Source organism: Neisseria sp. P0017.S009 (assembly GCF_051957375.1).
Taxonomy (GTDB): domain Bacteria; phylum Pseudomonadota; class Gammaproteobacteria; order Burkholderiales; family Neisseriaceae; genus Neisseria; species Neisseria perflava.
Genome location: NZ_JBQCWL010000003.1, coordinates 230,687 through 286,062 on the forward strand (window position 1 = coordinate 230,687; position 55,376 = coordinate 286,062).

Here is a 55,376-nt window from a genome sequence, read left to right on the forward strand (position 1 = left end):
TCAGTATGAAATGAATGATCAATATACTTTTGATTTTACGCTGATACGGCAAGAGCATGCGATTGAATCTATAAACGATTTCAGTAGTATTTTTGTTTCGCCGAAACCGACTGCACCCGTTTCAGACGGCCTTGATTTATGCCGCAACCAAAATGCCCTGTTCCAACCATTCCGTCCATTTTTGCCTTAATGCGTCCTGCCAAGCGTTTTCAGACGGCATGAACTCTGCCAGCATGGTCTGCAGGCCGTTTAGGGAAGTGGGCGTTTCTGCCAGCGTTTCCAGCAATAAGGCATCGAAATCGTCGAGCGTTTGGTACATCACGTCATCTTCCTTATCGCGCCACACCAAAACAGCAGTTTCCGCCTCCTGCAATTCGTCCGTCACGTCATACTGATAACGGCGCACAAAGGCGGCGGGAGAAAGGGTGTAAGCCAAATCGTCTGAATCGGCATGGGTTGTTTGGCTATCGGTCTGAGCGGTTTCGGCGAGCAGCTGGGTGTGTTCAAAGTCCATCAATGCCAAGAGGTCATCTGAAAGCGGCAGGCTTTGGCAATATTGGAGGAACTCGCCGGGGATTTCTTGAAAATAGGGCGTTTGAGCGCGCGCGTTGCGGACGAAACCTTCTTTCAGACGGCCCCATTCTTCGCTGTCAAAGTATTGCAGCGTTTCGGTATAACAGCGGTCGATAAAGCTGTGAATATTGTTGCGTATCAGTCGGATATAGACATTCAACCGCTCTTGCGGCAATCCGTCTGCGGCTTTGCCTTCGCGTATGGCTTGGGCAAAGCGGTGTTGGTATTGGGCGGAGGTTTCAGGCTGCATGACGGTATTCCTTTCTGGCACGCATTTGATAGTCGGCGATTTTAGCGACTTCGGCTTCAAGTTCGGCAAAAGGCGGGAAATTGAAATCGCGTTCCAACAGGGTGGGCGGGATGGTCGGCAGTTTGGCATAGGCGAGTTCGAGTAAATCCCAAACGGTCGGCAAAACCGCCGCGCCATGCGTATCAATCAACAATTCCGGCGTTTCGACGTCATGTCCGGCAATGTGGATATAGCACACGCGCTCTGCGTCCACATTTTCCAAAAAGGCTTCAGGCGACAACAGGCCATGGTTGACGGCGTTGACATAAATATTGTTCACATCCAAATGAATACCGCAGTCGGCTTCACGGGCAACCGCGTTGAGGAACTCGACCTCATTCATCTCGGCAAGCGGAGAATGCAGGTAGTAGGAGGTGTTTTCTACGGCAATGCGGCAGCCCAACCGGTCTTGCACTTCGCGGATACGCCGCGCTGTATGTTGCACCATTTCTTCAGTGAAAGGCAGCGGCAACAAATCGTAAAGATGACCGCCGTCGTGGCAATAGCTCAAATGGTCGGAGAAAAACGTGCAGTCATAACGGAGCATCATTTCTTTGATTCCGTCTATCAAGGCGGTATCCAGCGGGGCTTGTCCGCCCAGCGACATAGATAATCCGTGCAACGCCAGCGGCAGCCGTTCCGCCACGCGGTCAAACTGTTTGCGCGCCCTGCCGCCCATTTTCAGCCAGTTTTCGGGGGCGGCTTCGATAAAGCGTATCGGGCTGTCGTCTGAAAGCGAGAGGAAGTCTTCCGCCAAGTCGCGGCGGTAGCCCAAGCCTGCATGTTGAATCATGGTGATGTCCTGTTATGGTGCCGTATGAACGACAAAGTCGCATTTTCGTTTATAAAATGCGACTTTGTTAAAGGTATATTGCAGGATTATTTAGAACCGCATTTACCTTCGCCGCATTTGCCTTCTACTACTTTGGCAGCTTTGGCTTTAGATGCTTTGCCTTTTTTGGCGTGTGCTTTTTTCATAGCTGCGCCGCAAGAACCTTCACCGGCTTTGGCAGCCGCGCCGCAAGTACCTTCGGCAGCTTTAACAGTTTTCTCAACGGCCACGTCGCTGGCAGCTTTATCAGCGGCAACAACACCGGCAGCCAAAGACAGGGACAGTGCACCGGCCAGAGCAGCAGCTACATTTTTTTTCATTTCAACTTCCTTTTTAAAATATGGGTTTTAAAACAAATCAAGGGATAATATCGGGCATTTAAAGTCGGCCCGCGACCATTAATCCTGAAAGATAATCCTTAAAGAAAATACTTGATGCGGCAACAGCGTTTCTTCAGCAGGGCATCCAAAGACAGACGGCCTGCGCCCTGCAATAGGACAGGAAATAAAACAACCAAATAAATCAGTGCCATTTTATAACCATTGTCGCACACATTGTAACCCAAGCCGGCATGTACCGCAGACCATGCGACAGCCGTTACGACCATCAACCCCAACGCAGACAGCCGCGTTGCCAAGCCGACAATGAGCAGCGCAGGCAAAACCAGTTCCGCCCACATGGCCAAATTCCAGTTGACCGTATCCGACAACAAATTGAACGGAAAGGGAAATTGACTGTTTATTTCTGCAAACCAGTTTTCCCCGTTCCATTTTTCCAAGCCGGATTCAAGAAATTCATACGCGGCAAAAAGCCTGAGTGCCAACAAGCCGAAAGCAGCCTGCCAAGAGGGGTTGGATGAGGTGTTCATTTATTTTCCTACTCGATGTGTGTCGAATGGGATGGGACGAAAAATCAATCGGCACCATCCCATATTTCATGCCTGTTTAGACGCGGCAGCTTTAAAAAACTGACAAAACAAATAAAGTTATTTTCTTATTTATTGTTTTATAAAGATTAAAAATTCAAAAAGGCCGTCTGAAACGCCATGCTTGATTGGGTTTCAGACGGCCTTTGATGATAATCGCGGTCAATTAATCCGCTTGTTTGCACAATTCGACAATTTCCGCACCGTATTTATCAGTTTTCTCCACACTCATGCCGTGGATTTCCGCCAGCTCCGCCAAATCCTGCGGCCGTCGGGCGGCAATCGCGCGCAGTGTGACTTTGCTGCATATCTGATAAGCTTCGAGGCCCTCATGGCGGGCAGTATCGATGTTCCACTGAAGCAAACGGCGCATCAAGCGGCGTTTGCGTTTGTCCTCTTCGCTCAGGCCGTCTGAAAACGGGCGGCAGATGTTTAAAATGCCCTCGCCGTATTGTTCGATACGTTTTTCGCCTAGTTTATACACGCCTAAAAGGTCGATGGGTTCGGCAGGCGTATTAGTCAGCAAATCGTCCATGCTTTCGTTGGAGAATACCGTACCCAGCGTTACTTGGTCGGCACTTGCCTGCTGCTCGCGCCAAGTTTCCAAAGCGTGTTTTAAGGCCTGTTCGCGCTCGCCCAAGCTGTGGATAACTTGTGCGCTGTCTGTGGAAACCGTACCGGCTTCAGTCGTTTCGCAAACGTCGAGTATCTCCAAACCGAATTTATTGATTTTCGCCTCACCCAAGCCGTAGATTTGATGTAAATCTTCCAAACTTCGGGGCATTTTTTCGACAATATCGCGCAGGGTTTTGTCGCCGCAAACCACATAGGCCGGCACTTCCTCTGCCCGGGCACGTTGTTGACGCCATTGGCGCAATGCCTGCCACAAACGCTCTTCGCGCTCGGTGCGCAACCAATCGTCTTTCGGCTTTTGGGTGGCCGTTTTTTCGCGGCGCAGGGGACGCAACATGACTTCGGTTTCGCCCTTGAGGACTTTTTTGGCCGCTTCGGTCAGCTGCAAGGCTTGATGCTGCTCGACGTTGACGGTGAGATAGCCCAAGCTGATGCACTGGCGGATGACACTGCGCCATTCCTTGTCAGTCTGTTCGCTGCCGATGCCGAATGTGGATAACTTGTCATGGCCGTTGCGCAGTATCCAATCGTCGCTTTTACCGCGTAAAAGGTTGGTGATGTAACCGGCGGCAAAGCGTTGTCCGGCGCGGTACACGCAGCTGAGTAATTTTTGCACCAACACCGTGCCGTCAAACCGCACGGGCGGATGCAGGCAGTTGTCGCAATGGCCGCAGGGTTCGGATTCTTCGCCGAAATGTTTGAGCAGCAGTACGCGGCGGCAGGCGGCGGTTTCGCAGACGGAAAGCATGGCATCGAGTTTTTGCATTTCGATTTGCTTTTGCACCTCGTCGCTGTTGCCTTCGGCAATCCGTTCGCGCAGCAACACCCAATCGTTCAAGCCGTAACACAGCCAGCTCACGGCAGGCAGACCGTCCCGGCCGGCGCGCCCCGATTCCTGATAGAAATGTTCGACACTTTGGGGCATATCGAGATGGGCGACAAAGCGCACGTCGGGTTTGTCTATGCCCATGCCGAACGCCACGGTCGCCACCACGATAATATTGTCTTCATGCGTAAAGCGGCGTTGGTTTTCCTCGCGCACGTCCATGCTCAAACCGGCATGATACGGAATCGCCTCCAAGCCATTTTCACACAAAAACTGCGCCACATCCTCGACTTTTTTGCGACTTAAACAATACACAATGCCGCTTTGCCCATGCATCTGCTTGCGGATGAAATCCAGTAATTGTTTTTTACCATTATTTTTTTCGATAACCTGATAATAAATATTCGGGCGGTCAAAGCTGGAAATAAATTCGGGCGCATTGTCCAAGTGTAGATAATGCTTGATGTCGGCGCGCGTGGCCGCATCGGCGGTAGCGGTCAGGGCGATGCGCGGGACGTTCGGATAGCGTTCGGCAAGCATGCCGAGCTGTTGATATTCGGGGCGGAAATCGTGTCCCCATTGGCTGACGCAATGCGCCTCATCAATGGCAAACAGGCTGACGGTTTGTTGGTCGAGAAAACGCAAAAAGCGGTCGGTAACCAAGCGTTCTGGTGCGACATAAAGCAGTTTCAGACGGCCTTGGGCAAGCTTGTCGGCAATCTCGCGCGCCTCATCTGCCGATGTGCTGCTGTTGACTGCCGCCGCTTCAATCCCGGCCACATGCAGGCTGGCTACTTGGTCGTTCATCAGCGCAATCAGCGGCGATACGACAACCGCCACGCCTTCGCGCATCAGCGCCGGAATCTGGTAACACAAAGACTTGCCCCCGCCCGTCGGCATCAGCACCATCAAACTCTCGCCGCCGGCCAAAGCATTGACGATAGCCTCCTGCTTGCCACGAAATTCGGGATAACCGAATACTTCGTGCAAAATCTGTTTGGAGGTCGGCTGAAGCATAATGGTTCCGTAGAATAGGGGAAAGCGTTATTTTAACGGTTTTACACCCGCGTATGTGCGGAACATTTTGCCGCCGCTTTTTCAGACGGCCTGAAATTCAACTCTATTAAAGTTATTTAATTTTAAATAAAGATTTATTTTGTTTTAAATGAAATGCACAAAGGCCGTCTGAATCCTAATCTTCGGATTTCAGACGGCCTTTCAAAAATAAAATCTTTAGGCTTTTTTGACGAACTCAGATTTCAAGTTCATCGCGCTGCCATCGATTTTGCAACCGATATTGTGGTCGCCCTCTTGCAGGCGGATGCCTTTGACTTTGGTGCCTTGCTTGATGACCATAGAGCTGCCTTTGACTTTCAGATCTTTAATCAAGACAACCGTATCACCATCTTGCAATACCGCGCCGTTGGCATCTTTGACTTCCAAGGCATCATCGCTTGCAGCCGCAGCATCGGCCTCGTTCCACTCATGGGCGCACTCAGGGCAAACGTATTGGGCACCGTCTTCGTAAGTGTATTCGGAGTGGCATTTCGGGCAGGAAGGTAGGGACATGAGGTTTCCTTATAAATATGATAAAAGAAGCGTAAAACGCAAATAATACAATGTCTAAATTATTGATTCGCCTTGCTGCCGCCTACGCCGTAAACGGCATTCCAAGCCGCGTCCAACATTTGGCCGGCTTGTTGCAGCTTGGCATTTTGCTGCTCTTTCTGAGCCAAAGCCGTCTGAATTTCGCCTTTCAAACGGTCAATATCGGATTGTGCGGCCTGCAAACGGCGCTGCGCGCTTTCCAAATCACTTTGCAGGGAAATGATTTTGCTGTCGTTGCTGTTTTGCTCATGCAAAGCGGCACGGTAAACCGATTGGACGGACAGCAAACGGTCTTCCGCCTCACCGGCATACGCGGCAGCGGCGGATAACATCATCAGGGCAAGTAAGGTTTTTTTCATGGGTTTTCCTTTAAAGTTGTTTGATTTGTAAAGTAAAGCGCAGAGCCGATTTTTCCGCCGCCAAGTTTACATAATATGCTTGTTGGTCTTTGTTCTTGATGGCTTATTTTATCCAATCCGGACATTCAGGCTGCCGATAAAAGTTAATTCAATCGGCAGTTGTAACAGGCAGGCGGCTATTATTTTCTCATATTCTCCGCCTTATTCCATTATTTTCTGGTTTTATTATAAAAGGCCGTCTGAAAAATTTTCAGACGGCCTTTTTGAGTTTCACAATGATGGCTCTGCCTCTCGTCAAAAAGCTTTCCTGTATTTTTTAAATTACAGTCATATTTAAATATGTAAATATGATTTATTTATTGTAAAATTTACCCTTTAGTCATGCCGGAGCATATGGTGTTGCGGCTGTCTGCATCTTTTTAATTCTTCTTTCATGAGAACCCTATGATGAAAAGCAACCGTCTCGCCTATGCCGTTTTGGCAGCCCTACTATCTATCCAAACCCTACCGGCTTCTGCAGCCAACGCTGATACCGCTTCTGCCGTTGAGGCATCCGGGCAAGAAGCGCAACAAGCCTCAGACTCTATCGCAAACTACGTTGACGACCAGATCGTCCAAGGCCCAGCAACCGTTGATTTGGGCAATCAGGCCAAACTGAAACTGCCTGCAAAAATGGTCTTTGTGAAAAAAAATCGCGCCAATGCCATGATGAGGGAAGCAGGCAACGCCACAGACCCCAACCGCTACGGCCTGATTCTCCCCGAGTCGGAAAACGAGGACGGTGATACTAATTGGATGGTAGACCTAACCTTTACCGATTCCGGCTATATCAAAGACGATGATGCCAAAGAATGGGATGTTGAGGCCATGCTCGAGCAACTGAAAGAAGGCACCGAGGAACAAAATAAAGAGCGTGCCTCCCGCAACCTGCCGGAATTGGAAACACGCGGCTGGGTAGAAAAACCGCAATATGATGCAAAGACCCATCGTCTGATTTGGTCGATTGACGTTCTGAATAAAAACGAACCCGATCCCAATCCTGCCATCAACTACAATACTTTCCAGCTGGGACGCGAAGGCTATATTGAATTGACTATGATCACCGATTTGAAAAGCATAGATCAATACAAACCTATTGTGCAAGAATTGTTGGGTAATATCGAATTCAATGAAGGCAAGCGCTACAGTGATTTCAATGCCGCAACCGACAAAGTGGCTGAATACGGACTGGCTGCCTTGGTTGGCGGTATCGCTGCAAAAAAACTGGGATTATTAGCTTTGGTCGGCGCATTACTGGCTAAATTCGGCAAACTGATTATTTTCGGTGCTGTTGCAGCAGGCGCATTGTTTAAAGGCCTGTGGCGCAAAAAAGATAAAAATAAACTGAACGAAGAAGAATAAATAAATCCTGTTCAAAATAAAAAGGCCGTCTGAAACATTTCAGACGGCCTTTTATCATTCATGCCTTACGAACGGATCCGTTTCAACACTTCTTCTTTGCCGATTAATGCCAATACGGCATCGACGCTTGGGGTTTTTGCCGTACCGCAGACAGCGAGGCGCAGGGGCATACCGAGTTTGCCCATTTTGATGCCTTCTTCGTCGCAGAAAGGTTTGAAGAGATCGTGGATGGCTTCGGCGTTCCAGTCTTCCAGCCCTTCGAGGCGTTCGGCAAAGCGCAGCATACGGGCGGCGGCTTCGTCGTCCCAGTGCTTCTGCACGTCTGCTTCGGCCGGCGTTTGTTTGACGTAGAAGTAGAGGCACTCGTCGGCAAGTGTGTTCAGGTCTTGGGCGCGGTCTTTGACCAATGCCAACACGTCTTCCAAAGCAGGCTTGCTTGTTTCATGGATATCGCGCAGGGCGAGGCGCGGTTTCACCATTTCGGCCAGTTTTTCGTTGGCGGTGATTTTGATGTGTTCGCCGTTAATCCAGTAGAGTTTCTTCAAGTCCATACGGCTTGGGGATGGGGAAACGTCTTTCAAATCAAACCATTCGATGAATTGTTCCATCGTGAAGAATTCATCATCGCCGTGCGCCCAGCCCAAGCGTGCTAGATAGTTGAGCATGGCTTCGGGCAGGATGCCCATTGCGCCGAAATCGGTAATGGCAACGGTATCGCCGCTGCGTTTGGAGATTTTTTTGCCTTGTTCGTTGAGAATCATCGGCAGGTGGCCGTATTCGGGCAGGTTTGCGCCGATGGCTTTTAAGATGTTGATTTGTTTCGGGGTGTTGTTCACATGATCGTCGCCGCGGATAACGTGGGTAATGCCCATGTCGTAGTCGTCCACCACGACGCAGAAGTTGTAGGTCGGTGTGCCGTCGGCGCGGGCGATAATCAGGTCGTCGAGCGCTTCGTTGGGGATGGAGATTTCGCCTTTGACCAAGTCTGTCCATTTGGTCACGCCGTCCAAAGGCGTTTTGAAACGGACAACAGGTTGCACGTCGGCAGGGATTTCGGACAGAGTTTTGCCTTCTTCCGGACGCCAACGGCGATCGTACGTCGCCGTGCCTTCTTTTTCTGCTTTCTCGCGCATGGCTTCCAGCTCTTCTTTGCTGCAATAGCAGTAGTAGGCATGGCCTTTTTCTAAAAGTTCGGCGATGACTTCTTTATAGCGGTCGAAACGGCGGGTTTGGTACACGACGTTGTCGGCGTTGTCGTAGTTCAGGCCGACCCATTTCATGCCGTCGAGGATGATGTTGACGGATTCGGCAGTAGAGCGCGCCAAGTCGGTGTCTTCGATACGCAATAGGAACTCGCCTTTATGATGGCGGGCAAACGCCCATGAGAACAGGGCGGTGCGTACGCCGCCGATGTGCAGGTAGCCGGTTGGGCTGGGGGCGAAACGGGTTTTGACGGTCATGATGGCTCCAAAATCTTTTAAAACAGTTATTTTACTTTTTCGGCGTGGTTTAAACAATGTAAGGCCGTCTGAAAATAATGTCGGCGCAGAAGGACCGTCTGGGAACTTTTCTCCTGAAAACAAGACAAATGATAATTATTTCTTTGAAAGTATCCGCTCATGAACAAACGCGCTTTATTTACCGCCCTCGCCCTCCTGCCCCTTTTTGCCCAAGCTGAAATCAAAACTATCAAAGACGTATTGGGACGCGAAGTCAAAGTCGATGTCCCTGTCAAACGCGCGGTTTTGGCGTTTTACTATCCCGACTATATCGCGGTAACGGGTGCGGACAAATTTAAAAACGTCATCGGCATTTCGCGTGAGTTTTGGGAGAAATTCAATCCCGGCAGCTGGGCGATGTTCAAACAGAAGCTGCCTACGCTGCAAAACATTGCGGACATCGGCAACATCAGCACTGGCACGTTTTCACTGGAGAAAACGCTCGCGCTCAAGCCGGACGTATTGATTCTGGCCGACTGGCAGTATAAGGCCGTCGCCACCCACCTGCCGCGCATTAAAGCGGCAGGCATACCCGTCGTCGTGGTCGATTTCAACGCCGAAACCGTCGCGCGGCACACGCGCAGTGCGGAAATTTTCGGCGAACTCAACGGTACGCAGGCGCGCGCCCAAAAAATTGCCGCCGAATACGCCCGAGGCATTGCCGACATCCAAAAACGCGTCGCGCGCGCCAAGCAGTCCAAACCGAAAATCTATATCGAGTTCGGCGACAAAGGCCCGTCCGAATACAGCTACACCTTCGGCAAAGATATGTGGGGCGCGATTGCCGACACAGCAGGCGGCAACAATATCGCCGCGCCTTACGTTAAAAACTGGGGACCAATAAACCCTGAAAAATTCCTGACGTCCAAACCCGACGTCATCGTCATTTCGGGGACGGAAAACGGCCATAAAGACAAGCCTGGCATTATGGCGATGGGCATAGGCATCAGCCAGGCCGATGCGCAACGCCGCCTGGCCGGATTTGTCAAACGCAAAGGCTGGGCAGACATTCCTGCCGTCAAAAACAAACGCGTTTACGGCATCTACCACACCGCCTCCCGCTCGCTCACCGATTTGGCCAGCGCGCAATTTATCGCCAAAACCCTGTATCCGCAGCAGTTTGCCGACATAGACCCAAACAAGACCTATCTGGACTTCTACCGCAAATACCTGCCCGTCGTGCCGGACGGTACGTTTTACATCCGATTGAAATAGTGGCTGCAAAAATCATAGGCTCAGGCCGCCTGAAGATTCAGACGGCCTGAACATGCTATGCCGATAAAGATTTAATGAGTATAATTACTGTTCTTTCAACAAAATTACTGGGTACGTATGAACGGACAAAACCAAATCGACCAGCCTCAGGCTCCGGTCGTCAGCATCAAAGAATGGTTGCTAACAAACTTGATTTTGATGATTCCGCTAGTCAATATAGTTATGACGCTTGTATGGGCATTCGGCTCAAACACCAATCCGAATAAAGCCAATTATTTCAAGGCTGCCTTGATTCTGTTTGTCATCTATCTGGTACTGGCTGTAGCTGTAGTCATTTTTGGCAGTGCAGCTGCAAATCAATATCAATAAGTAAGCATACATTTAGGCCGTCTGAAACCTAAAAGGATTCAGATGGCCTTTTACATGGATTACCGAAGGCTCAACCACCTATCCAATTCCAAACCGCATCGCTCCATTTGCCGATACGGTAGAGAAACAAAGAATAGCTCTCCTGCATCAGAAACTTGGCTTTCTTGCTGCGCTCGTCAAAGCGCGTGGTCGGTGTGGCAGAGAACTGCGCGTCTGACAAGCCCAAATCGGCGGCCATTTCTTCGGCGCGAGCCAAATGATACGGGTCGCTGACAACGATAATGCTGCCGACTCCGTTGGCGTGCATGATGGGGACGACATTGCGCAGGTTTTCGTAAGTGTTGCGCGACGTGTTTTCAAACAGGATATTGTGCGCCGGTATGCCCTGCTTGAGTGCGTATCGGCGCCCCACTTCGGCTTCGGTCATAAATCCTTTTTTGGGCGTACCGCCGGTGAAAATGATTTTGCCGACCCGATGGCTTTGGTAGAGCGTGATGGCATGGTTGATGCGCTCACGGAATACCGGCGACGGGCGTTTGTCCCACGCCGCCGCACCCAACACCACCGCCGCATCGGCATGAGCGTCCTTCGGCAAGGTTTGCAAACCTGTCCGGTAAATCTGCCATGTGCCACTCAAAAAAATACCGCACACCAACAAAACGCTCAAAGCAAGGCCGCGAAATAGGTAGTATCGCAAGCCATTGCGGCTTTTAAGCAGGGAAATCATCTTCAGACGGCCTTATCCAACCCCGTCAGCCGAGTAGGGCGGCAATGTTTTCCAACGGACGGCCGATGGCTGCGCGCGTAGGCGTTACCAAAACGGGACGCTCGAGCAGGGCAGGGTGTTCGGCGATTGCCTGAAGCAGGGCGGCATTGTCCAAATCGGGATTGTCCAAACCCAATTCTTTGTACAAATCGTCTTTCGTGCGCATCATGCCGCGCACCGACTCGATGCCGAGTTTGGCAAACATATCCTGCAAAGTCGCCAAATCGGGCGCGGTATCCAGATATTTGACTACGTCGGCGGCAACGCCTTTTTCTTCGAGCAAAGCCAGCGCGGCACGCGATTTGCTGCAACGCGGGTTGTGATAAAGTGTGAATTCAGACGGCATGAAAGTCTCCGTATTATTGCAAAATCATTCAATGATGGCGGTTATTATCGTCTGCAACTGATTTTTACTCAAACTTTTTACTTGATATCTTGATACGAATCGGTAGGCATACCCACCAAACCGTTTTACAATAAACACAATTTCGATTGGCAACCTCAAGGATACAACCATGAAAGCCTTAACCGCCCTTCTACTGTCCGCCACCGTTTTTACCGCTGCGCCGGCCTTTGCCGCCGACGAAACGGCAGGTTGGCAGGACAACAAACCGCAAAGCCTGGAATCGCTCAAAGCCCCCGTGCGCGTGGTCAACCTTTGGGCAACCTGGTGCGGCCCCTGCCGTAAAGAAATGCCCGCCATGTCGGCATGGTACAAAGCGCAGAAAAAAGGCAGCGTCGATATGGTCGGCATCGCGCTGGATACCACTGACAACATCGGCAAGTTCCTAAAACAAACGCCGGTCAGCTATCCGATTTGGCGTTACACCGGCGCCAACAGCCGCAACTTCATGAAAGCCCACGGCAACAACGTCGGCGTATTGCCCTTTACAGTCGTTGAAGCGCCGAAATGCGGCTACAAACAAACCATCACCGGCGAAGTCAACGAAAAAAGCCTGACCGCCGCCGTGAATTTGGCCAAAACCAAATGTAAATAAAACAGCGGATAGGGTGCTTAACCTACGCTGATACCGAGGCCGTCTGAAACCCAACCGTTCAGACGGCCTTTTTCAAACCATGTTGTTTTGTGTTGCAAACCGGCAGTGTATCCACAGACAGAACCGGGGTTTCACTATCAAAAAGCAGCCGAAATATTTATAATCTGTGAATAACCCCATTTTTTCAGACGGCATGTTGCCCTATCGATGACGCCGGCCGTCTGAATCCCTATTTTCAGGAAAACCCATGATCCGTTTCGAACAAGTTTCCAAAACCTATCCCGGCGGTTTCGAAGCCCTGAAAAATGTCAGTTTCCAGATTAACAAAGGTGAGATGATTTTTATTGCCGGCCATTCGGGTTCGGGCAAATCCACCATTTTGAAGCTGATTTCAGGCATTACCAAGCCCACCAAAGGCAAGGTTTGGTTCAACAATCAAGACCTCGGCACCTTGAGCGACAATCAGATCGGCTTTATGCGCCAACATATCGGCATTGTCTTCCAAGACCACAAAATCCTCTATGACCGCAATGTCTTGCAAAACGTTATCCTGCCTTTGCGGATTAGCGGCTACCAGCCGCGCAAAGCGGAAGAGCGCGCGCGTATTGCGATTGAGAAAGTCGGCTTGAAAGGCCGTGAAAACGATATGCCCATCACTTTGTCCGGCGGCGAACAACAGCGTTTGTGCATCGCGCGCGCAGTGGTTCACCAACCCAGCCTGCTGATTGCCGACGAGCCGTCCGCCAGCCTCGACCGCGCCTATGCGCTGGATATTATGGAATTGTTTAAAACCTTCCATGAAGCAGGCACGACCGTGATCGTTGCGGCGCACGATGAAACGCTGATGGCGGATTACGGCCACCGCGTCTTGCGCCTGCAGAAAGGACGCCTCGCATGAGTATGATTCATTACATCTCGTTACACGTCGAATCGGCACGCGCCGCACTCAAAGAGCTTCTGCGCCAACCCATCGGCACGCTGCTGACCCTGCTCATGCTTGCCGTTGCCATGACCTTGCCGCTGTTTATGTATTTGGGCATCCAAAGCGGGCAAAGCGTATTGGGCAAACTCAACGAATCGCCGCAGATTACGGTTTATATGGACACCGATGCGGCGAATTCTGATGCCGATACGGTGAAAAACCTGCTCCAACGCGACAGCCGTATCGATAAAGTCCGCTTTATCAGCAAGCAGGAAGGTTTGGAAGAATTGCAGACCAATCTCGACCAAAACCTCGTTTCCATGCTCGATGGCAACCCGTTGCCCGACGTCTTTATCGTTACGCCCGACCCTGCCACTTCTCCAGATCAGATGCAGGCCATCTATAAAGACATTACCAAATTGCCGCGCGTCGAATCTGCAACCATGGATACCGAATGGGTACAGACCCTTTATCGTATCAACGAATTTATCCGCAAGATTTTATGGTTCCTCTCGCTGACTTTGGGCATGGCCTTTGTCTTGGTGGCACACAACACCATCCGCCTGCAAATCCTCAGCCGCAAGGAAGAGTTGGAGATCACCAAGCTGTTGGGTGCGCCCGCTTCCTTCATCCGCCGTCCTTTCCTTTATCAGGCAATGTGGCAGAGTATTTTCTCCGCCGCCGTCAGCCTGGGCTTGTCGGCTTGGCTGCTGGCCGAAGTACGGCCGCTGGTGGACGCGATTTTCAAACCCTACGGCCTGAACATCGGCTGGCGTTTCTTCACATTTAGCGAAGTGTCGCTGGTATTCGGCTTCGTCATCGCGCTGGGCGTATTCGGCGCATGGCTGGCCACCACGCAACACCTCTTAGGCTTTAAAGCCAAAAAATAAGCCTTGGCAAACAGGCCGTCTGAACCATTCAGACGGCCTGAAATCTTATCCTTTCGCAACTTAAACAAACCTTGTGAAAATTTAATACTGCCAAATCTAACAGCAAGGGCATAATCCCTTATAATTGATGATTTATTATCATCTCATTTCATTTGTGCGGCATAACCGTGCAGACAAATAACGAAAGACATCCTGTGGACAAACTCAAAATCTCTGCCAACGGCCCCCTCAACGGCGAAATCATCGTATCCGGCGCGAAAAACGCCGCCCTGCCGCTGATGTGTGCCGGCCTGCTGACTTCCGGCACTTTACGCTTGAAAAACGTACCCATGCTCGCCGACGTCAAAACCACCCAAAAACTGCTGCAAGGCATGGGCGCACGCGTTTTGACCGACAACATCTCCGAATTTGAAATCAACGGCGGCACTGTCAACAACACCTGCGCACCTTACGAGCTGGTAAAAACCATGCGCGCATCCATCTTGGTTTTGGGCCCGACCCTCGCCCGCTTCGGCGAAGCCCAAGTCAGCCTGCCCGGCGGCTGCGCCATCGGTTCGCGCCCCGTTGACCAGCACCTCAAAGGCCTCGAAACCATGGGTGCGGAAATCACCATCGAACACGGTTACGTCAAAGCCAAAGGCCGTCTGAAAGGCACGCGCGTCACCATGGATGTCGTAACCGTAGGCGGTACTGAAAACCTGCTGATGGCGGCCACGCTCGCAGAAGGCACCACCATCCTCGAAAACTGCGCCATCGAGCCCGAAGTCGTCGATTTGGCCGAATGCCTCGTTAAAATGGGCGCGAAAATCAGCGGTATCGGTACAGCAACCATGACCATCGAAGGCGTAAAAGAGCTGCACGGCTGCGAACACAGCGTCGTTCCCGACCGTATCGAAGCCGGTACCTTCCTCTGCGCCGTCGCCATGACCGGCGGCAAAGTTGTCCTGCGCAATGCCGCACCGAAAACCATGGAAGTTGTGTTAAACAAACTGACAGAAGCCGGCGCCATCATCGAAGCAGGCGACAACTGGATTTCCATCGACATGCAACAACGCCCCAAAGCCGTGGACATCCGTACCGTCGTCCACCCAGGCTTCCCAACCGACATGCAGGCGCAGTTTATGGCCATGAACGCCATTGCCGAAGGCAGCAGCCGCGTGGTGGAAACCATTTTTGAAAACCGCTTCATGCACGTTCCTGAACTCAACCGCATGGGCGCAGACATCACCACCGAAGGCAACACCGCCTACATCAAAGGAGTAGAAAAACTCTCCGGCGCCGTCGTGATGGCAACCGACCTGCGCGCCTCTGCCAGCCTCGTCATGGCAGGCTTGGTCGCAGAAGGCGAAACCATCGTCGAACGCATCTACCACCTCGACCGCGGCTATGAATACATCGAGAAAAAACTTGGCGGCGTAGGCGCAAAAATCGAACGCGTACACGGTTGATCCCATACGCAGCCGATAAATAAAAGGCCGTCTGAAACACCGGCAATCGGGTTTCAGACGGCCTTTGCGTATTGTTTTGCGGTATAATTCCCGACATCTTTATCCATTGTTTTTAAAAGCACAAACCATGACACGCAAAATCCTTGTCACTTCCGCGCTGCCGTATGCCAACGGCAGCATCCACCTCGGCCACATGGTCGAACACATCCAAACCGACGTTTGGGTACGTTTCCAAAAACTGCGCGGCCACGAATGCTACTACTGCTGCGCCGACGACACCCACGGCACGCCCGTGATGCTTGCCGCGCAAAAACAAGGCATTGCGCCTGAAGATATGATCGCCAAAGTGCGCGAAGAGCACCTCGCCGACTTTACCGGCTTCAACATCGGCTACGACAATTATTACAGCACCCATTCCCCTGAAAACAAACAGTTTTCCCAAGACATTTACCGCGCGCTGAAAGCCAACGGCAAGATTGAGAGCCGCGTCATCGAGCAGCTTTTCGACCCCGAAAAACAAATGTTCCTGCCCGACCGCTTTGTCAAAGGCGAATGCCCGAAATGCCACGCCCAAGACCAATACGGCGACAACTGCGAAGTCTGCGGCACGACCTATTCCCCGACCGAACTGATCAACCCGTATTCCGCCGTATCCGGTGCCAAACCCGAATTGCGCGAATCCGAACACTTCTTCTTCAAACTGGGCGAATGCGCCGACTTCCTCAAAGCATGGACTTCCGGCAACAACCCGCACGACGGCAAGCCCCATCTGCAAGCCGAAGCCCTCAACAAAATGAAAGAATGGCTGGGCGAAGGCGAAGAAACCACCCTGTCCGACTGGGACATCTCCCGCGACGCGCCGTATTTCGGTTTCGAAATCCCCGACGCGCCGGGCAAATATTTCTACGTCTGGCTGGACGCGCCCGTCGGCTACATGGCGTCGTTTAAAAACCTGTGCGACCGCATCGGCGTCGATTTCGACGAATACTTCAAAGCCGACAGCCAAACCGAGATGTACCACTTCATCGGCAAAGACATCCTCTATTTCCACGCCCTGTTCTGGCCTGCCATGCTGCATTTCTCCGGCCACCGCGCCCCGACCGGAGTGTACGCACACGGCTTTTTGACTGTGGACGGACAAAAAATGTCCAAATCGCGCGGCACCTTCATCACCGCCAAATCCTATTTGGAACAAGGCCTGAACCCCGAGTGGATGCGCTACTACATCGCCGCCAAACTCAACAGTAAAATCGAAGACATCGATTTGAACCTGCAAGACTTTATCAGCCGCGTCAACAGCGACCTCGTCGGCAAATACGTCAACATCGCCGCCCGCGCGTCAGGTTTCATCGCCAAACGCTTTGAAGGCCGTCTGAAAGACGTTGCCGACAGCGCATTGCTGGCAAAATTGACTGCGCAAAGCGAAGCTATTGCCGAATGCTACGAAAGCCGCGAATACGCCAAAGCCCTGCGCGACATCATGGCATTGGCGGACATTGTCAACGAATACGTTGATGCCAACAAACCTTGGGAACTGGCGAAACAAGAAGGCCAAGACGCACGCCTGCACGAAGTATGCAGCGAGCTCATCAACGCCTTTACCATGTTGACCGCCTACCTCGCCCCCGTATTGCCGAAAGTGGCCGAAAATGCCGCCAAATTCCTGAATTTGGAAGCCATCACTTGGGCAAATACCCGCGAAACCTTGGGCGAACACGCCATCAACAAATACGAACACCTCATGCAACGAGTGGAGCAAAAACAAGTGGACGATTTAATCGAAGCCAACAAACAAAGCATCGCCGCCGCAGCCGCGCCTGCCGCCGAAGAGAGCAAATACGAAAAAGTCGCCGAACAGGCCAGCTTCGACGACTTTATGAAAATCGACATGCGCGTCGCCAAAGTATTGAACTGCGAAGCTGTCGAAGGCAGCACCAAACTCCTGAAATTCGACCTCGATTTCGGTTTTGAAAAACGCATCATCTTCTCCGGCATCGCCGCGTCTTACCCAAATCCTGCCGAATTGAACGGCCGCATGGTCATCGCCGTCGCCAACTTCGCCCCGCGCAAAATGGCAAAATTCGGCGTATCCGAAGGCATGATCCTCTCCGCCGCCACGGCAGAGGGCAAACTGAAGCTCCTCGACGTTGACGCAGGCGCACAGCCCGGGGATAAAGTGGGCTAAGGCTTATATCAAATCTTAAGGAGAAACCATGTTAAACCTTTCCGCTCCTGTACTTAAAGAAATCGAATTGCTTAATGATGCAGGTTTATCGGTTGGCGCTATTATTACAGTGTTGCGTCTGAAGTTTCCGGTAGAACTCCATGATCGGGAGGACAAACAAATTGAAGAAGCCGTGCTTCTCATGATCAATCCGCCACGAAAAGCACCTTCTCTTTCCCGCTAAGGTAGCGATACCGATTGAAAGGTAAATTTGGTTATGCTTCAACAAAAGGCCGTCTGAAACTTTCAGACGGCCTTTTTATTTATCCAAACGCTTATTTCCGTTAAAACTTTATTTCAATAATTCATCGGTAACGCGTTGCAGAAATTCGATACGCTCGGGTTTGGCTTTGCCTGATTCGGCAGCGGCTTTGACGGCGCAGCCGGGTTCGGCGCGGTGGGTGCAGTTATGGAAACGGCATTGGCCGATAAGGTGGCGCAGGTCGGGGAAGTATTGCAATAAATCGGCGGCTTGGAGATGGTGCAGGCCGAATTCTTGCAGGCCGGGGGAATCGATGAGTCGGGTTTCTGCGTTTAAATCGTATAGTTGGGCGTGGGTGGTGGTGTGTTTGCCGGAGTCGAGCGCAGTGGAAATGTCGCCGGTTCGGGCGGCTTGGTTGCCGAGTAGGGCGTTGGTCAGGGTGGACTTGCCCATGCCGCTTTGTCCGAGCAGGATGTTGGTTTGCCCTTCTAATATGGGACGCAGGATGTCGGCATTTTCCAATGCGTTGGTTTCGACCACGGAGTAGCCGAGGGTTTCGTAGAATTTGAGTTTCTCGCGCCATTGGGCGGTTTCGGGGAGGTCGGCTTTGTTGAGGACGATAACGGCGTCGATGCCGGCCGCTTCGGCTGCGAGGAGGGCGCGTTGCAACAGGGCTTCGCTGGGTGAGGGGCTGGCGGCGGTTACGATGAGCAGTTGGGTAACGTTGGCGGCAATCAGTTTGGTTTTCCACGCGTCTTGGCGGTAGAGCAGGCTTTCGCGCGGGAGGTAGTCTTCAATCACGACTTGGTCGCCGTTGATGGGGCTGATGCGGACTTGGTCGCCGCAGGCGAAATCGACGCGTTTTTTACGGGTGGTGGCGTCATATGTTTGGCCGTCGGGGGTGCGGACGATATAGCGGCGGCCATAGCTGGTAATGATTTGGGCGGTATCGGTCATGATGGGGTTTATTGTTTGGAATGGTGTGATTGTACCGAAAGTCGGCTATGGCCGTCTGAAAACTTGTTTGCACCTTTTAACTTTCTTTGGCTTGGTTTTTTGGTGTTTCTGCCCTATATTTGCAATGTATTTGTTTTCAGGAGATTTTTTTATGGATTTCAGTCAGTTGCTCAATCAGGTTTTGGGTGCGGCTCAAAAAGGCGGCAAAGCGGTGGCGGACAGCCCGCTCAATTCTTTCGGCGGCGGTGCGCTGACGGGTGCTTTGGCATCGATGCTGTTGAAAAAGAAAAACACGAAGAAGCTGGTAAAGGCCGGCTCGGTCGCTGCTTTGGGTTTTCTGGCTTATAAAGGCTATCAAAACTGGAAACAAAACCGCCAGCAGGACGAATTACCGCAAAGTGCGTTCCAACCTGCCGGTCTGATTGGTGAAAACCACAGCCGTGTGATTTTACAAACAATGATTGCGGCGGCGGCTTCAGACGGCCTGATTGACGATGCGGAACGCGCGGCCATCGAGCGTGAAAGCGGCAGTGATGCGGAAACGGCGGCATGGTTGCAGGCAGAATATGCGCAACCGGCCTCCATCGAGCAAATTGCCGCTTCGGTCGGCAGCGACGAGGCTTTGGCAACCGAAACTTATTTGGCGGCCCGATTGGTCTGCGCGGACTTGTCGCGCAAGGAAATCGTGTTCCTGAGCCGTTTGTCCCAAGCTTTGAATTTGGACGACCAACTGGTCGAAAGTTTGGAAAAACAGCTCGAATTGGCTTAAGCTTGATTTAAAAGGCCGTCTGAAACCTGATTTCAGACGGCCTTTCGACTTAATTTCAGAGTAGAATAACCCTTTCGACATATTAAAGGCTGTCTGAACATGAACAAACTTTTTTCCACATTCAAAACGTTTTTAGCCGCTTCGTCCGTCTTGGTATTGGCTGCCTGTCCGAGCGGCAACGCACCGCAATCCAAACCTTCTACGCAGGGTCAAAATACGGTTTCGCATACTGCACCCAAACCGAAAGCCACGGTTGCGCTGGCTTTGGGCGGCGGCGCGTCCAAAGGCTTTGCCCATATCGGGATTATTAAGGTTTTGAAAGAAAACAATATTCCGGTAAAAATCGTTACCGGTACATCCGCAGGCTCGATTGTCGGCAGTATGTACGCTTCGGGAATGTCGCCCGACCGCCTCGAATTGGAAGCAGAAATTTTGGGTAAAACCGATTTGGTAGATTTGACCTTGTCCACCAGCGGCTTCATCAAAGGCGAAAAACTGCAAAACTACATCAACCGCAAAGTCGGCAACCGTCCGATGCAGCAGTTCCCCATCAAATTTGCCGCCGTCGCGACCGATTTTGAAAGCGGCAAACCGGTGGTATTTAACGTAGGCAATGCCGGACAGGCCGTCCGCGCTTCTGCTTCGATTCCGAACGTGTTCCAGCCTGTCGTCATCGGCAACCGCAAATATGTAGACGGCGGCCTGTCGCAACCCGTACCGGTCAGCGCGGCGAAAAAAATGGGCGCAAACTTCATCATTGCCGTCGATATTTCCGCCCGTCCGGCCAAAAACGTCAGCCAAGGTATGTTCTCCTATCTTGACCAGACCTTCAACGTAATGAGTCAAACTGCGTTGCGCCAAGAATTGGGCCAAGCCAATGTGGTCATCAAACCGCAGGTTTTGGAGCTGGGTTCGGTTGGCGGTTTCGACCAAAAACAACGCGCCATCCAACTGGGCGAACAGGCCGCACGCGCCGCCCTGCCTGAAATCAAACGCAAACTGGCAACATATCAGTATTAAGTATCCGCCATTTGAACAGGCCGTCTGAAAGTATGTTTTTCAGACGGCCTTTCTTGTGCAAATCTGCTAAAATCACGCGTTTCCTACAAATCATAAAATCCTAAAAAAATGAATATCTTTTACGAAGAGTCCGGCCAATTCAAAGTTGCCTCCATCGTCCAAAAAAACGACGCCACCTACCAAGTCGATACCCAACACGGCAAACGCACCAAAGTGAAGGCAAACAATGTCTTTGCTGAGTTTGACGGCGATATGGCGGCATTTTTGGAGAACGCGCAGGCACAGGCGGCGGACATCGACACCGATTTATTGTGGGAAGTATGCGGCGAAGAGGAATTTACCGCCGAAGCCATCGCCGAAGAATATTATGGCCATGCGCCGACCAAAACCGAGCTGGCGGCGACTTTGATTGCACTCTACGCCGCGCCGATGTATTTCTACAAAAAAGCCAAAGGCGTGTTCAAAGCCGCGCCCGAAGAAACCTTAAAACAAGCGCTTGCCGCCATCGAACGCAAAAAACAGCAAGACGCACAAATCGACGCTTGGGCGGAAGCCTTGAAACGCGGCGAGATGCCGTCTGAAATCGCGGCGGATTTGAAAACCATCTTACACGCGCCCGACAAGCAGTCACTGACCTACAAAGCCTTTACCAAAGCCGCCGATGCATTGAAAACCTCGGCCTACGAACTGGCGAAAAAAACGGGCGGTATTACGTCCATTCCCCAATACCTGCAAGACGGGTTTGAAATCAAATATTTCCCAAAAGGAACAGGCTTCCCCGACCTTCCGCTTCCTGAAATGCCTGACTTGCCTAAGGCTGACGTTACCGCCTTTTCCATTGATGACGAATCGACCACCGAAGTCGATGACGCCTTGAGCCTGACCGACTTGGGCAATGGCATGAAACACGTCGGTATCCACATCGCTGCGCCGTCGCTTGCCATTAAACAAGGCGACAAAATGGAAAAAAACATCATGGAACGCTTAAGCACGGTTTATTTCCCCGGCGGCAAAATCACTATGTTGCCCGAAAACTGGATTGCCGCGTTCAGCCTTGATGCAGGCGCATACCGCCCTTCCATCAGCATTTATTTCGATGTAGATAGCGAGTTCAACGTCGGCGAGCCGACCTGCAAAATCGAAGCGGTCAACATCGCCGAAAACCTGCGCATTCAAACCATCGAGCCGCATTTCAACGCCGAAACTGGCTTGGACGAAGCAGGCGAAATGATGTTTGCCCACCATCAAGACCTGATTTGGTTCTATCAATTTGCCATCGCCTTACAAAAAGCGCGCGGCAAATACGAGCCCGACCGTGCGCCGCAATACGATTACAGCATCGAATTGGATGAGGAAGGCAACGTATCCGTTGTCCGCCGCGAACGCGGTTCGCCCATTGATACGCTGGTCAGCGAGATGATGATTCTTGCCAACAGCACTTGGGCACAAATGCTGGATGAAAACGAGCTGCCCGGCCTTTTCCGCGTCCAACCGGCAGGCAAAGTGCGCATGAGCACCAAATCCGAGCCGCACATCGGCATGGGCGTGCAGCATTACGGCTGGTTTACCTCGCCTCTGCGCCGCGCCGCCGACTACATCAACCAAAAGCAGCTGATCAGCCTGATCGACGACTCTGCCGAGCCACTGTATCAAAACAGCGATGCCGAGCTTTTCGCCGCGCTGCGCGACTTTGATGCCGCCTATACAGCCTACGCCGACTTCCAACGCCAAATGGAAGCCTACTGGAGCCTCGTCTATCTGCAGCAGCAAGGCACGAGCGAGCTGACGGCCACCATCCTCAAAGAAGACCTCGTCCGCATTGAAGGCCTGCCGCTGGTAACGCGCGCGACCGGTATTCCGTTTGACGCGCTGCCCAAATCGCAGGCATTGTTCAAAATCACTGAATTGGATGCCGAGAAGCAGTTTATCGCGCTCAACTATCAAAAAGCCGTTTTACCGGGTTGATAACGTTATTTCGTTTGAAAAAAGGCCGTCTGAACAAAGAAACAGAAATCTTTGATTTCGTTTTCATCCCTGTTCAGACGGCCTTCATCATCTAAAAATGCTACAATTCCCCCTTTCTGCCCATCATTTCAAACCATGAAAAAAAACGCCCCCCAATCCTTTGAAGAAGCCTTATCCCGCCTCGAAACCCTGACCCAGGCCATGCAAAGCAGCGAAATGCCGCTGGAAGACGCCCTGGCTGCCTATCAGGAAGGCAACGAATTGGTCAGATACTGCCAAACCAAATTGGCGGAAGTCGAGCAGAAACTGCAAGTCTTGGATGCCGGCGAACTGAAGGAGTTGAACCTTGAACCCGGCGAATGAACTCAAAACATGGCAACAAAAAGCCCAAGCGCAAACCGAATTGCTGCTGGCGCATTTCTTGCCGTCTGAAAGCCAAGTTCCGCACACGCTGCACGAAGCCATGCGTTACGTTACCCTCGGCGGCGGCAAACGGCTGCGTCCACTCTTGGTGCTTGCCGCGTCCGAATTGGGCGAAGCAAACCAAAATGCCGTCGAGCAGGCGATGGCGGCCATCGAAATGGTACACGTCTATTCGTTGGTTCACGACGATATGCCGGCGATGGACAACGACAGTCTGCGCCGCGGCAAACCGACCTGCCATGTGCAATACGATGAAGCAACCGCCCTTTTGGTCGGCGATGCGTTGCAAACCCAAGCCTTTGATGTACTGAGCCGTCCGACAGGCCTGCCTGCCGAACGTCAGCTTGCCATGTTGTCCACGCTGGCCCAGGCATCCGGCAGCCTCGGCATGGCGGGCGGACAAGCTATCGACCTTGCCAATGTCGGCAAAGCCATGAATCAGGCCGAATTGGAACAGATGCACAGCCTCAAAACCGGCGCACTCATCCGCGCGGCCGTGGCCTTAGGCGCACTTTCCTGCCCAGACTTAACACCGGCTCAAATCCAAACCTTAGACCGCTACGCCGCCAAATTAGGTTTGGCTTTCCAAGTGATCGACGATGTATTGGACTGCGAAGCCGATACCGCCACCTTGGGCAAAACCGCCGGCAAAGACTCGGACAACGACAAACCGACCTACGTCAAACTGATGGGCCTGCAGGCCGCGCGCACTTACGCAGAAACGCTGATTGCAGAAGCCGTTGCCCTGATCGAGCCATTCGGCGACAAAGCCCTGCGCCTGCGCCAACTGGCAAAGTTTGTTACCGCACGGAAAAACTAAACCCGTAAATAAATAAAGGCCGTCTGAAACCTGATTTTAGGTTTCAGACGGCCTTTTTAACAGCCTGTTTGGCTTTTGTACCAACCGAATGCGAAGCCTTTCAAAATACGGCTCAGAAATCCCCCGCAAACTGCGTTTACAAACCTCAACCTGTCTGTTTAATCCAATAGGGCATCCACGAACGCTTTGGCATTAAACGGACGCAAATCGTCGATGCCTTCGCCTACGCCGATGTAGCGGACAGGAACAGGGCGGTCGGAGGCAAGGGCGGCAAGGATACCGCCTTTGGCCGTACCGTCTAGCTTGGTGACGATAAGTCCGGTCAGACCCAGCGCTTCGTCGAAGGCTTTCACTTGGTTGACGGCGTTTTGACCGATGTTGGCATCCAAAACAACGATGATTTCATGTGGCGCATCCGGCATGGCTTTTTGCAACACGCGTTTCACTTTTTTGATTTCTTCCATCAAATGAAGCTGCGTAGGCAAACGGCCGGCAGTATCAGCCAGCACGATGTCGATCCCGCGCGCTTTCGCGGCTTGGACGGCATCGAAGCAAACGGCTGCGGAATCGCCTGTGGTTTGCGAAATCACGGTTACATTGTTGCGCTCGCCCCAAGCTTGAAGCTGCTCACGCGCAGCGGCACGGAAAGTATCGCCTGCCGCCAGCAACACAGATTTACCCTGCGCTTGGAAGTATTTGGCGAGTTTGCCGATAGACGTGGTTTTACCCGCGCCGTTGATACCGGCAAGCATAATCACGAAAGGCTCCCTGGTTTCCGGCAAGACCAAAGGTTTCTCCAGAGGCTTAATCAAGTCGTACAGCGCATCTTTCAGCGCACCGCGCAATTCGTTGCCGTCTTTGAGGCCTTTGAGGCTGACACGGTCGCGCACGTCTTTCATCAAGTATTCGGTGGCTTCCATGCCCATATCGCTGGTAATCAGCACGGTTTCCAGCTCTTCGTACAAGTCCTCGTCGATCTGTCCGCCGCCGAACACGCCGGCCAACGATTTTGCCATTTTGTCGCGTGATTTGGTCAAGCCTTGTTTCAAACGCGCAGCCCAACTGAGCTTGTGTTCTTCTGCCGGAGCAGGGGCTTCAACCGGTATTTCCACAACGGCTTCTTGAACTTGCTCGACAGTCTCGCTAACTGCCTCAACAGCTTCTTCTTTGACTGCTTCAGCTTGTTCCGCTACTTCTTCAGCAACCTCGGCCGCTTCAGACGGCATCTCGGCAACGGTTTCCTTTACCTGCTCAACAACCTCGCTGACGGTTTCAACAGCTTCTTCTCTGACTGCCTCAGCCTGTTCTGCCACTTCTTCAGCAGCCTCGACCGCTTCAGACGGCATCTCGGCAACGGTTTCTTTTACCTGTTCAACAGTCTCGCTGGCGGTTTCAACAGCCGCTTCTTTTGCCGCTTCAACGTGTTCTTCTACTTTTTCAACTGTTTCAGACGGCGTTTCGGTCAAAGTTTCCCGAACCTGCTCGACGGTTTCGCTGATAGTTTCAACAGCCGATTCGACAACTGATTCAACATGCCCTTTGACGCTTTCTGCTAAAGATTCGGCATCTTCTTTAATATTTTCAACTACTTGAGCAACTTCAGATTCTATTTTTGCTGCGGTTTCCTGAACTTGAGCCTCCTCGGGAGCCGGAGTTTCCTGTTTTTTCTTGCGACGGAAGAAGCTGAACATTAAATTTTCCTTTTAATTTTAGAAACTTGAAATAGGGAGTATTGTAGCGTATTTTACGTGGCAAGGTCGTCTGAAAATCAAGGTTGTCAGGTTTTGGCATTTCCAACGTCTAATAAGATAAACCATCCATACAGGAAACATAGAGATGAATCCCCGCACATTATTTTCACTTTGCACCAAGTTCGGCTGCCTGCTTGCGCTTGGCGCCTGCTCATCCAAAATGATGGATACCGAAGCCGCAACCGTACCGCAGGCATTGTCCTCATTAAAAACCCCTGACAACCGCCCTGCCAGTGTTTTCCTAAAAAAAGACAAACCCACCCTGATTAAATTTTGGGCAAGTTGGTGTCCTTTGTGTTTGTCCGAATTGGGACAAACCGAAAAATGGGCGCAAGATATAAAATTCGGTTCTGCCAACCTGATTACCGTTGCCTCGCCCGGTTTTCTACACGAGAAAAAAGACGGCGACTTTCAAAAATGGTATTCCGGTTTGAACTATCCTAAGCTGCCCGTCGTTACCGACAACGGCGGCACCATCGCCCAAAGCCTGAATATCAGTGTTTACCCTTCTTGGGCATTAATCGGCAAAGACGGCGACGTGCAGCGCATCGTCAAAGGCAGCATCAACGAAGCGCAGGCATTGGCTTTAATCCGCGACCCGAATGCCGATATAGGCCGTCTGAAAAACACATTTTACAAACCCGACACACAGAAAAAGGATTCAGCAATCATGAATACGCGCACCATCTACCTCGCCGGCGGCTGCTTCTGGGGCTTGGAAGCCTATTTCCAACGCATAGACGGCGTGGTTGACGCAGTATCCGGCTACGCTAACGGCAAAACGGAAAACCCAAGCTACGAAGACGTGTCCTACCGCGATACAGGCCATGCCGAAACCGTTAAAGTCACCTATGATGCCGACAAACTCAGCCTAGACGATATCCTGCAATATTTCTTCCGCGTCGTTGATCCAACCAGCCTCAACAAACAAGGCAACGACACCGGCACGCAATACCGCAGCGGCGTGTACTACACCGACCCCGCCGAAAAAGCCGTCATCGCCGCCGCACTCAAACGCGAGCAGCAAAAATACAAACTTCCCCTCGTCGTCGAAAACGAGCCGCTAAAAAACTTCTACGACGCCGAGGAATACCATCAGGACTACCTGATTAAAAACCCCAACGGCTACTGCCACATCGACATCCGCAAAGCCGACGAACCGCTGCCGAGCAAAACCAAAGCCGTCCCTCAAGGCAAAGGCTTTGACGCGGCAACGTATAAAAAACCCAGCGCTGCTGAACTCAAACGCATTCTGACCGAAGAGCAATACCAGGTTACCCAAAACAGCGAGACCGAATACGCCTTCAGCCACGAATACGACCACTTGTTCAAACCCGGCATTTATGTGGACATCGTCAGCGGCGAACCCCTGTTCAGCTCTGCCGACAAATTTGATTCCGGCTGCGGCTGGCCGAGTTTTACCCATCCAATTAATGCCTCCGCCGTTACCGAACACGACGATTTCAGCTATAACATGCGCCGCACCGAAGTGCGCAGCCACGCCGCCGACTCACACTTGGGACACGTCTTCCCCGACGGCCCGAAAGACAAAGGCGGCCTGCGCTATTGCATCAACGGCGCAAGTTTGAAATTCATTCCTTTGGAAGAAATGGACGCAGCCGGCTACGGTGCATTGAAAGACAAAGTGAAATAACGGATTGAATCGAAAAAGGCCGTCTGAAAAAGATTTCAGACGGCCTTAAATTTATAATTTATTTGGTCATGTCATAAAATGATGCAACAGAAAGTATTAAATACATTACTGATATCAAAATATATTTAATTTTTTTATCTCTAATTTCTTTCCATAAATGCAAGCATATAGGAAGCATCGTAAACACTAGAACCGCAATATTAAAACATAAAAGAAAGAGATATCCTTTAGAACTTTCTTTCCAAAAGGGTATAAAAAAACTTGTACATATCGAAAATCCAATTAGAAAAGAGACAATACTATTTAAAACATCAATAATTCTTGCCTCTATTTGAATAGAAACAAGATACGGAAAATTACATAATTGTAGAAACCTAAGAAAATGAAGATATGCCAATAATACATATATTGGAGTCAAACCCATAAAAGTATCAAATATATTTTTAAAAGGAATTTTTCCATGAAAATGTAATATACTGACTAACAAGCCGATTGGTAACCATATAATCAAATTTTCCTTACTTGGAAAATATTTAAACATCTAAAACTTTCTTCATTATTTTCATACTATATATTTAATTCAAAAAAAGCCATTTGAAGATTCAAATGGCTTTTTTATAAATCAAATTCGTTTTGCCAACTCTTCGGCCTTACCCACATACAACGCAGGGGTCAGCTCAAGCAATTTGGCTTTGGCTTCTGCCGGAATTTCCAACGATTCGATAAAGAGTTTCAACACTTCAGGCGTAATGCCGTCTTTACCGCGTGTCAGGTCTTTCAGCTTCTCGTAAGGATTGGCTACGCCGTAACGACGCATTACGGTTTGAATCGGCTCGGCCAGCAGCTCCCAAGTAGCGTCCAAATCGGCAGCAAGGGCGGCAGGATTCGGCTCAAGCTTGTTCAGACCGCGCAGATGGGCGGCAAAGCCCAATATGGTATAGCCCACGCCTACGCCCATATTGCGCAATACGGTGCTGTCGGTCAGGTCGCGCTGCCAACGGGAAATCGGCAGTTTTTCAGACAAAAAGCCCAATACGGCATTGGCCATACCGAGGTTGCCTTCGGAGTTTTCAAAGTCAATCGGATTGACTTTGTGCGGCATGGTGGAAGAACCGACTTCGCCTGCTTTAACTTTTTGTTTGAAGTAACCCAAAGAAATATAGCCCCAAACATCGCGGTTGAAGTCGATCAGAATCGTGTTGACACGGCTGATGGCTTGGAAGAATTCCGCCATATAGTCATGCGGCTCGATTTGAATGGTGTAGGGGTTGAAGGTCAGGCCGAGGCTGATTTCAACGAAGTTGCGGCAATGGGTTTCCCAATCCACATCGGGATAAGCGACCATATGGGCATTGTAGTTGCCGACTGCGCCGTTGATTTTGCCGAGGAACTCTTGCGCTTGCAGGTTTTTGAACTGGCGTTGCAGGCGGTACACGACATTGGCGATTTCTTTACCCAATGTGCTTGGTGTCGCAGGCTGGCCATGCGTGCGGCTCATCATAGGGACGGCAGCCAACTCATGCGCCATGCCGGTCAGTTTTTTGATGATTTCGGCCAGTTTCGGCAGCAAAACAGTCTCACGCGCTTCTTGCAGCATTAAAGCGTGGGACAGGTTATTGATGTCTTCGCTGGTGCAGGCAAAGTGGATGAACTCGCTGGCAGCAGCCACTTCAGGCACGCCGGAGAAGCGTTCTTTAAGCCAATATTCGATGGCTTTGACATCATGATTGGTGGTCGCCTCAATAGCTTTGACGGCGGCAGCATCTTCAAGCGAGAAGTTTTCGATCACTTTGTCGATTTCGGCAAGCGTAAAATCGCTGAAAGCAGGAACTTCTACAATCTTAGGTTCGGCGGCAAGGACTTTGAGCCAGTTTAATTCAACTTTGACACGCGCACGCATCAGGCCGTATTCGGAGAAAATCGGACGCAATGCTTCAACGGATTTGGCGTAGCGGCCATCTAATGGGGAAAGTGCAGCGATAGGGTTAATCATGTCGGATCTTCCTATGGGATGAAAACCAAATTGTTTGCAATTATACATGATTTTACACTCCAAGGCCGTCTGAAAGACAGGTTTCAGACGGCCTTTTCAGCGTATTTTTCATAAAATTCTTTTCAGAGGTTCAACTTTGCAAAATCGATTTACGATATATGCCATCTTCACGGATAATATCGGCTGACTTTCTGTAAATAATGAGGTTTTATGAATATCAAACGTTTTTCCCTAGCTGCAACCGTATTTGCGGCTTTGATGTTGAGTGCCTGTGAAACAACCACCACATCGAGCGGCGGCGGCAGCTGGACCAACATCGGCACCATCTCTGAAGGCAATATCAAAGTGGCTATTGATAGAAGCAGCATTAAAAGAAATGGCGCACTGGTTACTTTCCGCGATAAAAAAACCGTTTCCAAACTGAAAGAGGAACGTTTCGTCAACACGCCGGCCTATAAAACAGCCATCGGCAGCTGGGAAATTCATTGCTCAAACAAAACCTATCGCCTGGCAGCGCTGCAACTGATGGACGAACACGGCCGGGTAATTTCCAACCAAAGCTATACTCCGACCAGCATCCGCCCAATGAGCGTCATGAGCGGTACGATTACTGAAAAACAATACGAAACTGTGTGCGGACATAAGCTTTAATCCACACTTATTCACAAAGTTATCCACAGTTTAAATATTTAAAAGGCCGTCTGAATGCTTTGAATATCAAGTTTCAGACGGCATTTTTATGTTTTTATGGAAATTTATCTTCAAATTTATCCACAAAATTTGTTTATTCAAAAATAATTTATTAAAGCGATTCATTTACGCTCAAAATTTGCTTCATTCTTTCACAAAATACTGCTTTATCCTCTAGACTGCTATGCATCAAACTGGATCTGCGCTAAATGCTTTTCACACAGGTATTCCAATCTTTTGGAAAAAATTTGCTTCTCCAAATAAATACCTTTCCTTTGAAAATACAATTCTTCTTTAACGCAGCCTTGCCCCTGTTTCTCCGTCAATAATCTGGCTGGGCGTTTTCTGCTTACCTATCAATCCGCCTACAACCCAGACTTTCCTGCCAAACTGTCTTCTGACTTCCCTTTCCGTTTTGCACGCTCGTTTGCCTGCACGATTGCATGAAGTAGAGACTAAAGGCATTTCCAAAACCTGACACAAACGTCTTGCACCTGCGTGCGCAGGAACTCTGACAGCCAATTTACTACGTCTTTTTCCCCGCAATGAGGGCAATACTTTTTTGCCGGCCGGCAATAAAAAAGTTTTCGGAGCAGGCCATGCTTCATGCAGCATGGTTTGGATATTTTCAGACGGCCTTTGCAGCAAAGGTTGCAACTGTTCCAAGCTATGCCCAATGACAATCATGCCTTTGTGTTGCGGTCGTTTTTTCAGATGGATCAGTTGATTGAGTGCTTTAGGCAAAGTAGGGACACAGCCCAAGCCATAGCAAGACTCGGTGGGATAGGCGACCAAACCACCTTTTTTAAGATGCGCCTGCAGCCTGCGTTGGGCTGCAGCCGATAAAATTCTGGGAAACATCATCATCATACCAAGGCCGTCTGAAACTGAGATTGTCGGACAATCTGTGTTCAGACGGCCTATTTCTATTCATTATTAACGGTTGATGGCTTTATCGGCAATGTCTTTACGGTATTGCATACCGTCAAAACGGATTGTTTCCAATGCCTCATAAGCCTTACTCTTAGCTTGTGCAACATCATCGCCCAAACCGACTACACACAACACACGGCCGCCGTTGGTTACAACTTCGCCTTTTTCATTCGTTGCAGTACCGGCATGGAAAACTTTACCGATTTGATTAGCCTGATCCAAGCCGAAGATCACATCGCCTTTTTTCGGAGAGTCAGGATAATTTTGTGCGGCTAACACTACACCTACCGCAGGCTGCGGATTCCATTCGGCGGTAACACTATCCAGTTTGCCGTCGATTGCCGCTTCAACCAAGTCCACTAAATCGCTATCCAAACGGCTCATAATCGGCTGGGTTTCAGGGTCGCCGAAACGGCAGTTGAATTCGATGGTATAAGGCGCACCTGTTTTATCAATCATCAAGCCCGCGTATAAAAAGCCGGTAAATTCATGACCTTCTGCTTTCATACCGGCCACAGTCGGCAAAATAATTTCATTCATCGCGCGCTCGTAAACATCAGGCGTTACCGCCGGAGCAGGGCTATATGCGCCCATACCGCCGGTATTAGGGCCTTTGTCGTCATCCAGCAGGCGTTTATGGTCTTGACTGGTTGCCATCGGCAAAACATGATTGCCGTCCACCATAACGATAAAGCTCGCTTCCTCGCCTTGCAGGAAATCTTCAATCACAACACGCGCGCCTGCATTGCCCATTTTGTTGCCCAACAACATATCGTCAATAGCGGCATGGGCTTCATCCAAAGTCATGGCGACAATCACGCCTTTACCGGCAGCCAAACCATCCGCCTTAATAACAATCGGCGCACCTTTTCGGTTGACGTAATCATGTGCCGCATCGGCATTTTCAAAGGTTTGGTATTGCGCGGTTGGAATGTTATATTTTGCCATAAACGCTTTAGCAAAATCCTTTGAGCTCTCCAACTGGGCCGCGTATTGAGTCGGGCCAAAAATCTTCAATCCGGCAGCACGGAAGTCATTGACCACACCTGCAGCCAAAGGCGCTTCAGGGCCGACTACAGTAAAGGCAATATTTTCATTACGGCAAAAATCAATCAAATCTTGATGCGCCGTTAATGCGATATTCCGAAGTTTAGGTTCAATTGCCGTTCCGGCATTACCAGGTGCAACAAAGACAGTTTCTACTTTAGACGACTGCGCCAATTTCCAAGCCAGTGCGTGTTCACGTCCACCATTACCAATAACGAGCAATTTCATACCGTCTCCTTGAAGAATAGATGTTGTCAATTAAATTCAATCGATGGAATTATTGCTCCATCTTGTATAGCTGTTTCAAATTAAGAATAATATTGCACCAAGACAACCATACTCTAATTTCAAACAACGAAAGGAAAATCATGCAAAAACGTATTGACGAAATTCAAAGCAAATACCGCGAATGGTGCGAATTACTGCCGCAACTAGAGGCAGATATCGCCCGCTGGAAACATGCTGTAAGCCTCATGCAGGACATGGATGAATTCTATACCAACGAATACCAAGCGTGTTATCAAGCCATTGAAGAAGGTGCAGATGTTGATTTGCGTACACAGGGCGAATACAGCATTATGAGCGAAGATGCCCTATGGAACGCATTGGGGGAATTTCATCAACTGGCTTGGGAACATTTGCGCTCAAGCGTAAATGCTTTAGACAGATACCAAGGCTAAAACATCAAAGGCCGTCTGAAACTTTTGATTAATCAAATATGTTCAGACGACCTTTTATTCAAACGGCTTCTCAGTATTTACTTCAATTTGGCGTGTATTTTTCCAAGCAGCAATACAAGCTTCATAATCGGCCAACGCTATTTTCACTGTCAACTTACAATCCAGCTGCAAATCCTGTTCCACAATATCGGCCTGATATTGTTTGGCAATCCGTATCGCCTCATTCAAAACAGGATATTCACATTTCAACCAAACTGTCTTTTCGACATTCTTTTCAACAACTTCTGCTATTGCCAGTGCCTGAGCCGTTGATTCCTTATAGGCATGAATCAAACCGGGAACACCCAATAGCGTACCGCCAAAATAGCGCACAACCACAATCAACACATCCGTCACACCGACAGAATCAATCTGCCCCAGAATAGGGCGGCCTGCGCTTCCGGACGGTTCTCCATCATCGTTTGCGCGAAACTGCATTCCATCCACACCCAATCGGTAGGCGTAACACCAATGTCGTGCTTTGTGGTGCTCTTCCTTTAATGGGTCGAGATATTTCTTCACATCGGCCAACGTGCGGATCGGATAGGCGTATGCGATGAAGCGGCTGCCTTTATCTTTAAATTCAGCCTGTGTCGGAGTGGTAATGGTTTTATAGGTTGTAATCATGCCAAAATATTTTCAGACGGCCTTATATAACAAAGGCCGTCTGAACGTTTCACGTGAAACATTAGTTTTTCAGTGCTTCTGTCAGTTGAGGCACAACTTCAAACAAATCACCAACTAAGCCGTAGTCTGCCACATTGAAAATCGGAGCGTCAGCATCTTTGTTGATGGCAACAATTACTTTACTGTCTTGCATACCGGCAACGTGTTGGATAGCACCGGAAATACCGATAGCAAAGTACAGTTGCGGCGCAACCACTTTACCGGTTTGTCCGACTTGGGCATCGTTTGGCGCATACTCGGCATCCACTGCCGCACGGGATGCACCAATCGCCGCACCCAAAACATCTGCCAAAGGAGTCAACACTTCATTAAATTTTTCAGCACTGCCCAATGCACGGCCACCGGAAACAATCACTTTTGCCTGAGTCAATTCAGGGCGGTCAGACTGAGAAAGTTGACGGTTTACGAAACGGCTCAGGTTTTGAGCAGGCGTTGCCTCAACATTGACCACTTCTGCATTACCGCCTTGTCCGGCAGCATCAAATGCTGTCGCACGGAAAGTCAACACCAGTTTTTCAGAATTGGATTGAACAGTTTCAAACGCATTACCGGCATAAATCGGACGGACAAATGTCGAGTTATCCACAACTTCGGTTAAATCGGAAACTTGTGGCACATCCAATAGGGCTGCTACTCGGGGCAATAGATTTTTACCAAACGCAGTTGCAGTCGCAGCCACATAGCGGTAATCCGCAGCCAGTTTAACAACCAAAGGCGCCAATTCTTCTGCCAAACCTTCAACGTAATAGGGCGCATCGGCTACCAAAACTTTCACTACGCCTGCAACCTGTTTCGCCTCTTCAACCACCGCAGCAGCATTGCTGCCGGCGACCAATAAATCTACATTACCTAATTTGGCGGCAGCCGTTACCGCATGCAAAGTGGCAGGATTCAAATGTTGGTTATTATGTTCCGCAATAATCAATACGCTCATTTCATACTCCTTAGATCACTTTGGCTTCGTTTTTCAGCTTTTCAACCAACTCGGCAACATCAGCCACTTTCACACCGGCTTGACGTGCTTTAGGTTCGGCAAATTTCACGGTATTCAAACGCGGAGAAATATCCACAGCCAAATCGGCAGGACTTAATTTTTCCAAAGGTTTTTTCTTTGCCGCCATGATATTAGGAAGTTTGACAAAGCGTGGTTCGTTCAAACGCAAATCCGCACTGATCACCGCAGGCAGCTTCAATGCAACAGTCTCTTCGCCGCCGTCAATTTCGCGGGTTACCAATGCTTCTTCGCCTTCAATTTGCACTTTTGATGCAAAAGTACCTTGAGCCGCATTCAACAACGCAGCCAGCATTTGGGCAACTTGGTTGGCGTCATCGTCAATTGCCTGTTTGCCCAGCAATAAAATTTGCGGATTTTCTTTATCCGCAACAGCTTTCAGCAATTTCGCAACGGTCAAAGGCTTCAACTTCGCATCAGTCTCAACATGAACCGCACGGTCGGCACCCATCGCCAAAGCAGTACGCAACGTCTCTTCGCATTTTTTCTCGCCAAGAGAGACGGCAACAATCTCGCTTACTTTTCCGGCTTCTTTCAAACGGACAGCTTCTTCTACCGCGATTTCATCAAACGGATTCATCGACATTTTGACATTACCGATATCCACATCGGAACCATCGGCTTTCACACGAACTTTGACGTTGTAGTCCACTACGCGCTTTACTGCGACCAGTGCTTTCATTCAATTCTCCTAAAAAGAATGTCCATCAAATCAAGCATACTGCTTTTGATACATTCTTTATATAAAATCCAATTCAGTTTTCACCAATATGACAAAACCAAATTTGTATAAATCTTGGCAAATAGAGCGGAATTATATCATTTCTAAAGCATTTACTCAGAAATAAATCCAACTCCCCAGCAATTATTTACCGTATGCTGCAACACAATCCATCAAGGTTTGATAAACCTCGTCAACATTGGGAATTTGAGCAATACCGCCTAAATTTTTTGCATAAGCCGAAACTTGAACGCCGGTCTTGGCCGGATCTGTATCTGTATAAATTCCAACGACAGGCTTTTCCAATGCATTGGCAAGATGCAGTAGTCCGGTATCTACGCCAATAATACCCTCTGCGTTTTTCAATAAAAATGCAGCCTGTAATAAATTTATTTTATCGCAAACGAAAACAAACGGTAAATCGCTTGCAATCTGTTCGGCTCGCATTTTTTCGGTTTTATTTCCCCACGGCAGATATACATTGCATTGTTGCTCTTCATTCAACTTTTTCAATAATGCACGCCAGTGTTCTACCAGCCATAATTTACTGTCGCGACTGGTTGCATGCAAAGCAACATAATAAGGGGATTGCACATTTTTCAGACGGCCTGATTCAGGAACCGATAAACCAAATACCTGCGTTTCAGGCATTGTATAACCAAATACTTGGGCGAATAATTCACGGTTTCGCCAAACCGCATTTTTACCTTTCGGCACGGCAAACGTTTTACTGTACGCAAGGGCCGCCAAACTTTCACGCGCGCTGCGCTTATCCAAACCGTAAATAGGGGATTTCGCCATTTTGGCAAAGCATGCGCTTTTAATCAGTCCTTGGCTATCTAAAACAAAATCAAAAGATTCAGCCTGTAAATCTGTTTTCAGACGGCCTATTTCACGCCACGTTTCAGCCTGAAAAAGGTGCTTGCGCCATTGCCGCCATTTCATTACATGAACTTTTTTGACAAAAGGATGCAAGCGCGCAATATCTGCAAATCCGGCCTCACACAACCAATGCAGTTCTACCTCAGGACATTGTCGCGCCAAATCTTCAACTGCAGGCAACGTATGAATTAAATCGCCCATACTGGACAAGCGGACAAGTAAAATCTTCATATTTTGAAAGATGTTTCACGTGAAACAATAGGATTTAAATATATTTTATTGATTATTAATGTATTTTTTTATTTCTTCGGCGTTTTCTAAAATAATAGCTCCGGCAGAACGCATTTCCCGCCATGCAGATTCAACCGTTTCCGGAGCAATGCCACGGCAAGCCGCCTGATTGACGATGACTTTCCAAGCCCCGCCTTTAAGCAACTGTAAAACTGTCGTTTTCACACAATAATCCGTTGCCAAACCGCCGACAATGACTGTATCTGCATTTTGACAGCGCAACCATTCGATCAAACCTGTACTGAGCTTTTCTTCAATATCGTGAAAACATGCGCCGTAAGGATGTAACTCAGGATCGACGCCTTTCCAAACGCAATAATTGTATTCTTTGGCTGAAGGCAGGCCATCCAACAAATCATAGCCATATGTTCCAACCATCGCATGCGATACCCAAGTCAAATCCGCATCGGGTAAACCCGTCGGTTTCAACATATCAACAGGATTATCCACAAGCCATTTTGCCGCGGCATGATGCGCATCTTTCGTCATTACGCGTAAATCCGCCAATGCAGCTTGAGCATTGAGTTCATCCGCAATCAGATGACCTTCGGCAACGGGCAATTCTTTCGGGCACAAAGGCGTAAACGTTTTTTGTGCATCTACATCGATGGAAACAATCATGGATTAATATAACCTATTGATTTTATTTATATAATTTGAATTGAACATTTATTACCAATGTACGGACATTTGGAATAAATGCTTTGTATTATAACAAATTACTACCGCAAAATGTGGGAAAACATCTGTGATATGATGACAGTTTGCACAGAATTTTTATCCATAAATTATGTCCTATTCGATTACGCCTATTGCAACCGTTCATTCCCCCTACAAACAAAAATTCGGCATTGCCCGCCAACCCGGTTTGGTTCCTGCGGCAGAAATTTGCATTGAATTCAATCCTGAATTTACCACAGACAGCGTTCGGGGCTTGGAAGATTTCGACTACGTGTGGATAAGTTTTATTTTCCACGGCGTATTGGATGAAGGTTGGGCGCAAATGGTGCGTCCGCCACGGCTTGGAGGCAAACAAAAAATGGGCGTATTTGCCACGCGCAGCCCGCACCGCCCCAATCATCTCGGTTTATCCCTGCTGAAACTCGAACGCATCGAAACAGGCAAACCTGTCCGCATCTATTGCAGCGGCGCAGACCTATTAGACGGTACTCCGGTAGTGGATATCAAACCCTACATCCCGTTTGTCGAATCCAAACCTGACGCATCATCAGGCTTTGTCAGCGGCAAACCTGAAGAATTGAACGTTGTCTGGGCAGAAAGTACGCTTGCAGAACATTTATCCACAGAAGAAAAACATCTCATTGAGCAAAGCATCGCCCAAGATCCTCGCCCTGCCTATCAAGATATTCCCGAACGGGTTTATGTAATGAATATTGCGGATTATGAAGTGCAGTTTAGGATAGAAAACAAATGTGCCACAGTGATTAAACTATCCACAATCTGATTGCAAATTGAATCTATCTACACACAAAAGGCCGTCTGAAATGTTCAGACGGCCTTTTAATTATCCACAGACTGATTGATTCAGCCCGTTATTTTTTAGATTTTGCTGGCAAAAAATTCCAAGGTACGAACCAATTGGCAAGTGTAAGACATTTCATTGTCGTACCAAGCAACGGTTTTTACCAATTGTTTGTCGCCAACTGTCATCACGCGGGTTTGAGTCGCATCGAAAAGTGAGCCGTATTCGATACCGATGACGTCGGAAGAAACAATTTGATCTTCAGTGTAGCCTAAAGCATCGTTGGCGGCAGCTTTCATGGCTGCGTTGATTTCTTCTTTGGTAACAGGGCGTTCGAGAATAGAAACCAGTTCGGTCAAAGAGCCGGTAGCAACAGGAACGCGTTGGGCAGAACCATCAAGTTTACCGTTCAATTCAGGGATAACCAAGCCAATGGCTTTAGCGGCACCAGTGCTGTTCGGTACGATATTCAAGGCAGCGGCACGGGCGCGGCGGAAGTCGCCTTTGCGGTGTGGCGCGTCAAGGGTGTTTTGGTCGCCGGTATAGGCATGGATGGTAGTCATCAAGCCTTCGACAATACCGAATTCTTTTTGTAATACCGCAGCCATAGGAGCCAGGCAGTTAGTCGTACAAGAAGCGGCGGAGATGACGGTTTCGCTACCATCCAAAATATTTTGGTTTACGCCGTATACAACGGTTTTCACATCATTGCCGCCAGGTGCAGAAATCACAACTTTGCGCGCACCGGCACGGATATGGGCTTCCGCTTTGGTTTTATTGGTAAAGAAACCGGTACATTCGAGGACGACGTCCACACCCAGCTCGCCCCAAGGCAATTCTTCAGGATTAGGATTGGCAAATACTTTGATTTCTTTGCCGTTAACAACAATAGCGTCGTCTTTCAATTCGGCAGAGCCTTCAAAGCGGCCTTGAGTACTGTCGTATTTGAAGAGGTGCAACAGCATGTCTGCAGGAGTCAAGTCGTTAACAGCAACGACTTCGATACCTTGGGCTTTTTCAATTTGACGCAATGCCAGACGACCGATACGGCCAAAACCATTAATCGCTACTTTAATACTCATTTTGCTACTCCTAATTAGATGGAATGGGAAAAATTTTTCAGTAAAGCCATTGTATCCTGAAATAAAATTACTTTCTAGGATTATAGATAATTACTTTTAAGTTGTTTGATTTAAATAAAGAAAACATGAAATTCTTGTTTGTAGGAAAATATCAGGCAAATCGAATCAGTCCTTAATTTTGATATTTTATTTCATAAAAACCTTTTTCCAATCTTAAAAGTTTCATAAGTTTATGGAAATCATAAACTTAGTTCTATTTCCTCCGTATTTTGCCATTTTTGTGTTGATAATTCAGTGTTTTCTTCAAATCATAATATTTTAATTTTTAAAATGATGATTTTGATGAAGAACCAAACCATCTGTGGATAACGGAATAACTTTCTTTAAAACCAATTTGATAGTCGCTTTTTATCTTTGAGGCCAACCCCAACTGAATGCCGAAATAAAAAAGGATAGAATCTTAGTTCTTCTATTTTTCTGTGGATAAAACCCAAATTACCCACTTCAATTTCACATGCTATTGTGGATAATTAAAATTTTGAAATTCACACCCGCAAAACATCCATATTGGCAAATACTATTAAAAATGATGGCTTGTTTTTTCCTTTTTAACGTATCATTTGCCCATCAGACTTTTTAAAAGGAAGCAATTATGTTGCAACGGACTTTAGCCAAATTAGTAAGCGTTACCGGCGTTGGCCTGCATTCGGGCGAAAGGGTCGCTCTGACTTTGCATCCTGCCAAAGAAAACAGCGGTATTTCGTTCCGCCGTACTGATTTAAGCGGGGAAATGGGCGAAATAATCAAATTGAATCCTTATTTAATCAATGATACCCGCCTCTCTTCAACCATCGTTACCGATAAAGGCGTGCGCATCGGCACGATTGAACATATTATGTCGGCACTGTCTGCCTACGGCATCGACAATGCCTTGATTGAATTGAACGCGCCTGAAATTCCGATTATGGACGGCTCCAGCCTGCCGTTTATTTACCTTTTACAAGATGCAGGCGTGGTGGATCAAAAAGCCCAAAAACGTTTTTTGAGAATCCTCAAACCCATTGAAATCAAAGAAACCGGAAAATGGGTACGCTTTACGCCTTATGACGGCTTTAAAGTTACTTTAACCATCGAATTTGATCATCCCGTATTCAACCGCAGTGCACCTACTTTCGAGATTGATTTTGCAGGAAAATCCTATATCGATGAGATTGCCCGCGCCCGTACCTTCGGCTTTATGCACGAAGTGGAAATGATGCGCGCCCATAATCTCGGACTGGGCGGCAATTTGAACAACGCCATCGTGATTGACGACATGGATGTTTTGAATCCGGAAGGTTTGCGTTATCCCGATGAATTTGTCCGCCACAAAATCCTGGATGCGATTGGCGATTTGTACATTGTCGGCCATCCGATTATCGGTGCATTTGAAGGTTACAAATCAGGTCATGCTATCAATAATGCACTGTTGCGTGCCGTTTTGGCAGATGAAAGCGCTTACGAATGGGTTGAGTTTGCCAATGACGAAGACTTGCCCAGCGCTTTTCACGAGCTGCCGGCAGCCTGATAGAAAATAGATAAAGCAGTCCAATGAAAAGGCCGTCTGAACCTTTCAGACGGCCTAAATCATGTTGTTTTCCACAAGTAATTATCCACATATTCATATCTTTTATCTTATTGAAAAATAAAAATATTAAAATTTAATGTTATTCTTATACACATCTTATCCATATATTTTCCCAAACTAAAAAGGCCGTCTGAAACGAAGCTGTTCAGACGGTCTTTACATGTCAAACCGACAATATCAATCGCCCATGACCTTGCCTTCACGGCGCGGGTCGGCGCCGCCGAGTAAACCTTCTTTGCCGATCACAATGCCTTGCACGCCGGAATTCAAATCGCGGATTTGAACTTTATAGCCCAATTTTTCCAACGCAGCTGCTTTATCCGCCGCAGCGGTTTTATCCTCGATCTCATACTGGCTGCCGCGATTAAGCATATTCGGCAGAGAGATTGCCGCCTGAATGTCCATGCCCCAGTCGATATGCGCCACCAGCGTTTTGGCAACGAAACCGATGATGCGGCTGCCACCTGGCGAACCGACTGCCATATAAGGTTTTCCGTCTTTCATCACAATGGTCGGCGCCATCGAAGAACGCGGACGTTTTCCACCAGCAACGCTATTTGCCACCGTTTTACCATCCTCTCCGACAGGATTGAAGGCAAAATCGGTTAATTCGTTGTTGAGCAGATAACCGTTTGCCATCAGCCCCGAACCGAACGCGTTTTCAATCGAAGTCGTCATCGATACAACGTTACCGTCTTTATCCACAACCACCAAATGGCTGGTGGACGGCAGCTCGACCGCCATGCCCTGCGCGTATGCTTTGCCAAACTTGCCTGCCTGAATAGTTTCCAATGCCTTGTCAGCCTTGCGGATTTCTTCGGCACGCGGTTTCAAATAAGCTTGAGAAATCATGGCACGGGTCGGAACGTTTACAAACTTGGGATCGCCGACATAATAATCACGGTCGGCAAAAGCAATCCGCGACGCATCGCCTATCCAGCGCCAACTGTGGATATTTTCCGATCCCAACGCTTTCATATCCTGATTCTGCAATACGCCCAAAATCTGCCCCAAAGCGATTGCGCCGGAACTTGGCGCGCCCATGCCGCAAACTTCATATTCACGATACGGCGCACAAACCGGCTTACGCTCGATAACTTGATAGTTTTTCAAATCCGCCATGCTGATTTTGCCAGGATTATCCACAGCACTGGTAACGGCACGAACAATATTCTGCGCCTGCATTCCCTGATAAAACGGCGCACTGCCTTTTTCCGCCAATAGACGTACGGAACGCGCAAATTCAGGGTTTTTCAACACCGTTCCCGCAGCCAAAGGTTTGCCGTCAGGCAGGAAGTAAGCGGCGGTTTGCGGATAACGTTGCAAGGGTTCCAAATTTTGCTCGATGGATTTCGCCATACGCGGAGAAACAGCAAAACCTTGTTCCGCCAAAGTAATCGGTTTCTCAAACAAACTTGCCCACGGTAATTTGCCGTAACGCTTGTGGACATCTTCGAGCAGCTTTGGAATCCCCGGCACACCGACCGAACGGCCGCCGACCACTGCTTTCATAAAGCCCATCGGTTTGCCGTTTTCGTCCAAGAAAAGCCCCGGCGTTGCCGCTTTCGGCGCCGTTTCACGGGCATCAAACGTCGTCAGCTTTTTCGCCTTATTGTCCCAATACACCAAAAACGCACCGCCGCCCAATCCGGAAGACTGCGGCTCAACCAGTCCCAAAGTTGTCTGCATGGCAATCATCGCATCTATCGCACTGCCGTCGCGCTTCAAAATTTCATAACCGGCTTCAGTTGCCAGCGGATTGGCAGACGCCGCCATATAATGTTTGGCGCGGATTAATTTCTGCTCCGTCAGACCTGTTCCTTGCTCCGGCGCATGGTTGTCCACAGATACAGAGGGCAGGGAAACTTGGGGCTTTTGAACCGGCTGTTGCGCACAAGCGGCCAAAATCAAAACGGATAACAGTTTAATACTAAAGGAAAACTTCATATGCACACCCTTATTGACATATTTTCAGACGGCCTTTTCCCAGCTTAAATAAAAGGAAATATGAAAATAGCTTGAAATAAAAAACCATTTGACTATTTCTCTAGTCAATCAGTTCCAATTGGAGAAGTATAAAACAAGCTAAGATTGTGCACAGGCAAAAAGTTACCCACAGAATGGAGCGGCAGGAAAATTTTATCCACATCTGCAAACAAGGCCGACCTTACTTTATCCTCATCAAAAAATATTAGCTAAGTATTTGAAAATTTTTTGTAATCAAAGTTATCAACAATCTGTAGCAGCACTCAATATCATCTTCTATTTATTATTTAAAATCTAAATTATAGTTTATTTTCCTAAAGGCAAAGGCCGTCTGAAACGTAAAGGCATCTTTTCAAAAAATTAAAAAGTTAAGGATTGTTAAAAACGTGTAAATCAGCTAGAGTTACGCTAGATAAAATTAATCAATAACGGAGTTTCACAAAATGAAAGGCGACATTGGCGTAATCGGCCTTGCCGTAATGGGGCAAAACCTGATTCTCAACATGAACGACAACGGCTTTAAAGTTGTCGCATACAACCGGACGACTAGCAAAGTAGATGATTTTTTAAACGGCGCAGCCAAAAATACCAATATTATCGGTGCATATTCACTGCAAGATCTGGTTAATAAATTAGAAAAACCACGCAAAATCATGATGATGGTACGCGCTGGTTCTGTTGTGGACGACTTTATCGAGCAACTTGTCCCGCTTTTGGACCAAGGCGACATTATTATTGACGGCGGCAACGCCAACTATCCCGATTCCACCCGCCGCACCCACGAGCTGGCGGCAAAAGGTATCCGCTTTATCGGTGCCGGTGTATCCGGCGGTGAAGAAGGCGCGCGTCACGGTCCTTCTATCATGCCCGGCGGCGATGAAGCCGCATGGCCTGCCGTCAAACCGATTTTCCAAGCCATCTCCGCCAAAACGCCTCAAGGCGAACCTTGCTGCGACTGGGTCGGCCGTGACGGTGCGGGCCACTTCGTCAAAATGGTGCACAACGGCATCGAATACGGCGACATGCAGTTGATTTGCGAAGCGTACCAATTCATGAAAGACGGTTTGGGCCTGTCTTATGACGAAATGCACCAAATCTTCAACGAGTGGAACAAAACCGAACTGGATTCTTATCTGGTCGAAATTACCGCCGCGATTTTGGGTTACAGAGATGAAAACGGCGAACCTTTGGTCGAAAAAATCCTCGATACCGCAGGTCAAAAAGGTACAGGTAAATGGACCGGCATCAATGCCCTCGATTTGGGTATCCCGTTGACCCTGATTTCCGAAGCCGTATTTGCACGTTGCGTGTCCGCGTTTAAAGACCAACGCACCCAAGCAAACAGCCTGTTTGGCAAAACCATTACCCCGATTGAAGGCGACAAAGCCGCATGGGTCGAAGCCCTACGCCAAGCCCTGTTGGCATCCAAAATCATTTCTTATGCACAAGGCTTTATGCTGATCCGCGAAGCCAGCGAAAACAACGATTGGGCATTGAATTACGGCAATACTGCCCTCTTGTGGCGCGAAGGCTGCATTATCCGCAGCGCGTTCTTGGGCAACATCCGCGACGCATACGAGGCCAATCCTGATTTGGTCTTCTTGGGTTCCGATCCTTATTTCAAAGGCGTATTGGAAATTTGTCTGCCTGCATGGCGTAAAGTGGTGGCCAAAGCGATTGAGTGCGGTATTCCGATGCCTTGCATGGCTTCCGCAATTACCTTCCTTGACGGCTACACTTCCGAGCGTCTGCCCGCCAACCTGCTGCAAGCCCAACGCGACTACTTCGGCGCGCACACTTACGAGCGTACCGACAAACCGCGCGGCGAGTTTTTCCATACCAACTGGACAGGCAAGGGCGGCGATACCGCTTCAACCACATACGATATTTAATTTGCCCGGGCAAACAAAAGGCCGTCTGAGTATTTCAGACGGCCTTTTTATAGGGTTATCCACAATGAAGAATGAAATGATTTAATCTACTTGATAGATAACTTTATGAAATAAATAAAGATAAATAAAGGCCGTCTGAATATTTCAGACGGCCTTTAAAATTGTTCACAACCTTATCAACAGGTTTTCCATAGATTAAACCAGATTTTGCGGATTGCCGGCCACGAAGCGGTTGATGTTATCCAAAAGGATGTCAAACAGGCGGTTTGCGGCTTCTTGGCTTGCCCATGCAATGTGTGGCGTGACGATGAGGTTGGGCAGTCGGGCTTTCAGCAGAGGGTTGCCGTCGCGCGGCGGCTCTTGTGTCAACACGTCAAAACCTGCACCGCCGATTTGGCCGTATTTCAACGCCGCAACCAAAGCGGCTTCATCGACCAAGCCGCCGCGCCCGCAGTTGATGAGGATGGCGCCGGGTTTCATTTGTTGCAATTCGGCTTCGCCTATCATGTTTGCCGTTTGCGGTGTGAGTGGACAATTAAGCGACACGACATCGGCGGAGCGGATGGCTTCGTCAAAGGAAACATAGCCGTCGCGGACGCTTTGGGCATTTTTATGTTCGGCGAACACGACATTCATTTTGAAAGCCTGAGCATAAGTTGCCAGTGTTTTACCGATATTGCCGCGACCGAAAATCGCCAGCGTTTTGCCGTTCAAATCGCGCATCGGTGCGCCGAGGTAGCAGAAAAACGGCGAGTTTTCCCACAAGCCTGCCGCAACGTCGCGCTGGTAGGCAGGCAGGTTGCGCATCAGGGTAATCATCATCATAAACGCGTGTTCCGCCACGGATTCATTGCCGTAAGCGCGGATATTGCACACTGCCGTACCATTTTGTTTGGCGGCCTCAACGTCCACATTGTTGACGCCCGTCGCGGCTAGCGCAATCAGTTTGAGCTGCGGGTTGGCGGCGATGTGTTCGGCGGAAATCACGACTTTGTTGGTAATGATGATGTCCGCACCCCGTATGCGCGCCAGCGTTTCGTGCGCTTCGGTTGTGCCGTAGCTGCTTAATGTGTGTGGAAAATCAAATTCAAACGGGCGATTGACGAGGGTATCGCGGTCGAGGACGACAATTTGGAGCGGATTCATAAAATTCCTATCAAAAATAAAATATCGATTTATAAAATCTAAATCAGGATAAAGGATTTAAAATATACGTGTTAGTTGATAATAATTATTATGTAGCTATTAAAACATCAATGTATCAGGAAAACAGCATGATTAAAACCATTACATTTGCTATTTTGCATTTCAGCGTCGCATTTAGTGTCGCCTATATTCTGACCGGCAGTATCGGCGTTTCCAGCGCGGTGGCTTTGGTCGAACCCATCGTCAATACCGTCGTCTTTTATTTTCATGAAAAAGCGTGGAACCGCTACGAGAAAAACAAATCCGAAAAGCAAAAATTGTGGGTGCCTCTGCATCAGTGCGGCTAAAGTTTCAGACGGCCTTTTGCTTGGTTAAAACCGATTATGGTTTTTCGGTTCGTCCATTGCCATCAAAATGCCAAACCCTAAAATAGAGTAAGACTTTACGAAGGCTTCATTAAGGTAAAAATGCTAAAATACGCTATTCTTGCAAACCCATTCAGACGGCCTCAATGCTCACCGATTTAGAAAAAAACGCCATCCGCGACCATTACCAAAACATTGGCAAAAACCTGCCCGGTTTCCGTCCGCGCGCTTCGCAGCGGGAAATGATTGCGGCGATTGCCAACGCTTTTTCGCGGACGTTGACGCGTGAAGAAGGCGAAGAAGCGCCCAAACGCGAGGGTGAGAGCATTGCCGTGATCGAAGGGCCGACCGGTGTGGGTAAATCGTTGGCCTACCTTTTGGCCGGCGGCATCATGGCGCAAACGCGCGGCAAATGGTTGATCGTCAGCAGTGCGACGGTGGCTTTGCAGGAGCAGTTGGTTGACCGCGATTTGCCGTTTCTGGTCGAAAAAAGCGGTTTGGAGCTGACCTTTGCGCTTGCCAAGGGACGCGGCCGTTATCTTTGCCCCTACAAACTCTATCAACTGACGCAAAACAATGCCCAGCAAAACCTGCTTGGTTTTGAAGCGCCGGAAGTGTTGTGGGACAGCAAACCCAAGCCTGAAGAATTGAACCTGCTGCGCGACATTGCCGATGAATTTTCCGCCCGCCGCTTTAATGGCGACCGCGACACTTGGCCGGAAAAAATCGATGACACGATTTGGCTCAAAGTGACCAACGACCGCCACGGCTGCCTGAAATCCGCCTGTCCCAACCGTCCGGAATGCCCGTTTTACCTGGCACGCGATGTCTTGGAAACCGTCGATGTCGTCGTTGCCAATCACGATCTTCTGCTTGCCGACATCAGTATGGGCGGCGGCGTGATTCTGCCTGCGCCTGAAAACAGTTTCTATTGCATAGACGAAGCGCACCACCTGTCCAAAAAAGCCCTCAGCCGCTTTGCCGCCGAACATTCATGGAATATTGCCGTTTGGACGCTGGAAAAACTGCCGCAGCTTACCGGCAAAATTGCCGCGCTGACCGATAAAGCCGAACTTGCCAACCTTGCCGACGAAGCTGCCACATCCTTGCTCGACAGCCTGCATGAATGGCAGTTTCACTTAGCGGAAGAGCCGTCTTTAAGTCTGGGGTTGTCTGAAAACGACAGGCGGAAACACAACGAACCGACTTGGCTGTGGGAAGACGGCAAAATCCCCGAAGGCCTGGAAACCACAGTTTCCAATACGGCCATTGCCGCGCGTAGCCTGCTCAAACATGTTGTCGGCTTGAACGATGCGCTTTCCGCCGCGCGCCGCGAAAAAGAGCAGGACGGCGCGCTCCTTGACCGCCTGACCAGTGAGTTCGGCCTTTTTATCGCCCGTATCGAACAAATCAGCGCGGTTTGGGATTTACTCTCCACCGTTCCCATTGAAGGCGAAGAGCCGTTGGCGAAATGGATAACCCGTCGTGCCGACGACAAAAACGACTATATTTTCAACGCCAGCCCCATCAGCAGCGCATCCCACCTTGCCAACAGCCTGTGGCGGCGCGCGGCAGGCGCGGTATTGACTTCGGCCACCCTGCAATCGCTCGGTAGCTTCAACCTGATTTTGCGTCAAACCGGCCTGTTGTGGCTGCCCGAAATCACCACGCTTGCTTTGGAAAGCCCGTTTAATTTCGATACGCAAGGCGAGCTGTATATTCCGCCGGTTCAAGCCAGCCCCAAAGACCCTGATGCGCATACGGCCGCCATTGTCGAATGGTTGCCGAAGCTGGTTTCGCCGGTTGAAGCCATCGGCACGCTGGTATTGTTTTCCTCGCGCAAGCAAATGCAGGATGTCGCCTTGCGCCTGCCTGAAGAATACTTGCCGCTTCTGCTTGTGCAGGGCGAGTTGCCCAAGGCCGTCCTGTTACAAAGGCACCATCAAGCCATTGCCGAAGGCAAAGCCAGCATTATTTTCGGACTCGACAGTTTTGCCGAAGGCCTCGACCTGCCCGGCACGGCCTGCGTACAAGTCATTATTGCCAAGCTGCCGTTTGCGATGCCGGACAATCCCATCGAGAAAACCCAAAACCGTTGGATTGAACAACGCGGCGGCAATCCTTTTATCGAAATTACGGTGCCCGAAGCCAGCATTAAATTAATCCAAGCCGTCGGCCGCCTTATCCGTACCGAACAGGATTACGGCCGCGTCACCATCCTCGACAACCGCGTCAAAACGCAACGTTACGGCCAACAATTATTGGCCTGCCTGCCGCCGTTTAAGCGGATAGGGTAGTTGTGGATTGTTCAAAGGCAAAGGCCGTCTGAAACCAAATGTTCAGACGGCCTTTTATTCTTTTCAAGCTATAAATCCAATTTCATGACGGATACGGTTTCTCCATTATGCCAAGTCTGGGTGATTTCTTTCCAGCCGAACTTTTCATATACGGCCTGCACATCCGGCGTATAGAGAAACAGATGCGGCAACCCCAGTTCGCGTGCTTTATCCAGACAAAACGAGATCAGCTGCCTGCCTACGCCCAAACCGCGAAATTGCGGTAAAACGAACACATCGCCCAGCCAATATTCGTATTCGGGAAAACACGCCATATCAAACTGCTTTAATGCCGCCGAACCCATCAGCCGCCCTTCCTTATCCACAGCCGCAAACGCCAGCGGCAAGTCATCCCCATTAAGGCACTGCGCGTAATACGCACGGATTTTGTCCAGAGACGACCACGGCGCAAAATCGTGCCATTCCTCAAACAGCGCGAGGGCTAAAGGCTCGACAAATTCAGGCTTCAGACGGCATATGTTCATATTGGGTCCTTTTGTTGTACCGCATAGGGATAGTTTTTACAGTATAGGCCGTCTGAAAGGTTAACACATCTTAAAAAATCAGCGTAAAACACGATAAACCCGCCGCCAGCCCCATTCAAATCACTTATAATTCTGTCCATACCGCACACAAACAAAAGAAGAACATCATGGCCAAGAAATTTCCCATTTTCCCGAAAAATCCCGAGCGTATCTGCTGGGGTTGCGACAAATACTGCAAAGAAGACGATTTGCAATGCGGCAACGGTTGCGAGCGCATCCAACACCCCATCGAGTTGGACGGCCGCGACTGGTATAAAAAAGGCGACTGGAGCAATTTGTTGAGCGAAGAGCAGCAAATCGAACTTGGACTGAAAGAAGCACCCAAGCCGGCCAAACCGCATATCAAACTGCCTTTGAAAAACAAAACAGCTTAAACAGCATGCCGTAAACAAACGAAATAAAAAGGCCGTTTGAAACCTGAAAACAGGGTTTCAGACGGCCTTTGCGTTGTCGGATTATGCCTTCACATAATGCACAAACGCGTATTCGATGCCTTTGGCGGAAACATGGTTTTCCCGAGAGGCTTCTTGCCATGTTTCTGTGGAAAACTCAGGAAAAAACGCATCGCCGTCCACATCCAAACCGACTTCGGTCAAACGCAAATCGGTGGCAATCGGCAGGGCTTGTGCATAAATTTGCGCGCCGCCCATGATGATGACTTCTTCAACCCCCTGACACAAAGCCAGCGCATCTTCCAAAGAAGCCGCCGTTTGCGCGCCCTCGGCCTGATAATCTTGGCGGGTGATGACGATATTTTGACGACCGGGCAGCGGCTTGCGCGGCAGCGATTCCCATGTTTTGCGACCCATAATGACGGGTTTGCCGGTGGTGTAGGATTTGAAAAAGGCAAAATCTTCGGGCAAATGCCAAGGCATGGTGTTGTTGATGCCGATACAGCGGCGGGCGGCGTAGGCGGCGATAAGGGTGATTTTCGGCATGATGAAGTCCGTTTGCAAAATAAAATGATTATAGCGGAAGGGAGGCGGGATGGACTGAATATCCGATATTCTAAAAATGTTTCAATATTTATAAAATTAATATTCAAAATACTTAATTTTGACAAAAATCATTTATTGTTCATTTTTTTAGGTATATGATAAATATCATATCAAATAAAAAAGGAAAGGAAAAAATGATGAGAACCCTCCGTATTTTTGCTTTGACTGCTTCCCTGTCTTTGATGTTGGCTGCCTGCGGTGGTGCAACAAGCGGCTTGTCGAATGCCGTGACCGAGCCGCTCAATCCGCATCCGAAAGGCGTGTTGTCCGTTGAATTGAACGAATCCGTCCCTGAAAACGGTACGTTGGAGCTGACGGCCAACGGTAAACCGCAAACCCTGCAAAAAGGCGGCAAACTCGATACCGGCTTTTTGAAAACCGATAAAGTATCTTCTTACGACTACGCCCAAAAAATTAAGGTAAACGGCCAAGTCATTACTTTGGAAACGGGCGACTTCCAAGTGTATAAACAAAATTATTCCACTGTTGCTGCGCGTTACACCAAACAAAAAGCCGATGACGCAGGCAAGCTGCAAAACCTCGATACATACACATTCACCGTCGGCGAAGTCCAAGGCGATGAAACTGCGTATCGCAATTTGCCCAAACAAGGCAGCTATCAGTATTCGGGTATTGCGTTTAACGGCGACGACCGCAGCGGCCGTCTGAAATACACCGTCGATTTCGATAAAAAACAAGGTTACGGCAAAATCAGCAGCATGACTTCCCACGATAATGTCGACCTGCTTGCCGCAGGCATTGCCAATAACAATGGCAAAGCCGCCATCAGCGGTAAAACCAGTTTGAACGGTATCGAAAACGGCCGTTATGATTTGAAACTCTTCGGCCCGCAGGCTGAAGAAATTGCCGGTAAGGCGCAAATCAAAGTTGGCGATTCCACCAAAGAAATCGGTTTGGCCGGTAAAAAAGAATAGGAAATAAGGCCGTCTGAACATTTCAGACGGCCTTATTGTGACAAAAAAAGCAACGGCCCAAACCGTTGCTTTTTTCATGCCAACCTAAATTACAGGCTGCCCAAGATAATGCGCAATACGCGGCGCAACGGCTCGGCAGCACCCCACAAGAGTTGGTCGCCGACAGTGAACGCGCTGATGTATTCGCCGCCCATCTCCAGTTTGCGGATACGGCCGACAGGAACAGACAGCGTGCCGGTAACTTTGGCAGGAGTCAGCTCGTGGATGCTGGCTTCTTTTTCGTTAGGGATGACTTTCACCCAGTCGTTTGCGCCTGCCAAAATCGCTTCGATTTCGGAAACAGGCAGGTCTTTTTTCAGTTTCAGGGTGAGGGCTTGGCTGTGGCAGCGCATAGAACCGATGCGCACGCACAAGCCGTCGATTACGGTCGGATTGTCGCTGCGGCCGAGGATTTTGTTGGTTTCCACGCCGCCCTTCCATTCTTCTTTGGACTGACCATTGCCCAAGTCCACGTCAATCCACGGAATCAGGCTGCCGGCGAGCGGTACGCCGAAGTTGGCTTTCGGATAGTCTTCGCTGCGCAGGAAATCGGACACTTTTCGGTCGATGTCGAGGATCGCGCTGGAAGGATCGGCAAGCTCGTCTGCCACTTTGGCGTGAATCGCGCCCATGCCGCTGATGAGTTCGCGCATGTTTTTCGCACCCGCGCCGGAAGCGGCTTGGTAGGTCATGCTGGTTGCCCATTCAACCAAATCGTTTTGGAACAGGCCGCCCAAAGCCATCAACATCAGGGAAACGGTACAGTTGCCGCCGATGTAGTTTTTCACGCCGTTTTTGAGGCCGTTGTCGATAACGTTGCGGTTGACAGGGTCGAGGACGATGATGGCATCATCTTTCATGCGCAGGGACGAAGCCGCATCAACCCAGTAGCCATTCCAGCCACTGTCGCGCAGGGGTTGGAAGACGGATTTGGTGTAATCGCCACCCTGACACGTAACGATGATGTCCATTTTTGCCAATTCGGCAACATCGTTGGCATCCAACAATATTTTGGCTGCCTGACCGAAATCAGGGGCAGTGCCGCCGACGTTGGAAGTGGTAAAGAAAAACGCTTCGGGAATGTGGGCGAAGTCGTTTTCTTCTTTCATACGCTGCATCAAAACAGAGCCGACCATACCGCGCCAGCCGACAAAACCTACTTTCATGTGTTACTCCTTACAAAGAAAATCCGGATAAGTTTATAGTGCATTAACAAAAATCGGAACGGCATCGCCTGCCGCTTTGTTCAGACTTTTGTTAACCCACTATAAAAAAGGGTAAAACAAACGTTTTAACGCCGTCTGCGGAAAATGTAAAGGTTTTTATCGAAATTTTTTAGAATGATGGAAAAATAGGTTAAGATGGCAATGAAATTGCATCTCATTAAATAGCACAGAGGAAGATTAAATGAGCGAAATCAATTTGTCGGATTTGCCTAAAACAGAAATAGTAGATGTCCATATTGCTTCGCCGGGGGCGAGGGTTGCGGCATATTTGTTGAATAATCTGTTTACTTTTTTGATATGGTTGCCATTCATCGTGATGGTAGTTTTCACTTTAGATGAAAGCAAAAAATTAGTTTCGGAATCTTCTCTTTTTAATACCCCTGAATATTTTGCCATAACATTTTTTATTTCTTTGGCTGTTTATTTGGTTTTTGGTATTGTCCAACTGTATTACATGAGCCGGGACGGTCAGTCTTTAGGTAAAAAAATTATGGGCATCCGGGTGTTAAAAAATGACGGAAGCAATCCGGGCTTTGAAGGAACGGTTTTAATCCGCGAAGTTGTCTGGGCGCTTGCTGTTGGTGTTGTGGTAACTATTGTATCGTTGGCAATAAGTGACACGGGTGGAAACCTGATTTCTCTGCTTATAGCCTTCATTAACTTCATCATGCTCTTCTCCGTCAAACGCGACCGCCGCACGCTCTACGATATGCTGGCCGATACGGTTGTCGTCAAATTGCCGCCGCGCCGATAAATGGCTTTTTTGTGTTAAAATCAGCACTTTCCAACATAGGCCGTCTGAAAAATAGCTTTCAGACGGCCTTTCGACACGCTATTGATTCCATGAAAAAACATCTGTACCGCATCACGCTCGTCAGTATTGCCGCAGCCATTCTTGCCGCCTGTCCGAGCAAAAGCATTAAAAACCTCCCCGAAACCGACACCAGCGTTATCAAAGGCCCTGACCGCCCCACCGGTACGCCCGATCCCATCGGTACGACAGTGAGTGGGGGAGGAGCAAACTATACCGTAGTTTCCTACAACGAATTGCCGCACTGGGATCTCCAACACTTTACCAAAAGCCTGCAGTCTTTCCGTTTAGGCTGTGAAAAACTTAAAAACCGCCAAGGCTGGCAGGACGTTTGTATCCAAGCCATGCAAACACCGGTGCACCATTTCCAAGCCAAACACTTCTTTGAACGCTATTTCACCGCATGGCGCGTCGATAACGGCGGCAATCCTGCCGGCACCATTACCGGCTATTACGAACCGGTCCTGCACGGCGACGACAAAGCCACAAGCCAATCCCGTTTCCCGATTTACGGCATTCCGAACGATTTTGTTTCCGTTCCGCTGGCTGCAAACTTGAGGGGCAGCAAAGCCACCGTCCGCATCCGCCAAACCGGCCCAAACAGCGGCGTCATCGACAACAGCGGCACATACACGGCCGACTTGTCCAGATTCCCGATTACAGCACGCAGCACTGCGCTGAAAGGCCGTTTTGAAGGCAGCCGTTTTGTTCCTTACCACACCCGCAGCCAAATCAACGGCGGCGCGCTTAACGGCAAAGCGCCGATTTTGGGTTATGCAGATGATCCGGTCGAACTTTTCTTTATGCACATTCAAGGTTCAGGCCGTCTGAAAACACCGTCCGGCAAATACATCCGCGTCGGATTTGCCGATAAAAACGAACATCCGTATGTTTCCATCGGCCGCTATATGGCGGACAAAGGCTATCTGCCGCTGGGTCAGACCAGCATGCAGGGCATCAAGGCCTATATGAAGCAAAACCCCGGCCGTCTTGCCGAAGTTTTGGGACAAAACCCAAGCTACGTCTTCTTCCGCGAGCTGACCGGCAGCAGTGATTCAGGCCCGGTGGGCGCATTGGGTACGCCGTTGATGGGCGAATACGCCGGTGCCATCGACCGTCACTACATCACGCTTGGCGCACCATTATTTGTCGCCACTGCCCATCCGATCACCAAAAAAGCCCTCAACCGCTTAATTATGGCGCAAGATACCGGCAGCGCGATTAAAGGCGCAGTCCGTGTGGATTATTTCTGGGGCTATGGCGACGAAGCAGGCGAAGTGGCCGGTAAAATGAAAACCACCGGCTATGTATGGCAGCTCCTGCCCAACGGCATGAAACCGGAATACCGTCCATAAACAGCGGTTTAAAAAAGGCCGTCTGAAACCAAGATTCAGGTTTCAGACGGCCTTTTTATTTCTATAAAAATGCGGCAGGTTTTAAAAACCTGCCGCGGTATGGGGACATACAGCTCGGACGGTAAGCCGGGTTCTGTCGCGGACAGTCATTCCTCTAGGCACATCATTGCTGGTGTGCTCAAGCAACCTACCCGAACGCTCGGCGAGCAGCGTCATCGCGTTCTGTTTGGTCTTGCTCCGAATGGGGTTTAGCCTGCTGCGCTTTGTTACCAAATGCACGGTGCGCTCTTACCGCACCTTTTCACCCTTACCTGTTTTGCCCGAAGGCAATCATCGGCGGTATTGCTTTCTGTTCCACTTTCCGTCGCGTTGCCGCGCCCGGCCGTTAGCCGGCATTCTGCTCTGTGGAGCCCGGACTTTCCTCCCCGTATGCCTTACGCGATACGCGGCGACTGTCTGTCCGACCTGTATGAGGTGCGGATTATAACACAGCCGCCATAGGGTTCAGACGGCCTAAATATTTATTTTTTCTTTTTAAATGCTATTTCGGTCAAACCCAATTCCTGTGCTTTTTTGCGGACTGCGGATTCGGGCATTTCGCGTGCCAGGCGGCTGGTGCAGTATTCAGTCATGGTGGTGGCGCAGGCTTTGAAGTTGCCGGTAAAGTCGCTGGCGGCACTCAAAAACGGGATGAGGCGGCCGGCCATGATTTCTTCGGCCGGTGCGTCTGTTTGGGCGGATACGCGTCCGGACTCGACCGCCGAGAAGATTTGTTCGGTAAAGCGTTGGGCGAAGTTTGCTTCTGTTTGGCAGTCTTGGAATGCAGTGTTTTCATGTTGGCAGACAAGGGTAACTTCGCCTTGAGCTTCTTGCAGCGGTTCGGCCAAATCGAGTTTGAGGGTTTGCTTGTCGGTTTGCAGCCAGGCGGTGCGGCCTTGGGTTTTGATGATTTTGCCGTAAACGCCGATGGCATCGTTTTTAGGGATGTTTTTCTGTTCGGCAAGTTGCTGGGCCGAGAATAAGGGGGCTTGTTCGGCAAATGCGCCGCCGGTTTCGTGTTTGAAGTAGGCGGCGAGGTCTTGTTTGATGAGGGCTTGGGTCAGTAGTTTTTCGCCTTCGGTCAGGTGGTGTGCAAAGCTGTGTGTTTTGGGGGCGGATGCAGCATCCGTGGTCTTGGTGTCCGGCGTGCAGGCGCTCAGGAGTAAAAGCAGGGGAAGGATGTATTTCATGGTTGGTC

The 55,376-nt window shown here is 49.5% G+C and carries 55 protein-coding genes and 1 other RNA gene; 27 read left to right on the top strand and 29 right to left on the bottom strand.

From position 1 onward, the window contains the following. Window positions 1–136 precede the first annotated feature (136 nt). From ACTHTG_RS05495 to ACTHTG_RS05530, 8 genes are all read right to left on the bottom strand, one after another. The gene (locus ACTHTG_RS05495; RefSeq protein ID WP_004519153.1) at window positions 137–823 is read right to left on the bottom strand and encodes an HvfC family RiPP maturation protein; all 687 of its coding nucleotides are present in this window, start codon (window positions 821–823) and stop codon (window positions 137–139) included. After that, window positions 813–1,655: an HvfB family MNIO-type RiPP peptide maturase gene (locus tag ACTHTG_RS05500; RefSeq protein ID WP_440360572.1), complete on the bottom strand. Its 843-nt coding sequence runs from the start codon at window positions 1,653–1,655 to the stop codon at window positions 813–815. The genes ACTHTG_RS05495 and ACTHTG_RS05500 overlap by 11 nt, the downstream gene beginning before the upstream one ends. 86 nt (window positions 1,656–1,741) lie before the next feature. Further along, window positions 1,742–2,014 (bottom strand): hypothetical protein, encoded by a 273-nt coding sequence (locus ACTHTG_RS05505; protein ID WP_049333024.1) that lies wholly within the window; start codon window positions 2,012–2,014, stop codon window positions 1,742–1,744. Window positions 2,015–2,112: 98 nt separating this feature from the next. Then, window positions 2,113–2,562 (bottom strand): HvfX family Cu-binding RiPP maturation protein, encoded by a 450-nt coding sequence (locus ACTHTG_RS05510; RefSeq protein ID WP_308538575.1) that lies wholly within the window; start codon window positions 2,560–2,562, stop codon window positions 2,113–2,115. 223 nt (window positions 2,563–2,785) lie between these two features. Next, window positions 2,786–5,095 (bottom strand): DNA helicase RecQ, encoded by a 2,310-nt coding sequence (gene recQ / locus ACTHTG_RS05515; protein ID WP_308538576.1) that lies wholly within the window; start codon window positions 5,093–5,095, stop codon window positions 2,786–2,788. A gap of 216 nt (window positions 5,096–5,311) precedes the next feature. Further along, window positions 5,312–5,647 (bottom strand): zinc ribbon domain-containing protein YjdM, encoded by a 336-nt coding sequence (locus tag ACTHTG_RS05520; protein WP_004519157.1) that lies wholly within the window; start codon window positions 5,645–5,647, stop codon window positions 5,312–5,314. A gap of 59 nt (window positions 5,648–5,706) precedes the next feature. Next, entirely contained in the window at window positions 5,707–6,045 is a 339-nt protein-coding gene (locus tag ACTHTG_RS05525) for a hypothetical protein (protein ID WP_004519158.1), read from the bottom strand. Next, window positions 6,042–6,170, bottom strand: coding sequence for a hypothetical protein (locus tag ACTHTG_RS05530; RefSeq protein ID WP_440362636.1), 129 nt, complete (start codon window positions 6,168–6,170; stop codon window positions 6,042–6,044). The genes ACTHTG_RS05525 and ACTHTG_RS05530 overlap by 4 nt, the downstream gene beginning before the upstream one ends. A 319-nt stretch (window positions 6,171–6,489) precedes the next feature. Between ACTHTG_RS05530 and ACTHTG_RS05535 the strand changes: the two genes are divergently transcribed. Beyond that, window positions 6,490–7,446, top strand: a complete 957-nt coding sequence (locus ACTHTG_RS05535; RefSeq protein WP_107792279.1) for a DUF2167 domain-containing protein — start codon at window positions 6,490–6,492, stop codon at window positions 7,444–7,446. Window positions 7,447–7,511: 65 nt separating this feature from the next. Here ACTHTG_RS05535 and gltX read toward each other — a convergent pair whose 3' ends face one another. Next, window positions 7,512–8,906, bottom strand: a complete 1,395-nt coding sequence (gene gltX / locus ACTHTG_RS05540; RefSeq protein ID WP_107768607.1) for a glutamate--tRNA ligase — start codon at window positions 8,904–8,906, stop codon at window positions 7,512–7,514. Between the two features lies 1 nt (window position 8,907). Between gltX and ACTHTG_RS05545 the strand changes: the two genes are divergently transcribed. From ACTHTG_RS05545 to ACTHTG_RS05555, 3 genes are all read left to right on the top strand, one after another. Then, entirely contained in the window at window positions 8,908–9,069 is a 162-nt protein-coding gene (locus ACTHTG_RS05545) for a hypothetical protein (protein ID WP_440362637.1), read from the top strand. After that, a complete protein-coding gene (locus tag ACTHTG_RS05550; RefSeq protein ID WP_107792280.1) occupies window positions 9,066–10,160 on the top strand; it encodes an ABC transporter substrate-binding protein in 1,095 nt (364 codons plus the stop codon). Before ACTHTG_RS05545 ends, ACTHTG_RS05550 begins: the two co-directional genes overlap by 4 nt. 117 nt (window positions 10,161–10,277) lie before the next feature. Further along, window positions 10,278–10,529 (top strand): hypothetical protein, encoded by a 252-nt coding sequence (locus ACTHTG_RS05555; protein ID WP_070826712.1) that lies wholly within the window; start codon window positions 10,278–10,280, stop codon window positions 10,527–10,529. A 70-nt stretch (window positions 10,530–10,599) separates the two neighbouring features. Here the strand turns inward: ACTHTG_RS05555 and ACTHTG_RS05560 are convergent, their stop codons facing one another. Together ACTHTG_RS05560 and arsC are read right to left on the bottom strand one after the other, a co-directional pair. Next, on the bottom strand, window positions 10,600–11,256 hold the full coding sequence (locus tag ACTHTG_RS05560; RefSeq protein WP_107792281.1) for a YdcF family protein: 657 nt from the start codon (window positions 11,254–11,256) through the stop codon (window positions 10,600–10,602). Window positions 11,257–11,281: 25 nt separating this feature from the next. Beyond that, window positions 11,282–11,641, bottom strand: a complete 360-nt coding sequence (arsC, locus tag ACTHTG_RS05565) for an arsenate reductase (glutaredoxin) (RefSeq protein WP_004519164.1) — start codon at window positions 11,639–11,641, stop codon at window positions 11,282–11,284. A 169-nt stretch (window positions 11,642–11,810) separates the two neighbouring features. Here arsC and ACTHTG_RS05570 point away from each other — a divergent pair, with 169 nt between their 5' ends. The 6 genes from ACTHTG_RS05570 (at window position 11,811) to ACTHTG_RS05595 (ending at window position 17,961) form a co-directional block, all read left to right on the top strand. After that, a complete protein-coding gene (locus tag ACTHTG_RS05570; protein WP_049349226.1) occupies window positions 11,811–12,293 on the top strand; it encodes a TlpA disulfide reductase family protein in 483 nt (160 codons plus the stop codon). A 247-nt stretch (window positions 12,294–12,540) separates the two neighbouring features. Continuing rightward, complete coding sequence (gene ftsE, locus ACTHTG_RS05575) at window positions 12,541–13,191, top strand: cell division ATP-binding protein FtsE (protein WP_003681151.1); 651 nt, start codon at window positions 12,541–12,543, stop codon at window positions 13,189–13,191. Next, window positions 13,188–14,105, top strand: coding sequence for a permease-like cell division protein FtsX (gene ftsX / locus ACTHTG_RS05580; protein ID WP_440360573.1), 918 nt, complete (start codon window positions 13,188–13,190; stop codon window positions 14,103–14,105). Before ftsE ends, ftsX begins: the two co-directional genes overlap by 4 nt. A 194-nt stretch (window positions 14,106–14,299) precedes the next feature. Then, window positions 14,300–15,553 carry a UDP-N-acetylglucosamine 1-carboxyvinyltransferase gene (gene murA / locus ACTHTG_RS05585; protein WP_049335701.1) on the top strand — a complete coding sequence of 418 codons (1,254 nt, stop codon included), beginning with the start codon at window positions 14,300–14,302 and terminating at the stop codon, window positions 15,551–15,553. Between the two features lie 127 nt (window positions 15,554–15,680). After that, window positions 15,681–17,738, top strand: a complete 2,058-nt coding sequence (gene metG / locus ACTHTG_RS05590; protein ID WP_049335699.1) for a methionine--tRNA ligase — start codon at window positions 15,681–15,683, stop codon at window positions 17,736–17,738. A gap of 28 nt (window positions 17,739–17,766) precedes the next feature. Beyond that, entirely contained in the window at window positions 17,767–17,961 is a 195-nt protein-coding gene (locus ACTHTG_RS05595) for a hypothetical protein (RefSeq protein ID WP_003747785.1), read from the top strand. Between the two features lie 108 nt (window positions 17,962–18,069). Here the strand turns inward: ACTHTG_RS05595 and rsgA are convergent, their stop codons facing one another. After that, window positions 18,070–18,936 carry a ribosome small subunit-dependent GTPase A gene (gene rsgA, locus ACTHTG_RS05600; RefSeq protein WP_004519172.1) on the bottom strand — a complete coding sequence of 289 codons (867 nt, stop codon included), beginning with the start codon at window positions 18,934–18,936 and terminating at the stop codon, window positions 18,070–18,072. A gap of 151 nt (window positions 18,937–19,087) precedes the next feature. Between rsgA and ACTHTG_RS05605 the strand changes: the two genes are divergently transcribed. The 5 genes from ACTHTG_RS05605 to ACTHTG_RS05625 all read left to right on the top strand — a co-directional run bounded on the left by ACTHTG_RS05605 (window position 19,088) and on the right by ACTHTG_RS05625 (window position 23,933). Beyond that, on the top strand, window positions 19,088–19,705 hold the full coding sequence (locus tag ACTHTG_RS05605) for a tellurite resistance TerB family protein (protein ID WP_049335840.1): 618 nt from the start codon (window positions 19,088–19,090) through the stop codon (window positions 19,703–19,705). Between the two features lie 99 nt (window positions 19,706–19,804). Further along, window positions 19,805–20,725, top strand: coding sequence for a patatin-like phospholipase family protein (locus tag ACTHTG_RS05610; RefSeq protein ID WP_049335697.1), 921 nt, complete (start codon window positions 19,805–19,807; stop codon window positions 20,723–20,725). A 108-nt stretch (window positions 20,726–20,833) separates the two neighbouring features. Then, a complete protein-coding gene (locus ACTHTG_RS05615) occupies window positions 20,834–22,690 on the top strand; it encodes a ribonuclease catalytic domain-containing protein (protein ID WP_049335695.1) in 1,857 nt (618 codons plus the stop codon). Between the two features lie 135 nt (window positions 22,691–22,825). Further along, entirely contained in the window at window positions 22,826–23,053 is a 228-nt protein-coding gene (locus ACTHTG_RS05620) for an exodeoxyribonuclease VII small subunit (protein ID WP_003681131.1), read from the top strand. Beyond that, window positions 23,037–23,933: a polyprenyl synthetase family protein gene (locus ACTHTG_RS05625; RefSeq protein ID WP_004519176.1), complete on the top strand. Its 897-nt coding sequence runs from the start codon at window positions 23,037–23,039 to the stop codon at window positions 23,931–23,933. The genes ACTHTG_RS05620 and ACTHTG_RS05625 overlap by 17 nt, the downstream gene beginning before the upstream one ends. A gap of 158 nt (window positions 23,934–24,091) precedes the next feature. On the opposite strand, the gene ftsY is transcribed toward ACTHTG_RS05625, so the two are convergent. Then, window positions 24,092–25,624 carry a signal recognition particle-docking protein FtsY gene (gene ftsY / locus ACTHTG_RS05630; protein WP_004519177.1) on the bottom strand — a complete coding sequence of 511 codons (1,533 nt, stop codon included), beginning with the start codon at window positions 25,622–25,624 and terminating at the stop codon, window positions 24,092–24,094. 145 nt (window positions 25,625–25,769) lie between these two features. Here ftsY and msrAB point away from each other — a divergent pair, with 145 nt between their 5' ends. After that, window positions 25,770–27,338 (top strand): bifunctional peptide-methionine (S)-S-oxide reductase MsrA/peptide-methionine (R)-S-oxide reductase MsrB, encoded by a 1,569-nt coding sequence (gene msrAB, locus ACTHTG_RS05635; protein WP_039861899.1) that lies wholly within the window; start codon window positions 25,770–25,772, stop codon window positions 27,336–27,338. A gap of 622 nt (window positions 27,339–27,960) precedes the next feature. On the opposite strand, the gene purB is transcribed toward msrAB, so the two are convergent. Further along, window positions 27,961–29,331: an adenylosuccinate lyase gene (purB, locus tag ACTHTG_RS05640; RefSeq protein WP_004519181.1), complete on the bottom strand. Its 1,371-nt coding sequence runs from the start codon at window positions 29,329–29,331 to the stop codon at window positions 27,961–27,963. A gap of 210 nt (window positions 29,332–29,541) precedes the next feature. Here purB and ACTHTG_RS05645 point away from each other — a divergent pair, with 210 nt between their 5' ends. Continuing rightward, window positions 29,542–29,982, top strand: coding sequence for a surface-adhesin E family protein (locus ACTHTG_RS05645; RefSeq protein ID WP_004519182.1), 441 nt, complete (start codon window positions 29,542–29,544; stop codon window positions 29,980–29,982). Between the two features lie 333 nt (window positions 29,983–30,315). Here the strand turns inward: ACTHTG_RS05645 and ACTHTG_RS05650 are convergent, their stop codons facing one another. Together ACTHTG_RS05650 and purD are read right to left on the bottom strand one after the other, a co-directional pair. Continuing rightward, entirely contained in the window at window positions 30,316–30,885 is a 570-nt protein-coding gene (locus ACTHTG_RS05650) for an L-threonylcarbamoyladenylate synthase (protein ID WP_039861929.1), read from the bottom strand. A 72-nt stretch (window positions 30,886–30,957) separates the two neighbouring features. After that, window positions 30,958–32,229 carry a phosphoribosylamine--glycine ligase gene (purD, locus tag ACTHTG_RS05655; protein WP_308538579.1) on the bottom strand — a complete coding sequence of 424 codons (1,272 nt, stop codon included), beginning with the start codon at window positions 32,227–32,229 and terminating at the stop codon, window positions 30,958–30,960. 140 nt (window positions 32,230–32,369) lie between these two features. Here purD and ACTHTG_RS05660 point away from each other — a divergent pair, with 140 nt between their 5' ends. Further along, the gene (locus ACTHTG_RS05660) at window positions 32,370–32,681 is read left to right on the top strand and encodes a DUF4298 domain-containing protein (protein WP_308538580.1); all 312 of its coding nucleotides are present in this window, start codon (window positions 32,370–32,372) and stop codon (window positions 32,679–32,681) included. 54 nt (window positions 32,682–32,735) lie between these two features. Here ACTHTG_RS05660 and ACTHTG_RS05665 read toward each other — a convergent pair whose 3' ends face one another. The 5 genes from ACTHTG_RS05665 to ACTHTG_RS05685 all read right to left on the bottom strand — a co-directional run bounded on the left by ACTHTG_RS05665 (window position 32,736) and on the right by ACTHTG_RS05685 (window position 36,934). After that, window positions 32,736–33,347, bottom strand: coding sequence for an IMPACT family protein (locus ACTHTG_RS05665; protein ID WP_308538581.1), 612 nt, complete (start codon window positions 33,345–33,347; stop codon window positions 32,736–32,738). A gap of 61 nt (window positions 33,348–33,408) precedes the next feature. After that, the gene (locus tag ACTHTG_RS05670; protein WP_308538582.1) at window positions 33,409–34,341 is read right to left on the bottom strand and encodes an electron transfer flavoprotein subunit alpha/FixB family protein; all 933 of its coding nucleotides are present in this window, start codon (window positions 34,339–34,341) and stop codon (window positions 33,409–33,411) included. A gap of 10 nt (window positions 34,342–34,351) precedes the next feature. Continuing rightward, window positions 34,352–35,101 (bottom strand): electron transfer flavoprotein subunit beta/FixA family protein, encoded by a 750-nt coding sequence (locus ACTHTG_RS05675; protein WP_440360574.1) that lies wholly within the window; start codon window positions 35,099–35,101, stop codon window positions 34,352–34,354. Between the two features lie 183 nt (window positions 35,102–35,284). After that, entirely contained in the window at window positions 35,285–36,253 is a 969-nt protein-coding gene (gene waaC / locus ACTHTG_RS05680; RefSeq protein WP_440360575.1) for a lipopolysaccharide heptosyltransferase I, read from the bottom strand. Window positions 36,254–36,298: 45 nt separating this feature from the next. Continuing rightward, window positions 36,299–36,934, bottom strand: a complete 636-nt coding sequence (locus tag ACTHTG_RS05685; RefSeq protein WP_004519191.1) for a nicotinamidase — start codon at window positions 36,932–36,934, stop codon at window positions 36,299–36,301. 169 nt (window positions 36,935–37,103) lie between these two features. Between ACTHTG_RS05685 and tsaA the strand changes: the two genes are divergently transcribed. Then, complete coding sequence (gene tsaA, locus ACTHTG_RS05690; RefSeq protein WP_004519192.1) at window positions 37,104–37,778, top strand: tRNA (N6-threonylcarbamoyladenosine(37)-N6)-methyltransferase TrmO; 675 nt, start codon at window positions 37,104–37,106, stop codon at window positions 37,776–37,778. A gap of 95 nt (window positions 37,779–37,873) precedes the next feature. On the opposite strand, the gene gap is transcribed toward tsaA, so the two are convergent. Continuing rightward, on the bottom strand, window positions 37,874–38,878 hold the full coding sequence (gap, locus tag ACTHTG_RS05695) for a type I glyceraldehyde-3-phosphate dehydrogenase (protein WP_070504110.1): 1,005 nt from the start codon (window positions 38,876–38,878) through the stop codon (window positions 37,874–37,876). Window positions 38,879–39,530: 652 nt separating this feature from the next. On the opposite strand from gap, the gene lpxC reads away from it, so the two are divergent. Further along, window positions 39,531–40,445 carry a UDP-3-O-acyl-N-acetylglucosamine deacetylase gene (gene lpxC, locus ACTHTG_RS05700; protein WP_070504107.1) on the top strand — a complete coding sequence of 305 codons (915 nt, stop codon included), beginning with the start codon at window positions 39,531–39,533 and terminating at the stop codon, window positions 40,443–40,445. A 237-nt stretch (window positions 40,446–40,682) separates the two neighbouring features. Here lpxC and ggt read toward each other — a convergent pair whose 3' ends face one another. Then, entirely contained in the window at window positions 40,683–42,452 is a 1,770-nt protein-coding gene (gene ggt / locus ACTHTG_RS05705; RefSeq protein ID WP_049335672.1) for a gamma-glutamyltransferase, read from the bottom strand. 482 nt (window positions 42,453–42,934) lie between these two features. Here ggt and gnd point away from each other — a divergent pair, with 482 nt between their 5' ends. After that, on the top strand, window positions 42,935–44,383 hold the full coding sequence (gnd, locus tag ACTHTG_RS05710) for a decarboxylating NADP(+)-dependent phosphogluconate dehydrogenase (RefSeq protein ID WP_004519195.1): 1,449 nt from the start codon (window positions 42,935–42,937) through the stop codon (window positions 44,381–44,383). Between the two features lie 195 nt (window positions 44,384–44,578). On the opposite strand, the gene ACTHTG_RS05715 is transcribed toward gnd, so the two are convergent. Next, a complete protein-coding gene (locus tag ACTHTG_RS05715; protein ID WP_004519196.1) occupies window positions 44,579–45,529 on the bottom strand; it encodes a D-2-hydroxyacid dehydrogenase in 951 nt (316 codons plus the stop codon). A gap of 128 nt (window positions 45,530–45,657) precedes the next feature. Here ACTHTG_RS05715 and ACTHTG_RS05720 point away from each other — a divergent pair, with 128 nt between their 5' ends. Continuing rightward, window positions 45,658–45,876 (top strand): DUF2061 domain-containing protein, encoded by a 219-nt coding sequence (locus tag ACTHTG_RS05720; protein WP_070826381.1) that lies wholly within the window; start codon window positions 45,658–45,660, stop codon window positions 45,874–45,876. A gap of 164 nt (window positions 45,877–46,040) precedes the next feature. Then, a complete protein-coding gene (gene dinG, locus ACTHTG_RS05725) occupies window positions 46,041–48,191 on the top strand; it encodes an ATP-dependent DNA helicase DinG (RefSeq protein WP_308538589.1) in 2,151 nt (716 codons plus the stop codon). Between the two features lie 68 nt (window positions 48,192–48,259). Here the strand turns inward: dinG and ACTHTG_RS05730 are convergent, their stop codons facing one another. Then, on the bottom strand, window positions 48,260–48,715 hold the full coding sequence (locus tag ACTHTG_RS05730) for a GNAT family N-acetyltransferase (protein WP_308538590.1): 456 nt from the start codon (window positions 48,713–48,715) through the stop codon (window positions 48,260–48,262). Between the two features lie 167 nt (window positions 48,716–48,882). Between ACTHTG_RS05730 and ACTHTG_RS05735 the strand changes: the two genes are divergently transcribed. Next, window positions 48,883–49,149, top strand: coding sequence for a DUF3079 domain-containing protein (locus tag ACTHTG_RS05735; protein ID WP_003686685.1), 267 nt, complete (start codon window positions 48,883–48,885; stop codon window positions 49,147–49,149). 81 nt (window positions 49,150–49,230) lie between these two features. Here ACTHTG_RS05735 and ACTHTG_RS05740 read toward each other — a convergent pair whose 3' ends face one another. Beyond that, complete coding sequence (locus tag ACTHTG_RS05740) at window positions 49,231–49,713, bottom strand: dihydrofolate reductase (RefSeq protein ID WP_049349171.1); 483 nt, start codon at window positions 49,711–49,713, stop codon at window positions 49,231–49,233. A gap of 197 nt (window positions 49,714–49,910) precedes the next feature. On the opposite strand from ACTHTG_RS05740, the gene ACTHTG_RS05745 reads away from it, so the two are divergent. After that, window positions 49,911–50,708: a factor H-binding protein gene (locus tag ACTHTG_RS05745; RefSeq protein WP_308538601.1), complete on the top strand. Its 798-nt coding sequence runs from the start codon at window positions 49,911–49,913 to the stop codon at window positions 50,706–50,708. 89 nt (window positions 50,709–50,797) lie between these two features. Here ACTHTG_RS05745 and asd read toward each other — a convergent pair whose 3' ends face one another. Further along, window positions 50,798–51,913, bottom strand: coding sequence for an aspartate-semialdehyde dehydrogenase (asd, locus tag ACTHTG_RS05750; protein WP_308538591.1), 1,116 nt, complete (start codon window positions 51,911–51,913; stop codon window positions 50,798–50,800). Window positions 51,914–52,154: 241 nt separating this feature from the next. Here asd and ACTHTG_RS05755 point away from each other — a divergent pair, with 241 nt between their 5' ends. Continuing rightward, window positions 52,155–52,727 (top strand): RDD family protein, encoded by a 573-nt coding sequence (locus ACTHTG_RS05755; RefSeq protein WP_004519205.1) that lies wholly within the window; start codon window positions 52,155–52,157, stop codon window positions 52,725–52,727. A gap of 89 nt (window positions 52,728–52,816) precedes the next feature. Then, window positions 52,817–54,139 (top strand): murein transglycosylase A, encoded by a 1,323-nt coding sequence (gene mltA / locus ACTHTG_RS05760; RefSeq protein WP_004519206.1) that lies wholly within the window; start codon window positions 52,817–52,819, stop codon window positions 54,137–54,139. Window positions 54,140–54,245: 106 nt separating this feature from the next. Here mltA and rnpB read toward each other — a convergent pair. Both rnpB and ACTHTG_RS05770 read right to left on the bottom strand, forming a co-directional pair. Continuing rightward, window positions 54,246–54,607: RNase P RNA component class A (rnpB, locus tag ACTHTG_RS05765), an RNA gene on the bottom strand. Window positions 54,608–54,660: 53 nt separating this feature from the next. Then, entirely contained in the window at window positions 54,661–55,368 is a 708-nt protein-coding gene (locus ACTHTG_RS05770; RefSeq protein WP_004519207.1) for a hypothetical protein, read from the bottom strand. Between the last annotated feature and the right edge of the window lie 8 nt (window positions 55,369–55,376).

What these genes read in the sequence shown, in the direction of transcription:
- ACTHTG_RS05770 (WP_004519207.1), bottom strand. Translation starts at nt 55,368, where the DNA reads ATGAAATACATCCTTCCCCTGCTTTTACTCCTGAGCGCCTGCACGCCG.
- ACTHTG_RS05555 (WP_070826712.1), top strand. Translation starts at nt 10,278, where the DNA reads ATGAACGGACAAAACCAAATCGACCAGCCTCAGGCTCCGGTCGTCAGC.
- ACTHTG_RS05660 (WP_308538580.1), top strand. Translation starts at nt 32,370, where the DNA reads ATGCAAAAACGTATTGACGAAATTCAAAGCAAATACCGCGAATGGTGC.
- recQ (WP_308538576.1), bottom strand. Translation starts at nt 5,095, where the DNA reads ATGCTTCAGCCGACCTCCAAACAGATTTTGCACGAAGTATTCGGTTAT.
- ACTHTG_RS05495 (WP_004519153.1), bottom strand. Translation starts at nt 823, where the DNA reads ATGCAGCCTGAAACCTCCGCCCAATACCAACACCGCTTTGCCCAAGCC.
- ACTHTG_RS05745 (WP_308538601.1), top strand. Translation starts at nt 49,911, where the DNA reads ATGAGAACCCTCCGTATTTTTGCTTTGACTGCTTCCCTGTCTTTGATG.
- rsgA (WP_004519172.1), bottom strand. Translation starts at nt 18,936, where the DNA reads ATGACCGATACCGCCCAAATCATTACCAGCTATGGCCGCCGCTATATC.
- ACTHTG_RS05740 (WP_049349171.1), bottom strand. Translation starts at nt 49,713, where the DNA reads ATGCCGAAAATCACCCTTATCGCCGCCTACGCCGCCCGCCGCTGTATC.
- ACTHTG_RS05670 (WP_308538582.1), bottom strand. Translation starts at nt 34,341, where the DNA reads ATGAGCGTATTGATTATTGCGGAACATAATAACCAACATTTGAATCCT.
- ACTHTG_RS05530 (WP_440362636.1), bottom strand. Translation starts at nt 6,170, where the DNA reads ATGTCCGGATTGGATAAAATAAGCCATCAAGAACAAAGACCAACAAGC.
- msrAB (WP_039861899.1), top strand. Translation starts at nt 25,770, where the DNA reads ATGAATCCCCGCACATTATTTTCACTTTGCACCAAGTTCGGCTGCCTG.
- ACTHTG_RS05730 (WP_308538590.1), bottom strand. Translation starts at nt 48,715, where the DNA reads ATGAACATATGCCGTCTGAAGCCTGAATTTGTCGAGCCTTTAGCCCTC.
- asd (WP_308538591.1), bottom strand. Translation starts at nt 51,913, where the DNA reads ATGAAAGTAGGTTTTGTCGGCTGGCGCGGTATGGTCGGCTCTGTTTTG.
- ACTHTG_RS05605 (WP_049335840.1), top strand. Translation starts at nt 19,088, where the DNA reads ATGGATTTCAGTCAGTTGCTCAATCAGGTTTTGGGTGCGGCTCAAAAA.
- ACTHTG_RS05550 (WP_107792280.1), top strand. Translation starts at nt 9,066, where the DNA reads ATGAACAAACGCGCTTTATTTACCGCCCTCGCCCTCCTGCCCCTTTTT.
- ACTHTG_RS05500 (WP_440360572.1), bottom strand. Translation starts at nt 1,655, where the DNA reads ATGATTCAACATGCAGGCTTGGGCTACCGCCGCGACTTGGCGGAAGAC.
- ACTHTG_RS05505 (WP_049333024.1), bottom strand. Translation starts at nt 2,014, where the DNA reads ATGAAAAAAAATGTAGCTGCTGCTCTGGCCGGTGCACTGTCCCTGTCT.
- ACTHTG_RS05595 (WP_003747785.1), top strand. Translation starts at nt 17,767, where the DNA reads ATGTTAAACCTTTCCGCTCCTGTACTTAAAGAAATCGAATTGCTTAAT.
- dinG (WP_308538589.1), top strand. Translation starts at nt 46,041, where the DNA reads ATGCTCACCGATTTAGAAAAAAACGCCATCCGCGACCATTACCAAAAC.
- ACTHTG_RS05620 (WP_003681131.1), top strand. Translation starts at nt 22,826, where the DNA reads ATGAAAAAAAACGCCCCCCAATCCTTTGAAGAAGCCTTATCCCGCCTC.
- ACTHTG_RS05570 (WP_049349226.1), top strand. Translation starts at nt 11,811, where the DNA reads ATGAAAGCCTTAACCGCCCTTCTACTGTCCGCCACCGTTTTTACCGCT.
- ACTHTG_RS05520 (WP_004519157.1), bottom strand. Translation starts at nt 5,647, where the DNA reads ATGTCCCTACCTTCCTGCCCGAAATGCCACTCCGAATACACTTACGAA.
- waaC (WP_440360575.1), bottom strand. Translation starts at nt 36,253, where the DNA reads ATGAAGATTTTACTTGTCCGCTTGTCCAGTATGGGCGATTTAATTCAT.
- ACTHTG_RS05675 (WP_440360574.1), bottom strand. Translation starts at nt 35,101, where the DNA reads ATGAAAGCACTGGTCGCAGTAAAGCGCGTAGTGGACTACAACGTCAAA.
- ACTHTG_RS05755 (WP_004519205.1), top strand. Translation starts at nt 52,155, where the DNA reads ATGAGCGAAATCAATTTGTCGGATTTGCCTAAAACAGAAATAGTAGAT.
- purB (WP_004519181.1), bottom strand. Translation starts at nt 29,331, where the DNA reads ATGATTAACCCTATCGCTGCACTTTCCCCATTAGATGGCCGCTACGCC.
- ACTHTG_RS05650 (WP_039861929.1), bottom strand. Translation starts at nt 30,885, where the DNA reads ATGATGTTTCCCAGAATTTTATCGGCTGCAGCCCAACGCAGGCTGCAG.
- ACTHTG_RS05715 (WP_004519196.1), bottom strand. Translation starts at nt 45,529, where the DNA reads ATGAATCCGCTCCAAATTGTCGTCCTCGACCGCGATACCCTCGTCAAT.
- ACTHTG_RS05525 (WP_004519158.1), bottom strand. Translation starts at nt 6,045, where the DNA reads ATGAAAAAAACCTTACTTGCCCTGATGATGTTATCCGCCGCTGCCGCG.
- ACTHTG_RS05610 (WP_049335697.1), top strand. Translation starts at nt 19,805, where the DNA reads ATGAACAAACTTTTTTCCACATTCAAAACGTTTTTAGCCGCTTCGTCC.
- purD (WP_308538579.1), bottom strand. Translation starts at nt 32,229, where the DNA reads ATGAAATTGCTCGTTATTGGTAATGGTGGACGTGAACACGCACTGGCT.
- ACTHTG_RS05510 (WP_308538575.1), bottom strand. Translation starts at nt 2,562, where the DNA reads ATGAACACCTCATCCAACCCCTCTTGGCAGGCTGCTTTCGGCTTGTTG.
- metG (WP_049335699.1), top strand. Translation starts at nt 15,681, where the DNA reads ATGACACGCAAAATCCTTGTCACTTCCGCGCTGCCGTATGCCAACGGC.
- gnd (WP_004519195.1), top strand. Translation starts at nt 42,935, where the DNA reads ATGAAAGGCGACATTGGCGTAATCGGCCTTGCCGTAATGGGGCAAAAC.
- ftsY (WP_004519177.1), bottom strand. Translation starts at nt 25,624, where the DNA reads ATGTTCAGCTTCTTCCGTCGCAAGAAAAAACAGGAAACTCCGGCTCCC.
- arsC (WP_004519164.1), bottom strand. Translation starts at nt 11,641, where the DNA reads ATGCCGTCTGAATTCACACTTTATCACAACCCGCGTTGCAGCAAATCG.
- mltA (WP_004519206.1), top strand. Translation starts at nt 52,817, where the DNA reads ATGAAAAAACATCTGTACCGCATCACGCTCGTCAGTATTGCCGCAGCC.
- ACTHTG_RS05645 (WP_004519182.1), top strand. Translation starts at nt 29,542, where the DNA reads ATGAATATCAAACGTTTTTCCCTAGCTGCAACCGTATTTGCGGCTTTG.
- gap (WP_070504110.1), bottom strand. Translation starts at nt 38,878, where the DNA reads ATGAGTATTAAAGTAGCGATTAATGGTTTTGGCCGTATCGGTCGTCTG.
- tsaA (WP_004519192.1), top strand. Translation starts at nt 37,104, where the DNA reads ATGTCCTATTCGATTACGCCTATTGCAACCGTTCATTCCCCCTACAAA.
- ACTHTG_RS05735 (WP_003686685.1), top strand. Translation starts at nt 48,883, where the DNA reads ATGGCCAAGAAATTTCCCATTTTCCCGAAAAATCCCGAGCGTATCTGC.
- ACTHTG_RS05720 (WP_070826381.1), top strand. Translation starts at nt 45,658, where the DNA reads ATGATTAAAACCATTACATTTGCTATTTTGCATTTCAGCGTCGCATTT.
- ACTHTG_RS05685 (WP_004519191.1), bottom strand. Translation starts at nt 36,934, where the DNA reads ATGATTGTTTCCATCGATGTAGATGCACAAAAAACGTTTACGCCTTTG.
- ACTHTG_RS05535 (WP_107792279.1), top strand. Translation starts at nt 6,490, where the DNA reads ATGATGAAAAGCAACCGTCTCGCCTATGCCGTTTTGGCAGCCCTACTA.
- ggt (WP_049335672.1), bottom strand. Translation starts at nt 42,452, where the DNA reads ATGAAGTTTTCCTTTAGTATTAAACTGTTATCCGTTTTGATTTTGGCC.
- ACTHTG_RS05615 (WP_049335695.1), top strand. Translation starts at nt 20,834, where the DNA reads ATGAATATCTTTTACGAAGAGTCCGGCCAATTCAAAGTTGCCTCCATC.
- ftsE (WP_003681151.1), top strand. Translation starts at nt 12,541, where the DNA reads ATGATCCGTTTCGAACAAGTTTCCAAAACCTATCCCGGCGGTTTCGAA.
- lpxC (WP_070504107.1), top strand. Translation starts at nt 39,531, where the DNA reads ATGTTGCAACGGACTTTAGCCAAATTAGTAAGCGTTACCGGCGTTGGC.
- ftsX (WP_440360573.1), top strand. Translation starts at nt 13,188, where the DNA reads ATGAGTATGATTCATTACATCTCGTTACACGTCGAATCGGCACGCGCC.
- ACTHTG_RS05545 (WP_440362637.1), top strand. Translation starts at nt 8,908, where the DNA reads ATGGCTCCAAAATCTTTTAAAACAGTTATTTTACTTTTTCGGCGTGGT.
- ACTHTG_RS05665 (WP_308538581.1), bottom strand. Translation starts at nt 33,347, where the DNA reads ATGATTACAACCTATAAAACCATTACCACTCCGACACAGGCTGAATTT.
- gltX (WP_107768607.1), bottom strand. Translation starts at nt 8,906, where the DNA reads ATGACCGTCAAAACCCGTTTCGCCCCCAGCCCAACCGGCTACCTGCAC.
- ACTHTG_RS05560 (WP_107792281.1), bottom strand. Translation starts at nt 11,256, where the DNA reads ATGATTTCCCTGCTTAAAAGCCGCAATGGCTTGCGATACTACCTATTT.